At 38.4% G+C, this 57671-nt stretch carries 45 protein-coding genes and 2 pseudogenes (1 of these 47 running past the window's edge); 26 read left to right on the top strand and 21 right to left on the bottom strand.

The features are described from left to right. The 3 genes from ACFILD_RS08045 to ispG all read right to left on the bottom strand — a co-directional run. Positions 1-393, bottom strand: the 5' portion of a protein-coding gene (locus tag ACFILD_RS08045; RefSeq protein ID WP_375665015.1) for a hypothetical protein. 144 nt of this gene lie to the left of the window's left edge; only the first 393 of its 537 coding nucleotides appear in the window; its start codon is at positions 391-393; its stop codon lies off the left edge, out of view. Between the two features lie 875 nt (positions 394-1268). After that, positions 1269-2420, bottom strand: coding sequence for an MFS transporter (locus tag ACFILD_RS08040; RefSeq protein ID WP_375630914.1), 1152 nt, complete (start codon positions 2418-2420; stop codon positions 1269-1271). Between the two features lie 498 nt (positions 2421-2918). After that, positions 2919-4160 carry a flavodoxin-dependent (E)-4-hydroxy-3-methylbut-2-enyl-diphosphate synthase gene (ispG, locus tag ACFILD_RS08035; RefSeq protein WP_273790506.1) on the bottom strand — a complete coding sequence of 414 codons (1242 nt, stop codon included), beginning with the start codon at positions 4158-4160 and terminating at the stop codon, positions 2919-2921. Between the two features lie 849 nt (positions 4161-5009). Here ispG and ACFILD_RS08030 point away from each other — a divergent pair. Further along, positions 5010-5294 carry a hypothetical protein gene (locus ACFILD_RS08030; RefSeq protein ID WP_273790507.1) on the top strand — a complete coding sequence of 95 codons (285 nt, stop codon included), beginning with the start codon at positions 5010-5012 and terminating at the stop codon, positions 5292-5294. Between the two features lie 2029 nt (positions 5295-7323). Here ACFILD_RS08030 and ACFILD_RS08025 read toward each other — a convergent pair. The 7 genes from ACFILD_RS08025 to atpH form a co-directional block, all read right to left on the bottom strand. Then, complete coding sequence (locus ACFILD_RS08025; protein WP_273790508.1) at positions 7324-8331, bottom strand: HlyD family secretion protein; 1008 nt, start codon at positions 8329-8331, stop codon at positions 7324-7326. A 31-nt stretch (positions 8332-8362) separates the two neighbouring features. Continuing rightward, positions 8363-9991 (bottom strand): MFS transporter, encoded by a 1629-nt coding sequence (locus ACFILD_RS08020; protein ID WP_375630912.1) that lies wholly within the window; start codon positions 9989-9991, stop codon positions 8363-8365. Positions 9992-10014: 23 nt separating this feature from the next. Next, positions 10015-10431: an ATP synthase F1 subunit epsilon gene (gene atpC / locus ACFILD_RS08015; protein WP_375654377.1), complete on the bottom strand. Its 417-nt coding sequence runs from the start codon at positions 10429-10431 to the stop codon at positions 10015-10017. 108 nt (positions 10432-10539) lie between these two features. Beyond that, a complete protein-coding gene (gene atpD, locus ACFILD_RS08010) occupies positions 10540-12165 on the bottom strand; it encodes a F0F1 ATP synthase subunit beta (protein ID WP_375611724.1) in 1626 nt (541 codons plus the stop codon). Between the two features lie 19 nt (positions 12166-12184). Then, positions 12185-13096 (bottom strand): F0F1 ATP synthase subunit gamma, encoded by a 912-nt coding sequence (locus ACFILD_RS08005; RefSeq protein WP_273790512.1) that lies wholly within the window; start codon positions 13094-13096, stop codon positions 12185-12187. A gap of 20 nt (positions 13097-13116) precedes the next feature. Beyond that, on the bottom strand, positions 13117-14652 hold the full coding sequence (atpA, locus tag ACFILD_RS08000) for a F0F1 ATP synthase subunit alpha (protein ID WP_273790513.1): 1536 nt from the start codon (positions 14650-14652) through the stop codon (positions 13117-13119). Beyond that, positions 14652-15233, bottom strand: a complete 582-nt coding sequence (gene atpH / locus ACFILD_RS07995) for an ATP synthase F1 subunit delta (RefSeq protein ID WP_375665013.1) — start codon at positions 15231-15233, stop codon at positions 14652-14654. The genes atpA and atpH overlap by 1 nt, the downstream gene beginning before the upstream one ends. A 982-nt stretch (positions 15234-16215) precedes the next feature. On the opposite strand from atpH, the gene ACFILD_RS07990 reads away from it, so the two are divergent. After that, positions 16216-16356 carry a hypothetical protein gene (locus tag ACFILD_RS07990; protein WP_375637559.1) on the top strand — a complete coding sequence of 47 codons (141 nt, stop codon included), beginning with the start codon at positions 16216-16218 and terminating at the stop codon, positions 16354-16356. An 830-nt stretch (positions 16357-17186) separates the two neighbouring features. On the opposite strand, the gene ACFILD_RS07985 is transcribed toward ACFILD_RS07990, so the two are convergent. Further along, entirely contained in the window at positions 17187-19382 is a 2196-nt protein-coding gene (locus ACFILD_RS07985; protein ID WP_375665011.1) for a primosomal protein N', read from the bottom strand. A 1144-nt stretch (positions 19383-20526) separates the two neighbouring features. Here ACFILD_RS07985 and fsa point away from each other — a divergent pair. Then, positions 20527-21180 carry a fructose-6-phosphate aldolase gene (gene fsa, locus ACFILD_RS07980; RefSeq protein WP_273790517.1) on the top strand — a complete coding sequence of 218 codons (654 nt, stop codon included), beginning with the start codon at positions 20527-20529 and terminating at the stop codon, positions 21178-21180. Here fsa and lptE read toward each other — a convergent pair. Both lptE and leuS read right to left on the bottom strand, forming a co-directional pair. After that, positions 21177-21785, bottom strand: coding sequence for an LPS assembly lipoprotein LptE (gene lptE, locus ACFILD_RS07975; RefSeq protein ID WP_375637557.1), 609 nt, complete (start codon positions 21783-21785; stop codon positions 21177-21179). The genes fsa and lptE overlap by 4 nt on opposite strands. Then, a complete protein-coding gene (gene leuS / locus ACFILD_RS07970; protein WP_375665017.1) occupies positions 21772-24414 on the bottom strand; it encodes a leucine--tRNA ligase in 2643 nt (880 codons plus the stop codon). Before leuS ends, lptE begins: the two co-directional genes overlap by 14 nt. 165 nt (positions 24415-24579) lie before the next feature. On the opposite strand from leuS, the gene ACFILD_RS07965 reads away from it, so the two are divergent. From ACFILD_RS07965 to ACFILD_RS07940, 6 genes and pseudogenes are all read left to right on the top strand, one after another. Beyond that, the gene (locus tag ACFILD_RS07965; protein WP_375665009.1) at positions 24580-25269 is read left to right on the top strand and encodes a YggS family pyridoxal phosphate-dependent enzyme; all 690 of its coding nucleotides are present in this window, start codon (positions 24580-24582) and stop codon (positions 25267-25269) included. Positions 25270-27048: 1779 nt separating this feature from the next. After that, positions 27049-28992 carry an acetate--CoA ligase gene (gene acs, locus ACFILD_RS07960; protein ID WP_375665007.1) on the top strand — a complete coding sequence of 648 codons (1944 nt, stop codon included), beginning with the start codon at positions 27049-27051 and terminating at the stop codon, positions 28990-28992. 536 nt (positions 28993-29528) lie between these two features. Beyond that, positions 29529-30188, top strand: a complete 660-nt coding sequence (ftsE, locus tag ACFILD_RS07955; protein ID WP_273723097.1) for a cell division ATP-binding protein FtsE — start codon at positions 29529-29531, stop codon at positions 30186-30188. After that, entirely contained in the window at positions 30181-31134 is a 954-nt protein-coding gene (locus ACFILD_RS07950) for an ABC transporter permease (protein ID WP_273790524.1), read from the top strand. The genes ftsE and ACFILD_RS07950 overlap by 8 nt, the downstream gene beginning before the upstream one ends. A gap of 4 nt (positions 31135-31138) precedes the next feature. Further along, entirely contained in the window at positions 31139-31804 is a 666-nt protein-coding gene (locus ACFILD_RS07945) for a YdcF family protein (RefSeq protein ID WP_273790525.1), read from the top strand. A 1241-nt stretch (positions 31805-33045) separates the two neighbouring features. Beyond that, positions 33046-33268, top strand: a pseudogene (locus ACFILD_RS07940) (Arm DNA-binding domain-containing protein); the annotation flags it as partial. A gap of 1161 nt (positions 33269-34429) precedes the next feature. Here ACFILD_RS07940 and ACFILD_RS07935 read toward each other — a convergent pair. From ACFILD_RS07935 to ACFILD_RS07905, 7 genes and pseudogenes are all read right to left on the bottom strand, one after another. After that, positions 34430-36418: a MacB family efflux pump subunit gene (locus ACFILD_RS07935; RefSeq protein WP_273790526.1), complete on the bottom strand. Its 1989-nt coding sequence runs from the start codon at positions 36416-36418 to the stop codon at positions 34430-34432. Positions 36419-36421: 3 nt separating this feature from the next. Further along, positions 36422-37648 carry an efflux RND transporter periplasmic adaptor subunit gene (locus ACFILD_RS07930; RefSeq protein WP_273790527.1) on the bottom strand — a complete coding sequence of 409 codons (1227 nt, stop codon included), beginning with the start codon at positions 37646-37648 and terminating at the stop codon, positions 36422-36424. Next, on the bottom strand, positions 37645-39126 hold the full coding sequence (locus ACFILD_RS07925) for an efflux transporter outer membrane subunit (protein ID WP_375665005.1): 1482 nt from the start codon (positions 39124-39126) through the stop codon (positions 37645-37647). Before ACFILD_RS07925 ends, ACFILD_RS07930 begins: the two co-directional genes overlap by 4 nt. Before the next feature lie 61 nt (positions 39127-39187). After that, positions 39188-40003 (bottom strand): exodeoxyribonuclease III, encoded by an 816-nt coding sequence (locus tag ACFILD_RS07920; protein ID WP_273790529.1) that lies wholly within the window; start codon positions 40001-40003, stop codon positions 39188-39190. Positions 40004-40036: 33 nt separating this feature from the next. Continuing rightward, positions 40037-40645, bottom strand: coding sequence for an outer-membrane lipoprotein carrier protein LolA (locus ACFILD_RS07915; protein ID WP_273790530.1), 609 nt, complete (start codon positions 40643-40645; stop codon positions 40037-40039). A 121-nt stretch (positions 40646-40766) separates the two neighbouring features. Further along, positions 40767-41026 (bottom strand): annotated as a pseudogene (locus tag ACFILD_RS07910) (DNA translocase FtsK); the annotation flags it as partial. A gap of 724 nt (positions 41027-41750) precedes the next feature. Next, positions 41751-44192, bottom strand: coding sequence for a DNA translocase FtsK 4TM domain-containing protein (locus tag ACFILD_RS07905; RefSeq protein WP_375643239.1), 2442 nt, complete (start codon positions 44190-44192; stop codon positions 41751-41753). A 737-nt stretch (positions 44193-44929) separates the two neighbouring features. Between ACFILD_RS07905 and ACFILD_RS07900 the strand changes: the two genes are divergently transcribed. Beyond that, a complete protein-coding gene (locus ACFILD_RS07900) occupies positions 44930-46207 on the top strand; it encodes a ubiquinone biosynthesis hydroxylase (RefSeq protein ID WP_375630903.1) in 1278 nt (425 codons plus the stop codon). A 1570-nt stretch (positions 46208-47777) separates the two neighbouring features. Here the strand turns inward: ACFILD_RS07900 and ACFILD_RS07895 are convergent. Next, the gene (locus ACFILD_RS07895; protein ID WP_015857007.1) at positions 47778-48065 is read right to left on the bottom strand and encodes an H-NS family nucleoid-associated regulatory protein; all 288 of its coding nucleotides are present in this window, start codon (positions 48063-48065) and stop codon (positions 47778-47780) included. Positions 48066-48193: 128 nt separating this feature from the next. On the opposite strand from ACFILD_RS07895, the gene ACFILD_RS07890 reads away from it, so the two are divergent. From ACFILD_RS07890 to ACFILD_RS07815, 16 genes are all read left to right on the top strand, one after another. Then, the gene (locus ACFILD_RS07890) at positions 48194-48808 is read left to right on the top strand and encodes a hypothetical protein (RefSeq protein WP_375643237.1); all 615 of its coding nucleotides are present in this window, start codon (positions 48194-48196) and stop codon (positions 48806-48808) included. Further along, positions 48808-49440, top strand: a complete 633-nt coding sequence (locus tag ACFILD_RS07885; protein ID WP_375664257.1) for a TrwN protein — start codon at positions 48808-48810, stop codon at positions 49438-49440. The genes ACFILD_RS07890 and ACFILD_RS07885 overlap by 1 nt, the downstream gene beginning before the upstream one ends. Before the next feature lie 124 nt (positions 49441-49564). Further along, positions 49565-49864 carry a KorA family transcriptional regulator gene (gene korA, locus ACFILD_RS07880; protein WP_375630977.1) on the top strand — a complete coding sequence of 100 codons (300 nt, stop codon included), beginning with the start codon at positions 49565-49567 and terminating at the stop codon, positions 49862-49864. After that, on the top strand, positions 49827-50144 hold the full coding sequence (gene trwL / locus ACFILD_RS07875; RefSeq protein WP_273790537.1) for a VirB2 family type IV secretion system major pilin TrwL: 318 nt from the start codon (positions 49827-49829) through the stop codon (positions 50142-50144). Before korA ends, trwL (ACFILD_RS07875) begins: the two co-directional genes overlap by 38 nt. Before the next feature lie 135 nt (positions 50145-50279). Continuing rightward, positions 50280-50597 carry a VirB2 family type IV secretion system major pilin TrwL gene (gene trwL / locus ACFILD_RS07870; RefSeq protein WP_273790538.1) on the top strand — a complete coding sequence of 106 codons (318 nt, stop codon included), beginning with the start codon at positions 50280-50282 and terminating at the stop codon, positions 50595-50597. A 140-nt stretch (positions 50598-50737) separates the two neighbouring features. Continuing rightward, positions 50738-51049 (top strand): VirB2 family type IV secretion system major pilin TrwL, encoded by a 312-nt coding sequence (gene trwL / locus ACFILD_RS07865; protein WP_375654617.1) that lies wholly within the window; start codon positions 50738-50740, stop codon positions 51047-51049. A gap of 73 nt (positions 51050-51122) precedes the next feature. Further along, positions 51123-51440, top strand: coding sequence for a VirB2 family type IV secretion system major pilin TrwL (gene trwL / locus ACFILD_RS07860; RefSeq protein WP_375665003.1), 318 nt, complete (start codon positions 51123-51125; stop codon positions 51438-51440). Between the two features lie 73 nt (positions 51441-51513). Next, the gene (gene trwL, locus ACFILD_RS07855; RefSeq protein ID WP_375660678.1) at positions 51514-51831 is read left to right on the top strand and encodes a VirB2 family type IV secretion system major pilin TrwL; all 318 of its coding nucleotides are present in this window, start codon (positions 51514-51516) and stop codon (positions 51829-51831) included. 124 nt (positions 51832-51955) lie between these two features. After that, entirely contained in the window at positions 51956-52276 is a 321-nt protein-coding gene (gene trwL / locus ACFILD_RS07850; RefSeq protein ID WP_375660679.1) for a VirB2 family type IV secretion system major pilin TrwL, read from the top strand. Positions 52277-52332: 56 nt separating this feature from the next. After that, positions 52333-52647 carry a VirB2 family type IV secretion system major pilin TrwL gene (trwL, locus tag ACFILD_RS07845; protein WP_375657495.1) on the top strand — a complete coding sequence of 105 codons (315 nt, stop codon included), beginning with the start codon at positions 52333-52335 and terminating at the stop codon, positions 52645-52647. Positions 52648-52769: 122 nt separating this feature from the next. Beyond that, a complete protein-coding gene (gene trwL, locus ACFILD_RS07840; protein ID WP_375657494.1) occupies positions 52770-53081 on the top strand; it encodes a VirB2 family type IV secretion system major pilin TrwL in 312 nt (103 codons plus the stop codon). Positions 53082-53139: 58 nt separating this feature from the next. Continuing rightward, the gene (trwL, locus tag ACFILD_RS07835; protein ID WP_375657493.1) at positions 53140-53454 is read left to right on the top strand and encodes a VirB2 family type IV secretion system major pilin TrwL; all 315 of its coding nucleotides are present in this window, start codon (positions 53140-53142) and stop codon (positions 53452-53454) included. 125 nt (positions 53455-53579) lie between these two features. Then, the gene (locus ACFILD_RS07830; RefSeq protein WP_375657492.1) at positions 53580-53888 is read left to right on the top strand and encodes a conjugal transfer protein; all 309 of its coding nucleotides are present in this window, start codon (positions 53580-53582) and stop codon (positions 53886-53888) included. A gap of 12 nt (positions 53889-53900) precedes the next feature. Then, positions 53901-54206 carry a type IV secretion system protein VirB3 gene (locus ACFILD_RS07825; RefSeq protein ID WP_273790547.1) on the top strand — a complete coding sequence of 102 codons (306 nt, stop codon included), beginning with the start codon at positions 53901-53903 and terminating at the stop codon, positions 54204-54206. Between the two features lie 2 nt (positions 54207-54208). Further along, positions 54209-56680 (top strand): VirB4 family type IV secretion/conjugal transfer ATPase, encoded by a 2472-nt coding sequence (locus ACFILD_RS07820; RefSeq protein ID WP_375664300.1) that lies wholly within the window; start codon positions 54209-54211, stop codon positions 56678-56680. Then, the gene (locus tag ACFILD_RS07815) at positions 56677-57435 is read left to right on the top strand and encodes a type IV secretion system protein (protein WP_375664299.1); all 759 of its coding nucleotides are present in this window, start codon (positions 56677-56679) and stop codon (positions 57433-57435) included. The genes ACFILD_RS07820 and ACFILD_RS07815 overlap by 4 nt, the downstream gene beginning before the upstream one ends. Positions 57436-57671: the final 236 nt, after the last annotated feature.

Genomic DNA, 57671 nt, shown 5'->3' with positions numbered 1-57671 from the left:
ATTTCCACTTGAAGAATTAAGAAATTTTTTCGCATAATCAATCATGGGGTCGGTAGAATTCATAGACATATTATAAGCCCAAATAAAATCGCTTTCTCTCCAATTATAGTCATTCCGCAAACTGCTTATGACATTGGGTAGCATTGCCCATGACATCTCCTCATTATAATCACCGCGCAATAAATTAACAAAACGTCCACATAAAACAATCAGTATGTGACGATGCCATATAATATCAAATTTGGGCGCTATATTCTGATAGCCACGGCTATAGACGAAATTTCTTGCTTGTTCCTGCTTTTGAAAATGTTCAAAAGCCTCGTATTTTTCACTTATATATTCTTCGTAAAGGTTATTGTACTGCTCTAGACTATCTACGCGCGTACATCCCAACAACACGGATATAAAAAAAAAGAGTTATAAATGTTACAATATGCGTTATGGATAACGATTTCACCGCTTTATCTTTTAATAACTACAATTTGTACAGCCTAACAGATTCCTATCAAATATATCAATATGTGCTGGTTTCTTGTGGCTTATTTATAGCAAATTGTACTCAACAATATTTCTGTACTTGATTTTATTCCCTCTCAAAGAGGGGGCTGTCATTCAAAGTTTCCATAGATAAGTTTATTATCTGGATTAAGAGTATTTTCTAACATCAGAAAATACAAAGCTAACGCCACAACCAAAGAGAAAATACTAAAAAATGAGCTATAATGAGAATGAAAGATGTAAGAAAATATCTCAACAAGATGATTGATATTTTAAAGGAGGCAATGGTAAAATCCGCTAAATATACCAACAATAAAATAGATCATCAAAATATCAAAATCGATCATAAGGGAATTCTTATGAGGACAGGCTATAAATTGTCCAACTGTTTAAATTAGCTCTAATGAGATAAAGTGTTACCAGCAAGGAACCAATGAAAATGGGGAAAACTGCTCCATCACCATTCCTTAATAAGCATATAATCCAGCACAATCATTTTCTTTATCAGCGTCCAATCTTATCAGCAACTCTTGGCGCAATATTCATGAGCAGCATTTTTATTTCCTTTTTAACGATTATTATGCCACGCCTACTTATAAGGACAAGCGGATGACTTTGATTGCTTCAACATACATAGATTTTAAATAAGAGTAACTGACACTATTCAGCTTTCTCATTCAACATGCAAAAACAACGATGTGCCTTAATAAATAAAAGCCTTGCCCCACTATGAAACCCTATAAAACACGTATCGTAATAAGTTAATATTTTCACTGAACTTTTTTGAGAGTTCCTTCTAAAAAAAATACCGCCAACAAGTAAATCAATAAATAAATAGCAAAAATATAAACGAGTGAGAAAAAGCCAAATATATTGACCATATACGCACTCATGTAAAAAAATACCAATAAGCTAAATCTCCCAACGGTTGACAAGAAAGATTCATATGTAGCCCTGAAATGATCACTAATACTATCATGCAAAACAACTTCTACACGAAGATATGTATACTTAATGAGATAAAAAATCATACAGACTAAAATGACAGCAATTTCTTTTCTTGGTTCAAAGAAAGCAATGGTAAAAATCAGTGAAGCCGAAAGAAACAACAGTAAAATAAAATTCACTCTTTCACTTAGTTTTGTAAAGAGAAAACTAGCCAAGAGCTGAGAGAGCAATATCAATGAAAATGTCACACCAAGATCAAAATAAGTGACATTAATATCATAATCTTTAAATATCCACTGCCAATACTGCGAGAATATATTGAAAAAAATCAATGAAAAATAAAAGCATAAAGAGATATAAGGAACTTTAATAAAAATAGATAACATCTCCTTAGCTTCACAAATGAGAGAATTCGCTTTATTTGGTTTTTTCTCCCCCTTCAAGTCATCAAGAAAAAACAAACCAAATAGTGTTGTCATCAACATTAAAAACGCCGCGATATACCATATATATTGGCTAGAATAATCAGCAAAATATGCCCCGATTAAACTGAATATAAACATGCCGATGTAATTATATTGAGAGCTGGAACCAAGCACTTTTTTAGTGGATGTCACTTTTGCTTTTGCATATTGAACAAGTAAAGCATTATAAGCCCCAGCAATTAATGTTAGCGATAAGGCATTAAAAGTTTCTGCCAAAAGAAAACCATAAAAGCTTGTAGAAAATCCCATGAGAAAGAGCCATGTAGCAGCAAAAGCAGCTGCCAAAACGATCGATATTTTATAACTTTTTCGATCAGCAAAATATCCCAGAGGAATATCGGTAACCATCATAATAAAAGCCTGAAACGACTTAATGACACCTATATCAATAAGCGTTAAGCCTTTTTCAAGCATATAAAAGACAATAAAGGCGCCAGTTAAAATCCTTATACCATTAAATAAAAAGCCAAACGCTAATATACTTGTCATGCATTCCCCCAATAACGCCCAAAAAGGCACCCGTATACATCATTTATGTCAATATAAAAGCTTATATTTTACGACAAATAGGACTATAATCGCTATAAGGATTTCCAATCCTATCAATTTGATACCCCAAAAAATGCTGGGAAAATGCCTGAAAAATCAATAAACAATGTTCTTTCTATAATTTGATATTTGAAGAATCCGTTAAATATTTTACTGTCTCAAGAGCAGCCAAAAAACCAGCAACAACATTTACGGATCTATTAAAGTATTCATATCGTTTTGCTTAATAGTCTTAACACACTTAAACTCATTAATATCCTTCATAAGCTTCTGATTCTAAAACAGGTATATCATCTGGTTTTACCTAAAATAATAAGCAACCAACAACAGTATTGACCATAGCTAAAGCAGCATACAACAGCACCCTCTTCACATTGAAGACAGCTTGTTTTAAAAAACGACACACCATTTTTACTTCAGCCTTATGCGATTTTTACCTCAACCTTGCCCAAAGCGTGTATGAATATAATCACTCAAAAGTGCTTCAAATTCTTCAGCAATGTGATCACCCCGCAAAGTTTTTACCTTTTGTCCCTCAATGAAAACAGGTGCCGCAGGACTTTCCCCCACTCCAGGCAAAGAGATTCCAATATCCGCATGCTTTGACTCCCCCGGTCCATTGACGATACATCCCATCACAGCAACCTTCAAGCTTTCAACGCCAGGGTATTTTTCACGCCAAATAGGCATATTTTTGTATAAATCTGCTTCAATTTTTTGCGCCAATTGTTGAAAGACCGTTGAGGTTGTGCGCCCACAACCAGGACAAGCCGCAACAACAGGCAAAAATTGCCGAAAACCCATCACTTGCAAAAGTTCTTGCCCCACCTTTACTTCTCGTGTCCGATCACCACCAGGTTTTGGCGTTAAGGAAATTCGTATCGTATCGCCAATCCCTTGCTGTAATAAAATGCCCAAAGCCACCGAAGAAGCAACAACGCCCTTTGTTCCCATCCCAGCTTCCGTTAATCCCAAATGAAGAGCATAATCACAACGCGCCGCTAAGGTGGTATAAACAGCAATAAGATCTTGGACGTCACTCACTTTAGCAGAAAGAATAATTTTATCACGTCCCAACCCCATCTCTTCAGCGCAAAGAGCCGATTGCAGAGCAGACTGCACAACAGTTTCCCGCATCACTTCAGCAACCGATAAAGGATTTTCTTGCTGTGCATTTTCATCCATAAGCCGTGTTAACAATGCATTATCAAGAGAGCCCCAATTCACGCCAATGCGAATAGGTTTATGATACCGACAAGCAATCTCAATAATTTCTGCAAATTGACGATCTTTTTTTGCGCCAAAACCAACATTTCCAGGATTGATGCGATATTTTGCAAGCGCCTCAGCACACGCAGGATGCTCAGATAAAAGCTTATGACCAATATAATGAAAATCCCCAACCAATGGTACAAAAAATCCTAACCTCTCCAATCGCTCCCGTATTTTTGGTACAGCAGCCGCCGCTTCATCGCGATCAACAGTAATTCGAACCAATTGTGAACCAGCTTGCCAAAGAGCAGCCACTTGAGCAACAGTTGCATCAACATCAGCGGTATCTGTATTGGTCATTGACTGTACAACTATCGGGCTCTGCCCCCCAATGATCACATCACCAACAGCAACACCAACAGATCGACGACGCTCAAGTGGTTTAGATAAAAAATAGGTCGTATTCATCAAGTCCTCAAATTTTTAAAACCTGCGCTATCAATCATTACTTACATTGACTTCCTCCGCGCTTCAAAGGACGAAAATTACACCGCCCACCAATCTTAACAGATTGCTCTCAAAAGGTTCTACCTACTAACACTGATGCAATTCAACTCATAGGTGGATTCATTCTATAGACGCACCGGATAAGTTCTACTACTTCTGTTCAAGTTTATACTTCTACACTTGGTTGATTCAAAAAGAAACTGAAACCAAACAGAGACAATACTGTATTTTTAAGTTGCATGCCGATACCTTACATCAACGTCATCACAAAACAGTGTTTTACAACACAACAGATAACGCCTAACAAAACACCATTTTTAAAATGCATGAAAGACATCGCCAAATTAATCCAACATATTGATTTATAATAATCTATTTTTTACAAATTTGAATGCTAAACCCAAATATCGTAAGATTTCCTCATTTTAAATCTTCTTAATTGAATCAATCAATACCACTCCCTACAGCCACAAGAGAATATGTAGATAAAAACTCCTTATAAACTATTTCAAGTGCCAAAAGATATCCCAACACTTTAAACAAACAAAAAAATGAAGACATCGCCCACCATCTTTATGATGAATCTTACACCATCTTGTAAAAATTTTTACCTTACATCCTTAACAAAAACCATCATGAAAAGAACTCGGACACATTAAAAAATGCCTCATTAAACTCAAACTCTTAATTTTCATCTCACCCACGCGCGGCATTATCAATGCAACTTTTCAATTTTCAAGCCGTTATAGCAAAACCCCAAACACAATTCCAACTGTCACGCAACAATTTAACACATGAAGGAGTCAATAAATGTGTCTATTTTCACCCCATAGAAAAAATGCTAAAATTAAAAAACGTATAGCACAATTAAAAAGAGAGCTGGTCCCCGTAAATCATTGGAGTTTTCAAAATGATAGCTTTGAAAACATTTCTGAGCTGTTTAACACATGGAAACAAAAAGGCCGTCACGCACTTTATCACCTCAACGAACATGCTACAGAATTAAAGAAAAAAGCGAAAGAAAATCCTAAAAAAACCCTCGCATTAGCAGCAGGAATTGTTTTAGTAAGCTTCTTGCTGATCCGTAAACATTAATAACACAATCAATAACCTTCCCTTTTAATGCCCGATTCAAAGCGGGCATTTTTATGGTTTACAAAATATAAACTTTACGTCTTTCTCCTAACTTTACGCCCTCTCCCAAAAGGATAAGTTTTCCAGCCATCCAGCCAGTCTATAATCCAGCTTTTGTCTATCGGAAACCTATCAACGCATGCGATTCACATCACCACCCCTCAAAGGAAAACATTTCTAAAGGCAACAAACAAGCCCTACAACGAATGTGCTCCCCACACAAACACTTAACGCATCAAAAAGATGCCTGATACCACACCTAAAATGAGGATATTCACGGGACAATAAGATAACAACTCAAATATTCAATCCAAAACTTCCCCCAATTTCCCAGCCTTCCCAAAACTTCATTGTGTATATAGACTAAAAATAAAGAATTAATACTGGAAAAGCTTACACTTTTACTCTATACGCCCCCGATTGTCATTTTAATTGGGGAAAGGGGAGGATATTTTGATATTGAAAACCCACACTCCTCTCACTACCAGGTATTTTTTATAAAAAATACCTTAGACAAAAGAAATGTTTCTCAACAACAATCATTGCATTTTCCTTTGAATTTCACACGAGCGTATTTGCAATAATTCTTCTATTTTTTTCCAACTCATTTTGCCAAAATATAGAACAGATTAAACAAGAAAAACAACAGCTTGCACATTTTAAAAATCCACTCGATGAAATAAAAAAACGACATGGTTTCTTAAATAAAACATCCGCAGCTCTTCAAAGAACATTCAAAAAGCAAAAGAGTCATGGCCTCCATCGCTCTAATTTTAGTCACTTTCAAAAATTGACAGGTATCAGCAGCAGCAAAAATACTGAAAAGAGGAAAGAAAAATTCTTATACTAAAGAGCCATTAAAAAACGCAAAATCAAAAGCCGCAGTTGATATTTTTGATGAACAAAAAGCCAAAACACAACATAGAACAAGCTATTTACGAAAAAGCGCGTGAAAAACAAAAAAAACCATAAAACAGCTTATTGATCAACTTAAAAGTCCTAAAGATACTGATCAAATTCAGCCCATTCAAACACTCTACGCAGCCCTACAGATTCACGAATACGAGTTCTACAAATGAAAGCCTCGGCAATAACCCAACAAAGAAAATTAGAAAACGACACAAAGATTATACCCAACCACTCTATAGTCATTAAACTAAAAAAAATTGTGAAAACGTACGAGTAGCTGATCATGAACTTGCCATAGAACGTCAGAAAAAAGCTGAAGAGGAAGCTAAACGAAAAGCCGAATATGAAAATGGGAAGCTGAAGCTGAAAAACGGAGAGCTGAAAGTGAAGTTAGAGGACGAGCTAAACTTTAAGAATTACAGTGAACATAACAAGAGAATATTCGTAAAATGTTTGGAACTGAAAAACAAAAAGAAAACGAAGGCATATTGACCTAGATAGATAACGATTTAGTCCCTTACAAAGACAAATAGACAACACCATTACACATCTTTCATCGGCTATATCTGCTCCGGTAACTACATTTTATACGCTCTATAGTGTGTCCCCATAAAGTACAATATTATGTATAAGCGTTTTTTAGCTAGATTATTGCGACAGTTTTCAAACTTAGCATCATTGTTATACACACAATACAGATTGATAATAACAACACATCTATCAGAGATAGATTTTTCAATGATCTGCCTCACATCATTGCAAATATCACATAAAGAGTACACTCAGATAAAAAGAAGAGCCTCCTTTCCACACCTCAAAAGATGATGTTGCTAGAAACGACAGGCAAAGCTTCCAATACTCCATCCCCCCCTACTGAGTTATTTCAAAAGAAATGGAAGTGAGTAAAGATGCATGCGCTTTAATATTCTAAGGCACATTATTTTACATCATGAAATAGAATAATAAGAAGCTTAAGAGCTTTAAAAGATGTAGTATAGCAAACCAAACGAAATCTTCTAACGTGAATATCCATTTGCTATAAGTAAATGACGCAAAAATTAAACTGAAAAAACCCAAAATTTTATCCTCCAGAATCGACTCGCTGCGAAGTATCTACATAGGTAACCACGGACATGCCAGGAATGAGCTTTTCAATCCCTTCCTGCCCAGGATCTAAAGCAATCCGTACTGAAATACGTTGCGCAATTTTGATAAAATTACCAATTGTCGTATCCGTTTTTAACAATGAAAACTCTGAGCCTGTAGCAGGTGCAAAACGAACCACACGCCCTGTTAACTTTTTGTTGTTCAATGCATCAACAGAAAAAACAACCGGTTGTCCCACACGCATCTGAGAAAGTTGCGTTTCCTTATAATTAGCAATAATCCAAATATCATCAGAAATAACAGAGACCAATTGTGTCCCCGGCATAACATATTGCCCTACCCGCGCTCCAACTAATCCAATATAGCCTGTTCGAGGAGATAAAATCTTTGTATGATCGAGATTAAGTTTTGCCAACTCAACACTCACCTTCGCTCCAGAAATTTCTGACTGTAAACTTTGCCGTTCAAGATCCAATTGTTTTTGCAATTGGCGTTTTGTTTCGAGAGCTGTCAAGAGTTGTGAAAGAGGACGAGAAACAGAACTTGCCGCATCACCAAAACCTAACTTTTTACTATCTGGAACAACATTGGAAAATGCTCGTGAACGCGCCAACTCCACCTCTGCTGTATTAATCTCGCCCTGCAAAAGCTGTGCTTGTAATTCAATACTTGCCAGTTTTGCATTTTTTGAATCGAGAACAGCCTGTGCCCGTGCAAGCTGCTGGCGAAAAAGAGAATCATCGAGCTCAAAGAGCAGCATTCCCTTTTCAACGCGTTGATAATCTTGCACATAAATCCGTGCAATCACCCCAGAGATCTGTGAACTAACCAGAGTAACATTGCCCTTAATGGAAGCATTATCGGTTATTTGAATGTTACTCACAAAAGGAGGAAGTCTCCAAGCCCACAAAATCAGCAAAACACCCGTAATACCCGATAGGAATGCAACAATCGTAGCTTTTGACCGTAATGTTTTTATCATTTTTTTGCACCCCTCTTTCTATGACATTACTCTACTTTTCTAATGCGCGCAAAGAGCATGACTTAACAATCATTGTGACAAGAAAAATAACGAATACAACCATTGAAATATAAAAATAAAGCCGAAAAACGTCATCATAAGCAAAAATATTTGCTGTTAACTTAAATTTCTCTATCAACATAGAAGTACCTTGCTCACTTCTCAAGCCATTGGGAACAGAAACACCATAAGAAGGCGAAAATAAAGTATTCATCTCACCAGAAATAAGCGGATCAGTAATAATAATATTTTGTGTTAAGGACTCAAAGTTTTTATGGGCAAAATAAAACTGTAGGCTGCCAAAAAAAGCCGACCCCATCAATCCCCCTGTCACTTGCGTTAACAAAAAAACAGCAATAAAACTTAAAACATAACGCGGTCCTCGCTCACCAGCGATCACAAACCCTTTGAAAAGAGCAGGAGGCAAAAAAAGTGCATAACTAAAACTCACCAACCCTTGGCTCAACATCATATCTTTCGGACGCGTTAAATAGTTTACATGACTGTCTAAATAAGCTCCCAACGCCAAACAACCTAAAGATAACAAATAAAAATAATCCTCACGCCCCGCCCGTAAAAAAAAGACACAAACAGCCCCCCCTAACAGAATCCCTAATGTCACCGCAAGATACATGGGCGCCATCTCACGATTGAGCAAACCAAAAAGATTAAAAAACCCTACGGGCAAATTTGACCGCTCCAATAAAAAAACATGAAAGATCAATAAAATAAAAACAGATTGGATCATTTCTTTACTGAAAATCCAACGTAAATCAATCAACGGTTTTTCTCTATTAAGCTCAATAATAATAGCAATAGCCAACGAGAAAATAGCAAGTGCGAGCCCCCAACCAATCCATGGTGCTTCATACCACCAATACAATATGCCAACAGACATGATCACAGCATTTAATCCAAGACCAAGAGCAATCAAACCATAGCTTATCCAATCTAATTTTTGAATAACCTTACTACGCACAACAGGAGTAAGAGGCAAAGTATAGATACAGACCAAGCTGATAAGAACCAACCCCATTTCCAGAGCGGAAAGACTGGAAAAACCACCATTTTCCAGCAAATCAGGAGAAATCAAACGTGATAAAGGTGCCGCTAAAGCCGCATTCATATAATTCAAACTAAGACCAATAGTAAACTTCTTTGCTGGAGCAAAAGCCTCCATCATATAAAGCAGCGCAAGCGAAGCCAAAGGAGCAGCAGCAATCCCAGCAAAAAAGCGAATAATCAATGCAGAACGCAAATCCGTAACAAAGAGCTGCAACACGCAAACCAAAACAAAGCCAAGAATTGATAATTCAGCAAAAGCGCGTAGCCCAAATTGATAGCGGATTTTGATCAACATAATCGCTACACTCACATTTGGCGCCATATAGGCCGCTACCAGCCATGTCGTCTCGGCCAAAGTTGCATGAAAATCACCCGTAAGATGGACAATATTAGACTGAACAATATTAGCCCCTAAACCATAAGCCCATTGCAAAATAAGAGAAGCCAAAATATAAACAAAGCACTTTGGCAAAGGTCCCGCAAAGACACGACCAGGACGAGGAAAGGGCTTTGCGCTCCTTTTAGCAGACACAACCGTACTCTTTTTTCCGCTCATGTCACCTTTTCCTGTATACTCTGCTACGCTTCTATCAATACAGCACCATCAGCTGACAACTGCTGGAAAAAAGACTCTATTTTATGATTGTCCTCATCACTTATCCCTCCTTCTAACGTCGCTTGAATCTGCAAAATCTGCTGTTCTAATGCATCAAAAGAAAGATTCTCTACAGCCACAACGTGCTCTACCAATAAAGAGCAGCCCGAAAAGGTAATATTTGCAACGCCCCCGCATACAGCAAATAATTTTTCACCCAAAGAGGTGCGAACACGAACACTACCCAACACAATACTTGCCACCAATGGCGCATGATGCGCCATAACTGTCAAATAACCTGAGGCTGAAGGAAGAACAACAGACACTACCTGCTCTGAAAACACAATTTTTTCAGGCGATACAAGCTCAAATAAAAAATGCTCTTCTCTATTGTTTTCCACAAAAATCTCCACAATACCCGATATAAGGACTCTCTGTTTTCTTCAACGACTTGTCCTTTTTAACGAAAAATACCCATGACAGTTTTTTCTTGAATAAGAAGCTTCTTATTAAGAAGCCTCTGCCATGAGACGCTTTCCTTTTTCAAGTGCTTCATCAATCGAACCAACCATATAAAAAGCAGCTTCTGGCAAATCATCATAATCACCAGCACAAAGACCTTTAAAGCCTTTGATTGTCTCTTCTAAAGGAACGAGTTTCCCCGGCGAACCAGTAAAGGCTTCCGCAACATGGAAAGGTTGTGAAAGGAAACGTTCAATTTTACGCGCCCGCCCCACCAGCAACTTGTCATCTTCAGAAAGTTCATCCATTCCAAGAATAGCAATAATATCCTGAAGCGCTCTATAACGTTGTAAAATGGTTTGTACTTGACAAGCAACTGTGTAATGCTCTTCCCCCACAATCAATGGATCCAACATACGTGAAAAAGAGTCAAGCGGATCAACCGCCGGATAAATTCCCTTTTCCGCAATAGAGCGCGAAAGCACAGTTGTTGCATCCAAATGAGCAAAAGACGCTGCAGGCGCCGGATCCGTCAAGTCATCTGCCGGAACATAAATTGCCTGAACGGAAGTAATAGAGCCTGTTTTTGTACTGGTAATACGTTCTTGCAACGCCCCCATATCCGTTGCCAAGGTAGGCTGATACCCAACAGCAGAAGGAATACGCCCTAAAAGAGCAGATACCTCAGCTCCTGCTTGCGTGAAACGGAAAATATTATCCACAAAGAAGAGAACATCTTGTCCTTCATCACGGAAACTTTCTGCAATTGTCAATCCTGAAAGAGCCACACGCGCACGTGCTCCTGGTGGTTCATTCATTTGCCCGTAAACAAGGGCACACTTTGACCCTTCCGTTGAACCATTATTCTCTTTTGGATTCACATTCACGCGGCTTTCGATCATTTCATAATAAAGATCATTTCCTTCACGTGTACGTTCTCCCACACCAGCAAATACAGAATAGCCACCATGTGCCTTTGCAATATTGTTTATAAGCTCCATAATGAGAACGGTTTTTCCAACACCAGCACCACCAAACAAGCCAATTTTACCCCCTTTAGAATAAGGGGCTAACAAATCCACGACTTTAATACCGGTGACGAGAATTTCCGAAACAGTCGATTGCTCAACATATTCAGGTGCCTCTTGGTGAATAGAACGTGTTTTGGTTGAAGCGATTGGTCCCACATTATCCACCGGTTCCCCAATCACATTCATAATACGTCCCAACGTTGCTTCTCCTACAGGAACGCTAATTTGTGTGCCTGTATCCACAACCTTTTGGCCCCGCATCAAACCATCAGTCGTATCCATAGCAATCGTACGCACGGTATTTTCACCCAAATGCTGCGCAACTTCTAATACCAAGCGATTACCTAAATTCTCTGTTTCCAAAGCGTTGAGAATATTTGGCAATTCACCTTCAAATTGCACATCAACGACAGCACCAATAATCTGCTTGATTTCACCAACAGCGCCTTTTGCACGCTCTTCTTTTTTTGCGGATGTATCTTTTTTTACAGGTGTATCTTTAGCTGCATCACGCGCAGGTACAGAGGAAGCCTTTACATCCACTTGAGATTTCGAAGCGGCTTTTTTCACGCTGGAACGAGCAGCTGGTTTCTTTTTTTCACCTTTTTCTGTTCCTTTGCTTGAGGTTACTGCTTTTACCATCAATCCTTACCTTCTCCATTTAAAGCGCTTCAGCGCCCGCAATAATTTCGATCAATTCTGTCGTAATCTGTGCTTGACGTTGACGATTATAAGCCACCGTCAATTTACTAATCATTTCACCCGCATTGCGCGATGCATTATCCATAGCTGTCATCTTGGCGCCCATCTCACCAGCAACATTTTCCAGCAAAGCCCGAAAGATTTGCACCGAAAGATTACGTGGTACAAGGGCCTCTAAAAGAGACGCAGCATCAGGTTCATATTCATAAACAATCGATTGTGAACCTGTGTTATGATCGGTTTGCTCCACAACATCTATTGCCCCAACAGCTGCTTTTGGAGCAACCATTGGAATCAAATCCAAAGCTGTTGGACGCTGATTAATTACGGAAACAAATTCAGAATAAAACAGCGTACAGACATCGAAAGCGCCTTCATTGAATAAATCAACAATCCGTTGACTAATCATCACTGCCTCTGCAAAACCAATTCGCTTTACAGCATGCAAATCGATATGGTCAATTATCAAGCCTTTGTAATCACGCGATAAAATATCCGCGCCCTTTTTACCCACAGTGATAATTTTTACTATTTTATCAGCCGCCAACAATGCCTTAATCTGTTCACGTGCACGACGAGCAATTTGCACATTAAAAGCACCACACAAACCGCGCTCAGCAGTACACACCACCAAAAGATGCACATCATCGCGCCCCGTACCACGCATAAGAGCAGGCGCATCAACACCATCTACATCAGCAGCAACACTGGTCAAAATATCAGCCATTTTCTTCGCATAAGGGCGTGCAGACTGCGCTGCCTCTTGAGCACGATGCAACCTTGCCGCTGCAACCATTTGCATAGCTTTGGTAATCTTTTGTGTTGCTTTAACCGAAGCGATACGGTCTCTAAGATCTTTTAGTGAAGCCATTCAAGCATTCCATCAATTCATCACGAGAAATTTTTCGCATAAGTATCAAGAACAGTTATCAACTTATCTTTCAGCTCATCTGTTATTTGCTTTTGCTCAGCAATTGCCTTTAAGAGATCTTGATAATCACTACGCAAAAGCACCAAAAGTCCCTGCTCAAACCGCGCAACATCAGAAACTGCCAAAGCATCAAGATAGCCATTCACACCCGCGAAAATAACCACCACCTGTTCTTCTGTTTTGAGTGGAGAAAATTGCGGCTGCTTCAACAGCTCTGTCAAGCGCGCACCCCGATTTAACAAACGCTGGGTTGACGCATCCAAATCAGAGCCAAACTGCGCAAAAGCTGCCATTTCACGATATTGCGCCAATTCACCTTTAATCGAGCCAGCAACTTGCTTCATCGCCTTAATTTGTGCAGCAGAACCAACACGCGATACAGAAAGACCAACATTTACAGCAGGACGAATTCCTTGATAAAACAAATTAGTCTCTAGAAAAATTTGTCCATCAGTAATCGAAATCACATTTGTAGGAATATAGGCAGAAACATCATTTGCTTGCGTTTCAATAACTGGCAAAGCTGTCAACGACCCAGATCCATTTTCCGCATTCAACTTTGCAGCCCGCTCTAAAAGACGCGAATGCAGATAGAAAACATCTCCCGGATAAGCTTCACGACCTGGAGGACGACGCAATAAAAGAGACATTTGACGATACGCTACCGCCTGTTTTGACAAGTCATCATAACCGATCAAAGCATGTTGCCCATTATCACGGAAATACTCACCCATAGCACATCCAGCAAGAGGTGCAATAAATTGCAATGGTGCTGGATCAGAAGCGGTCGCTGCAACAATAATAGAATATTCCAGCGCTCCACGTTCTTCTAAAACTTTAACGAATTGTGCCACAGTCGAACGTTTTTGACCGATAGCCACATAAATACAATAAACTTTATCTTGCTCTCGTCCAGCCCCTTTTTCATGAAAAGGTTTTTGGTTTAAAAATGTATCGAGCAAAATTGCTGTTTTTCCTGTTTGGCGATCACCAATCACCAATTCACGCTGCCCCCGTCCAATAGGGATGAGTGCGTCAATCGCTTTCAATCCGGTCGACATCGGTTCATGGACAGACTGACGCGGAATAATTCCAGGAGCCTTAACATCGACACGACGACGCTCTGTTGCTTTAATGGGCCCCTTACCATCTATAGGGTTTCCCAACGCATCAACCACACGCCCAAGCAAAGCGGGGCCCACAGGAACATCGACGATAGCGCCTAACCGCTTTACACAATCACCTTCACGAATATCACGATCTGAGCCAAAAATGACCACACCAACATTATCAACTTCCAAATTGAGTGCCATACCGCGCACACCGTTTGGAAAGGCGACCATTTCCCCTGCTTGGACATTATCCAAACCATAAACGCGAGCAATACCATCTCCCACAGAGAGAACCCAACCAATTTCTGAAACCTCAGCCTTTTGGTCAAAGTTTTTGATTTGCTCTTTTAGAATTTTTGAAATTTCAGATGGTCTAATATCCATCAGCTGACCTCTTTTTTCAATGCAAGCTTAAGCGAAGACAATTTTGTGAGAAGAGACGTATCAATTTGAGACGACCCCACACGAACGATTAATCCACCAAGAATTGTTGGATCCACAATGATGTGCAGCAAGACTTTTCCTCCAACAACACCTTCCAAAGCCTCACACAACTCTTGTCTTTGTTGAGAACTTAAGGAGCGCGCAGAAACAATTTGCGCAGTAACCTGCCTACGAGCGCGTGCAACACAACGCTGGAAAGCATGTAAAATACCAAATACGGCACTAAGCCTACGGTTTATTACAATAACGCGTAAAAAATTACCAATGACCTGCCCTGCGTTTTTATCAGCAAATTTGATGTTTGCACAAACAGATTGCATCACCTTAATTTGCTCTTTAACTGAAAAGAATGGACTGAGCACAAAGAATTTTAAATCCTTATTCTCCAAAACAAGCAAAAGATCCTCTACTGCCTTTTCAACCTTTTCGACATTTCCGGCTTCTTGAACGCAATCAAAAAGCGCTTGCGCATAGCGTTGATCTACCAACGGCAGCGGTATGAGAGAAAATGAATCCGACACGAAATACCGCCTCTTTCCCTTGAGCGACTCTCTGATAGTTATCAGATGAAATGAAACAGACATTCTCAATCTTAAGAATCTTCTTCTTAAAACCTAGAACAAAAATCACTTGGTTTCTAGCATAGACATAGCCGACTCGCAACACCACAAATCGCTGCTTTTCAAAAATTTTAATAAAATATTCAAAATATTTTTGAAAAGCATTTTTTTAGATATACAGGATGGCATCACAGTTTTTTTATGCCTCTTTTTGACATTCTCTGAGCGATTTTTTCACTCTCATTGATTTTTCTTCAAACGCTCTTGTCACCATAACAAAACATTCCCTTTATCACCACAAAACCTTTAACGAAAGACGACGGCGACTGAAAAAGTCTATTATTTCAAACTGATAAGAAAGAAAAAACAATGAATATCCTCCTAAAAATTAAAGAAAACATTGATCTTTTTTCTTCAAACACCCACTCCTTTTAAAAAATTTTACCAAGTAATATTTTCTTGTAAGCACACTCTTTTAATATACAAAACATTGATTTATAATGATAATATATCATTTTTCATACCGGATGAGCTTCAAATATCGAAAGATTCTCTCTTTTCAAATTTTTTTATCAAAATCACTCCCTTGCTTCATCACAAACAAAAAAGGAAATGATCAAAGAAAACAACACCTCTTATAAACGCTCTCAAGTACCAAGAGTTTTCGTAATACTCAAAGCTAAATAATAAATGGCGCCATTTTATACCTTTATGAAATAAAGATGGGGAGCCTTAACTTGGTTTTTTCATTCATGAAAGCTTTGATATTCTACACTCGAAAAACATCGTAAAATGAATTCGAGTATGCTGAGAAACATTTGCTTAAACAAGCATATGAATGTAGTAATACAATAGATGTTCTGTAATATTCCGCTTTGGGCGTTCTGCTTTACATGAAAAATGTGCCCCCATTAGAGAACGAAAGTAATAAAAGCATGAAACAATGGATAATCTCCATTTCACGACAGCGCCTATGAATGCTATAATGGTAACCCCATTGAGCAGCCCCATCTTTACACTTATGAAAGAACAAGCCGGCACCATCACACACTTTGCCATCTCCCAATTTTACGACAGCCCTTAATTCTTGAGATGATTAGGTATTTTGGTCCTCTCTTGTATAGTTTTACGCGACACAGGCTCCCCCATCTGTAACATGCAAACGAATGGTTTTGATTGATCAATATAAATAGATTTTAAATAAGAGAATCCTACGATAGTTGAGGCTATAATATGAATAACGGCATATTATCACTATAAATCAATATTTATTATTTATAAAAATTATTATTATGGATGCTTTTGAAAATTCTAGAGCCGAATGAATAAGGATGACAACGATGAATGCTCATTTTGACCTTCACGCTCCAAAATGAGTCCGTGTTCTCGTCAAAGATAAATAAAATAGATATATGCAATATTCTCGCCCTAATCTAGCATATAAACGCAGGTACGACTCGTACAGCGCTGATACATCTTATGAACGCTGCTTCATAAGGCTTTAAGGTCAAATAATATCAAAAACACGTCCCTCATTAAGCCCACATAGCGTCACTTTATATGGCACTATATTGCACTGATTTAGAAAAAGCATAGATCAATATCAATTTGAACGCGAATAGAATTGGGTATTTTGGGTGTACAGCTAAGCATTTTCAGCCCTTATAAAAAGAATCCGCCTATCAAAAGAATACTGTCCCTCATACAAAAAAGGAGTAAAAGCCGAAATGATAGTGCCCTCGAAGAAGAGAGGCGCTTCTGCTGGTTTTATAACAAAGATATTTTTTCCCGTAGCTCTACTTAATGCAATGTACATGTATCATATTTTGCTGCCTGAATGCTTATTCAGAATAATATAAGAGTTCAAGTAAAGCATCTTAAGCAAAGAGACCTTCACTTTATGCGATACTGGTTTTAGAAAAAACTTTGCGGATCAATATCAATTTGAACCCGAACGGAACTGGGCATTTTGGGTGTACCGCTAAGCATTGCACGTATAAACCCTTGTATATCAAAAGAACGCTGTCCTTGCAGCAAAAGCCGAAAACGATAACGCCCCCGAACCAAAGCCAAAGGCGCTTCTGCTGGTCCCATAACCGAGATATTTTTTTCCCGTGGCGCTGCTTGACGCAATGCGCGCGCATAATGTTCTGCTGCTTGGCGCTGTTGTGCAGACACGATCAAAGAGGCAAGCCGCCCATAGGGAGGCAAATGATAATGCTGACGCGCTGCAATCTCACGTGTGTAAAAATCTTCTGGCTGGCATGCAAGTAAGGCTTTGATAACCGGATGATCTGGTTGATAAGTTTGCAATAATCCTAAACTTTTCAATCCCACACGCCCTGCTCTTCCGGTAACTTGAGAAAGCAGCTGATAGGTACGTTCACTTGCGCGTAAATCGCCATTGGCAAGACCAAGATCAGCATCAATAACGCCAACCAGAGAGAGCTTGGGAAAATGATGTCCTTTAGCGACTAACTGTGTTCCAATAATAATGTCCACATCGCCATTTGCAATGGCTTGTAATTCGCTTCGCAACTTCCCAATCCCTCCTTTGAGATCTGTTGAAAGGATCAATGATCGCGCTTGAGGAAAAAGCATTTGTGTTTCTTCGGCAATTCTTTCCACACCCGGTCCACAAGCCACGAGATGATCTAATGTCCCACATTCAGGACAGGCTTGAGGAAGTGGTTCATGATATCCACAATGATGACATTTCAGTTGCCCGTGCGCACGATGTTCGACCAACCAACTTGAACAATCGGTACAATGAAAACGATGTCCGCAAATTCGGCATAAAGTTAAAGGTGCATAACCACGACGATTAAGAAAAAGAAGAGCTTGTTCGCCCTTATCAAGCGTTTGTTTTAAAGCCCTTTCAAGAGCAAAGGAAATAAAGCGCCCCTTTTGCACCCCTCCTTGGCGCATATCAACCACCCGCAACTGTGGAAGTGCAGCTTCTTTAAAACGGGAAGGTAAATGCACCTTTTGATAACGCCCTTTTAAAACATTGGCTTGGCTTTCAATCGACGGTGTGGCTGAAGATAAAATAACAGGAAAATGCTCAAAAGAGCCCCGTGCAACAGCCATATCACGCGCATGATAAAAAATGCGCTCTTCTTGTTTATAAGCGCTATCGTGCTCTTCATCGACAACAATCAAGCCAAGCTCATGAAAGGGAAGAAAAAGCGCCGAACGAGCCCCCGCAACGACACGCACCCGCCCTTCTGCAACTTGTCGCCAGACGCGTTCTCTACGACGTGGCGTCAAATCAGAATGCCATTCTGCTGCCGCAGCACCAAAACGTGCATAAAAACGATCTAAAAACTGCTGTGTTAAAGCAATTTCCGGCAATAAAATTAAAACCTGCTTGCCCTCTTTAAAGGCTTGAGAAACCGCTTCAAAATAAACCTCTGTCTTTCCTGAACCCGTAACACCATCAAGCAAAAAAACTTGAAACTGAGAAGATAAAACACCTTCCCGCAATAATGTTGCTGCTTCACTTTGCGCTCCCTGCAACTGAGGGAGACAAAAATCAGGATCAGGCATTGCCACAAGATCAGGAGCAGGAACCTTAACATCTTCAAAAATTCCTAGCGCTTTTAAACCTTCAACAACAGAAACCGAAGTTCCAGCCGCATGTGCCAGACCAGAACGTGTCCATATCTTCTCATTACGCACCAATTCCAAAACCCGTGACCGCGCTGGTGTGAGACGTTCTACATTTCCACCACAATATCGCAAACCCAGCATCTGCGCTTCCGGCTCTAAAGCAGCCGGTACCGACAAAACCAATCGTGCGACAAGACCAAAAGGTGCCATTGTATAGCGACTAACAAAACGCAAAAATGTGATCATTTCTGCTTTTAATGGGGGGCAATCAAAAACATGAAGCAGAGAGCGTAATTTTTCACGCGCCACCGAAGCAGACTTGTGCCCATCGGCTGTCTGCTCTCCAACATCTACAACAAAACCGCAAAGCTCACGCCCCATCAACGGAACCCGAACAAAGGAACCAACGTTCACCTCCATAGAAGATGGAACTTTATAACTATAAGCGTGAGCAACAGGAAGAGGAACCAATACGGATACAATCTTTTCCTCTATCATGCTTGAATTCATCTTGTAAACCAATCTACGACCTATTGAGCATCAACAAGTCTACACCTTATCTTTAAACACTCTTATAAAATTCATTGCAGGATTCAATCCCCCCGATCACAACACTTTTCTAACAAAAATTCTTTTTAACACGCATTCCCTCACCAAAGTGCCAATATAAAGAACCAATCTCATCGTCTATAACAAAAAACTCTATAGCAAAAAAATAGCACTATTCTTCTGTATAAATAAAACGCATCACTATTAAGCATTCAACATGCTATCGGTTAAGTGCATCCTTCAACAAAGCGATCCCATAGTATGACCTCTACGCACACTTTTATTTTTTTACCGCCTCATATCTCAATTTATCTTCAACAAACTGATTTATAAAGATATAATCATCATTTTACCTATTGTAATAAAAACCCTCCATACGATTATTTTTTTCATTTCAGACCCATCGAGGAACATTTGTAAATCCTTATTGATGAAAAAGTATCCCATGATTTTAATTATAAGGAGAATAATATTGCAAATGGAGCCGTTACAATATTCACCTTGGCTTTGTGCCAAAAAGTGAAAACACGTGTATACATCTTTCAGCTTGATTGAAAATCAAGCAACAATACAAGCAGCACAAAAGCGTATTTTTGAAGAATGGGGAAAACAGAATAAATCAATGTAATTGACCATAAAAAAACCCTTCATGCGTAAAATTTTACAGGCGTTCTTCAACAGTGTTTTACGACAAAATAAATCCATCCGCTTTCATCAAAAACAAAGTTAAACATACCCCCTAAAAAAGGAAGGTATCTTATGATGCACTCTCAAATATCAAGAGCAATCGCAAATAGGAAATGAGCAAAGTGTTTGATAATGCTAGCTTATTTCCATAAATATAAAAACACCGCTACGCAAAGATGCCAATACGCAAAAATGTTGGTACGCAATGAATTCTATGCCTTATCACGAGCAACACTATGAAATGGGTGTGGAAACGATAAATCATATTTCTTTACCGAAAACGGATACATGATTAACACCATAGCATTCTTGTTCTTTACACAGATATTAATTCTTTCTCTTGCTTTTGCAGTCAACAATAGCGCATAACAAAAAATAGGATAAAGCTAAAAAAAAGAGGTTAGAGATGAAATTTTTTGTGGATAGCGCCAATATTGAAGAAATTCAAGAGTTACAGAATTTAAGCCTTGTTGATGGTGTTACCACCAATCCCTCTCTTATCCTAAAATCAGGACGCAATATTCTTGATGTTACAAAAGAAATTTGTGCTCTCGTTAGCGGACCTGTTTCTGCTGAAGTTGCAGCAACGGAATTTGAAAGCATCATGAAAGAAGCAGCTGTTTTAGCAAAGGTTGCCGACAATATTTGTATCAAGCTTCCTTTAACACTCGATGGATTAAAAGCCTGTAAAGCCCTCACAGCAGCAGGACTAAAAACAAATCTCACACTTTGTTTTTCTGCCAATCAAGCCTTATTAGCCGCCAAAGCAGGCGCAACATTCGTTTCACCTTTTATTGGTAGACTTGATGATTGTGGAAATGATGGAAGTGAACTGCTTCATGAAATTCGCACAATTTATGATAACTATAACTTTGAAACACAAATCTTGGCCGCTTCAATCCGCACCGTTAATCATGTCAAAGAAGCAGCACTAAGCGGTGCTGACGTTGCAACAGTTCCACCAGCAATCTTAAAAGCACTAGTCAAACATCCTCTCACCGACAAAGGGTTGCAAATATTCCTCGACGACTGGAAAAAAACAGGACAAAATATTGCTTAATGTCTAGAAATTTTATTGGAAAGATCTTTTGAAAGTAACAAAAAGATCTGTTCAGCCAACTCTTCCGCAACACGTTTTTTTGCATCTTCTTCTGCTTGCAGCGTTGCATATTCTTGACGAAGTTGCTCAAAAGATGCATTCATCATTGCTGTTCCTTTTGCAACAAGAGTATTTTTCATATCCTGCAAAGTATAAGAAGCTCTGCTCATAACAGTTCCAACAGAAGGTCGTCCCTTTCTCTTTTTCTCGAAATCAACCTCTATCTGCATAGATTCTCTTGTAAAGACGGATATCTGCAATGCTAATTTATAAGTAGGTAGAGAAGGTTTAGCACCATTTCCATACAAAAGAAAAAGCAGATGATTGCGCACCATTTGACCAAAACGATCCGAAGGTTCTTCCACAACAATAGAAGCAAGCTTTTGCGCTAACCCCAAAGAAGCTTGTCCAGAAGGGTATCCAGAAGCAGGATTCCCATAAGAAGCAGAATCCATTGTCATTGCACTCTGCAACTCTTGACGGTAAAGCGGTTCAACTTTGCATCCACACAACAGTGTGAATACACCAGCTAAAATGACAAGAATAGAACTTCTAAAAAACGACATTCACAATCCTTTGTGGAACAACAATGATTTTTTTCACAGGCTTTTCAACCAGTTGCGCCTTTACAAAATCTAACGCCAAAACCGCTTCTTTAATCATCACCTCATCAGCAGTTGCTGCAACGCTCACCTCACCGCGTTTTTTACCATTAATTTGTACTGGCAAAGTATAGCATTCCGCAACGGTTAACGCACGATCATAAACAGGCCAAGCAAGCGCAGACATTAAAGTTTTTCCTCCTAAAGCAGCATGACATTCTTCTGCTAAATGGGGCATCATGGGTGCAATCATGGCAAGAAAAAAATCCATAGCTTGACGTAAAGAAGCTTTCATTTCATCGTCAACACTTTCTATCCTATTTAACAACGGTGCCATAATATTCAAGAATTCATAAAGGCGTGCAATAGCCCGATTAAAAGCGAATTTTTCCAAATCATCTTCTACAGCGCAAAGCGTGCGATGTGCGACCTTTGAGAGTTCCAAAGCCGCCCCCTGATGCCCTGCACAAGGCGCCACATCCTTTAAAATAGAAGCACTCACAGCCACATGGCGCCAAACACGCTGTACAAAGCGATGTGCACCTTCAACACCAGATTCTGTCCAAATGACATCCCGCTCGGGAGGAGAATCTGACAACACAAACCAACGCACAGTATCAGCGCCATAAGATGCAATAATATCATCAGGATCAACGACATTCTTTTTTGATTTTGACATTTTCTCAATCAAACCAATCGTCACTTTACTTTGATCGGTTAATTTATAAGCACACCGCTTTCCATCTTTTTCAACAATCGAAATTTCTGCTGGAGAAACCCACCCTTGATCATCCCGATAGGTTTCATGCACCACCATCCCTTGGGTAAAAAGCCCCTTAAAAGGCTCATCTACCGTCACATGACCGACCAATTTCATAGCACGCATAAAAAAGCGCGCATAAAGAAGATGCAAAATGGCATGCTCAATTCCACCAATATATTGTTGCACAGGCAACCATTCAGCTGTTGCTTGTTTGTCAACAGGTCCCTGCGCAAAAGGAGCCGTAAAGCGTGCATAATACCAAGAAGAGTCAACAAATGTGTCCATGGTATCGGTTTCGCGTTTGGCAGGTTGACCACAGGAAGGACAAGTAACATTCTGCCACCTTTCATGTCGTGCAAGAGGATTTCCTGGTTGATCAAAAGTAACATCATCAGGCAACACAACCGGTAAATTGGCACGTGGAACAGGAACAACCCCACAAGTTGTACAATGGATCATCGGAATGGGGCACCCCCAATAACGTTGACGTGAAATCCCCCAATCACGCAAACGAAATTGCACTGTTTTCTTCCCTTGCGGTTGCCCATTGAGCATTTGTTTTTCAAGCTTTTTAGCAGCTTCTTCAAAAGCTTGTTGGGGTGTTAAACCATCCAAAAAACTGGAATTGATCATCACCCCATCACCCGTATAAGCTGTTTCAGTAATAACAAAATCTTCTGCTTGCTCTCCTTTTGGTAAAACCACCGGTTTTATTGGAAGATCATATTTACGCGCAAAATCGAAATCTCTCTGATCATGAGCCGGACAACCAAAAACAACCCCTGTTCCATAGTCCATAAGCACAAAATTCGCGATATAAACGGGAATATGTACTGTTGAATCGAAAGGATGAACAGCCAAAAGGGGCGTGAGAAACCCTTGTTTTTCAGCTGTTTCAAGTGCTGCTGTTGTCGTTCCACCACACCGACAATTTTCAATAAAAGCACTCAACGCTTTGTCTTTTTTTGCCAAAGCTTGTGCAATAGGATGATCAACAGACAGAGCCAAAAAGGAAGCGCCAAACAGTGTATCAGGACGTGTTGAATAACAAACAACCTCATCAAATTTATCACAAACATCATCAGCATCACCCGCCGACTTTAAAGCCCAACGAATCAACAAACCTTGTGATTTTCCAATCCAGTTTTTTTGCATGGTGCGAACTTTTTCCGGCCATTGGTTCAGCTCTTCAAGCCCTGCCAAGAGATCTTCACTAAAGTCGCTAATTTTGAAAAACCACTGCGTCAACTCACGTTGTTCCACCAACGCACCAGAACGCCATCCCCGCCCATCAACAACCTGTTCATTGGCCAAAACAGTATGATCAACAGGGTCCCAATTCACCTTAGCCACTTTACGTGCTACCAACCCCTTTTGATAGAAATCAAGGAACAACATTTGTTGGCGGTGGTAATATTCCACATCACAAGTTGCAAATTCACGCGCCCAATCGAGTGAGAGTCCTAATTGTTTTAATTGCCCGCGCATGACCGCAATATTTTGATAGGTCCAAGTTTTAGGATGCACTTTACTTTGCAGAGCAGCATTTTCAGCTGGCATACCAAAAGCATCCCACCCCATGGGATGAAGCACATTAAAACCCTTTGCCCTTTTATAGCGTGCCACCACATCCCCCATGGCATAATTGCGCACATGCCCCATGTGAATACGGCCAGAAGGATAAGGAAACATTTCTAAAACATAATATTTTTCACGAGCATCTTCTTGAAGAGTCTGAAAAATTTTCTTTTCATCCCAAATTTCTTGCCATTTTTTTTCTCTCGCACGTGGATTATAGCGTTCGCCTATATTATAATGTCCAATTGTCATTCCCATTATACTCTTTTAATAAAACAGAACCAAAAACTTGTTTTATTATGCTTGACCATGGATTAACCTCATCGTCAACATTTTCGTGAAATATTTCCCTAAGTATTTTATAAAACTTTAAAAAAAACGACCAACTCTTGAACAAAAAAGGTAAAGCACAAAAATATGAATACACAAACGCCCCTCGATGCCCCTTCCGTTGAAGCATGGCAAAACCTTCAAAAAGACATTGCAGCAATATGCCAAGAGCTACAACGCCCTGTAGAAGAAATTGAACTTATCGCTGTTTCAAAAACTGTTTCTGCTATTGATATACGACCCCTTTTGCAAGCAGGCCAATCTTTGTTTGCAGAAAACCGCGTACAAGAAGCAGCACAAAAATGGCCTGCTTTACGTCAACAATTTGAAAATATTAAACTTCATCTCATCGGTCCCCTACAATCAAATAAAACAGCAGAGGCGATCAAACTTTTTGATGTTATTCAAACGGTTGACCGTGAAAAAATAGCCAAAAGCTTAGCTGAAGAAATGGAAAAACAAAAAAGGCATCTTCCTTGCTATGTTCAGGTTAACATTGGCTTAGAACCGCAAAAAAGTGGTATCGCACCACAAGAAGCTACATCTTTTGTCAACCAATGCAAAAACAAGTATGGACTCGATATCATCGGACTTATGGGCATCCCCCCTGTCGACGAAAACCCCGGCCCCTATTTCGCGCTCTTAGCAAAATTAGCAAAACAAGCAGGTCTTCCAAAGCTTTCCATGGGCATGTCCAGTGACTTCAAAACCGCTCTACAGTTTGGCTCTAATGTCCTTCGCATTGGCTCTGCTTTATTTGGAAAACGCCCTGTGTAAAGCAATTCCCCCTTCATATAAATTCCCATTGAAAATTCTACGAACAAACCAAAAACAGCAGAAATGAGAAAAAATATTTCCTTCAATATCAATAAAAGAGCAATTCTAGCAAAAAAGATTCCAGTCCCTCTTTCATCCTGTTAGCAGGATAAGCAAAAAAGCTGGTTTCTCAAATTTCTCACCGGCACATCCACAACACGTACAATAGCTTCAAGATAGCATTGCAATTTGACTCTCATATTCTCGCACATTGGCTCTACTTTACTCCCCTCTGACCGCCTCTCCAGCAAAAGCAATATAAAAAATAAATCCTTATATAAAGGCAAAATGATAAGAGGGGCGTTGCGCATGAATGAAAAAACTGTCGCGAAATAAATAATTGCAAAAGAATATTGAATAAGATCATCGCAATGATTTCCATTGAAAATCATGAATTCTCTTAACTTCTCCAACACGCGTAAACAATTTCCCCACATGCCAATGGCATAAAGCAGACAAAAAGAGGCTTATGGTTACATAATACAGTAACAAAACTCTTTCATGTAAGTCACTTGAGCAAAATAAACATCTCAAATGCTCAATAGAGCACCAAGAACCGCGCTAAACAACATGATAGCAATCTATAAGGTCAACGATAGCATAGAGGCTTTCCATGCTCTACAAAGCATAACATACGGTCAATATTCGCCTGAAAAATAAAAGAACGAATCCCGTGCATATGCGCATAATACATGCACGCAAAACAATGGAAATGAGAACGATTTCAATAACGATATTCCTTTATCATTATTCCTTTGTCGATCTCGTAAACAAAGAGAAAAACTTCAACTTTTCATATGCCTAATTTTTCTAATTTTAAACTTTAATTAAGGAAAAACAGGGGATATTTCTTATATTTTAAAATATTGCAAATAATATTATTATCTTCTTAAGAAGAAGATTTCATGTATACATAGTATAGATATTATTTATACAGTATTTTTATTGTTATTTTTAAAATTTATCTTTGACATTTTTCTAAAAATACATGATAGCCATTTGAAATGTATCATTATGATACTACTTTTAATGTAGATAATTAAGGAGAATTAATATTTTTGGTTCATGCAGCACATTCGGTCATATAGCGACAAAGATATCTCTCTGAAGTTAAATAATTTTGTAAGTATATTTGTAAGAATATACCAAATTAAATATCTACATCTGTGGATAAAATAATTTTCAGAGATATCTATTGTGGATCACATCTTATAATCAGAATTTTTTTATAATGAATATTTGTTATGAAATCGTAAGAATGTTTTGTATTCTCATTGTCTTTATCCCTATATATGCTATTGGTTTTTAAAAATGGTAGTTACATTTGGAAAGTAACTATAAAATAAACTTTATATACAGTAATTCTTTTCATTATTTTTGATATTTTGGTTTAATTAATTATTAATGAACTTATTCTTATTTGAATAAGGGAATACAAAATAAAAAACATTTAAAGCGATAATCAATAAAGCACCTTCATCTCCCTTTTTATATGATATTTTTTAATGCCTTTGTGCGTTTATAAAAGGCTCTATACCGCAATAGACTTTGCCACATTTAAATATCCTAAAAGCATAAAATACCTTTTTAAGAAAAACGTATCAGATTTAAAAATTGACTATTCTAATCTTTGTCATTTAGTCTAACCTCACAATGAAAAGCTTTTGGGAAAACTCTGCCACAAATATAACCATACAAAAATACAGAGGCAGATTTTCAAAACAATAAAAAGAGGGAAACATGACTGAAAAAATCTATCCAGTATCAGAAGAGATCAAAAAAAATACTTTACTCGATGAGGAAACTTATCAACAGTGGTATCGAGAAAGCATCGATGATCCAGAAAGCTTCTGGGCAAAACATGGTCAACGCATTGAATGGTTTAAACCTTTTACAAAAGTAAAAAACACTTCTTTTAACGGAGATGTCTCCATTCAATGGTACGAAGATGGGATAACAAATGTTACCTATAATTGCATTGATCGCCACCTGAAAATCCATGGAGACAAAATCGCACTCATTTGGGAAGGAGATAATCCTTACCATGATAAAAAAATAACCTATAACGAGCTTTATGAACATGTTTGTCGTTTTGCTAATCTTTTGAAAAGTCGTGGCATTAAGAAAGGCGATAAAGTAACCATTTATCTTCCTATGATTCCCGAAGCAGCCTATGCCATGCTTGCTTGTGCTCGCATTGGAGCTATTCATTCGGTTATTTTTGCTGGCTTTTCTGCTGAGGCAATAGCAGGACGCCTTGTCGATTGTGAATCAACCTTCATTATTACCGCTGATCAAGGCTTGCGTGGCAGCAAACGGATCAACTTAAAAGACAATGTTGATCATGCTATTGAGATAGCCGCGCGCCAAAACGTGCAGGTGGACCAAGTCATGGTTATACGGCGAACTTGTGGACCCATTCAATGGGTAGAGGGGCGTGATTTTTGGTACCACGAAGAGATAGCTCATGCCAAAACAGCTTGTCCACCAGAACCAATGAATGCTGAAGATCCACTTTTTATTCTTTATACTTCAGGCTCCACCGGCAAACCTAAAGGTGTTTTGCATACCACAGCGGGCTATCTTATTTTTGCCTCGATGACTCACCAATATGTTTTTGATTACCACCCCAATGAAGTTTACTGGTGCACGGCTGACATTGGTTGGATAACCGGTCATTCTTACTTGGTTTATGGACCTTTATGCAATGGTGCGACCACTTTAATGTTTGAAGGCACACCAACCTTTCCTGACAAAGGCAGATTCTGGGAAATTGTCGACAAACACCAAGTCAATACGCTCTATACAGCACCAACAGCTATCCGCGCCTTAATGGGAGCAGGAAATTCGTTTGTTGAACACTCAAACAGAACATCGTTGCGTCTCTTAGGCACGGTAGGAGAACCGATTAATCCAGAAGCATGGGAATGGTTTTATCATACAGTTGGAAATGACCGTTGTCCGATTCTCGATACATGGTGGCAAACGGAAACAGGAGGGCATATGATCACGCCCTTGCCCGGTGCAACACCCCTCAAAGCAGGATCGGCCACACGTCCTTTTTTTGGTGTTCAACCCCAAATTGTTGATGCCCAAGGCAATGTTTTAGAAGGTGAAGCAGAAGGCAATCTTTGTATCAGTGATTCATGGCCCGGACAAATGCGCACACTTTATAAGGATCATGAACGCTTTATTCAAACTTATTTTTCCTCCTATAAAGGAAAATATTTTTCAGGCGATAGCTGTAGGCGCGATAGCGACGGTTATTATTGGATCACAGGACGAGTTGATGACATTCTCAATGTCTCGGGGCACAGGTTAGGAACTGCTGAAATTGAATCAGCTCTTGTTTCTCATCCCGCTGTATCAGAAGCAGCTATTGTGGGTTACCCGCATCCCATTAAAGGACAAGGAATTTATAGTTTTGTGACTCTCATGGAAGGAACAGAGTCAAGTGAAGAATTGCAAAAAGACCTTATCAAGCATGTGAGACAAGAAATAGGCTCTATTGCCATATTGGATAAAATTCAGTTTGCTCCGCAGCTTCCCAAAACACGATCAGGGAAAATTATGAGACGTATTTTACGAAAAATCGCTGAAAACGATTTTGATACTCTCGGAGATATTTCAACCCTTGCCGAACCACAAGTTGTTGAAGATCTGATTGCCAACCGACAAAACTAAAAAACACGACGCAATACAACATACGGTGGTTTTTGTTTTTTTTGCTAAAATTATCTCAGCATTATTACGAAAACCACCAAGGAGAATAAAAAACAAAACAATGCATGAGAAGCTCAATCATTCTAACAACAAACGCTTTTTTTCATAACAGGTAAGAAATAATTTAAGCAAAAACCTCAAGATTGGGATGCGAACAAGAACTAAGAAAGTAAGATAAAAAGAGCAACATAGCTTTTTAAAATCACCCAATGTCCACTCAATGCAAAAAAAGCCTCTGAGTAAGAAGGAAAAATAGTTCTGATGTTTATGCTAGAATCCCTTTGAAATTCCTGCTAAAATCATAAATAAAGCTAAAAAAAGAAAGTATAAGTGATAATATTCTTGAGCAAAAATATTTATCTATAACGAGGGTGTATAAAAAATATTGAAAACCATGAAATCTAAAATAAACAAGCTTACAACAAAAATCTAAAGCAATGAAAGTAAAAGTTCTTAGAATAAATGATGCAATATAAAATCAGGAGTAATAATAAAAAGTGATTCATTTTGAAAATGTCGGCCTACGCTATGGAATGGGCCCTGAGGTCCTTCGTGATATTAGCTTTCATATTCCTCCTGGATCATTTCAATTTCTCACAGGTGCCTCTGGAGCAGGGAAAACGTCGCTGATGCGTCTTATGTTTTTGGCACTCAAACCCACCCGCGGTCATATTGATCTCTTTGGAACAGACACAGCATTACTCAAACGACAAGAGCTCCCTGCGCTGCGACAACGTATCGGTGTGGTTTTTCAAGATTTTCGTTTACTCGACCACATGACCACTTATGAAAATGTCTCCTTACCTTTACGCATTAAAGGACAAGAAGAAGCAACCTATCGCAGTGAAGTGGAAGATCTTCTCTGTTGGGTAGGTCTTGGAGATCATATTCATGTTTTACCACCGGTTCTTTCCGGTGGGGAAAAACAAAGGGTAGCCATTGCACGCGCACTCATTGATCAACCTGAAATTCTACTTGCCGATGAACCCACTGGAAATGTCGATCCGCCCTTGGCAAAACGCCTCCTCCGTTTGTTTATTGAATTAAACCGTTTTGGAACGGCTGTTATCATTGCCACCCATGATATTGCCTTAATGGAACAAGTTGCAGCACGGCGTATGCTTCTCCATAACGGACGGATGACGATTCATGAATAAGTCTTTCCCCATTTTTACAAGCAATAAAAAAAATACAACAGCGATTATTCCCAGTGGTAATATTTCTGGAAAAGCATTGGTTGCCGTAATTGCTATTATGACATTTCTTTCAAGCCTCACCTTAATCGGTGTTGATTTAGTCCAACATGCCGCCCAAAATTGGAGTAATCAGATTAGCTATGAAGCAACAATACAAATACGCCCCATTGACAATGTTGATATCAACAAAGCACTCCGTGATGCCGTACAATTGGTTAAAACATTTTCTGGTGTACAAGATGCAAAAATTGTTGACCAAAAAGCTACAGAAAAGTTACTGGAGCCATGGCTTGGAACAGGCTTCAATGTCAATGAACTACCCCTTCCCCGCCTCATCATTGTGACCCTGAATGGGGATGAAAAAATCAATTTTGCAGCCATTAATCACGCCATTAAAACCCAAATTCCAGGAGGTCAATTTGATGATCACCGTGTTTGGGTTCATCGTTTTGCGACCATGGCACACACCACTGTTTTCATTGGTTTTTCAATTTTAGCATTGGTTCTAGGTTCTCTTATCCTCACCATCATTTTTGCCACCCGCAATGCATTGGCAGAAAATACACATATTATCAATGTCTTATATTTCCTTGGTACTGAAACTCTTTTCATTGCTCGCCAATTTGACTGGCATTTTTTTAAAACCGCGCTGCGTGGTTCTTTATATGGTGGTCTTACAAGCATATTTCTGTTTTCAGCCTTTTGTCTCTGGACGAATTATAACTTGGGAAGAGTAGAAGCTAGCCAAATAACAGCTTTGTTTGGACATCTTTCCATAAGTTCCATTCCTTACGGAAAAATCATTTTTCTTATTATTTTCGTTTCTTTTCTTACCACCCTTACAAACCGCATGACTATTTTAACACAACTGAAAAAAATCGATCAATGTGAAAACGGTTTATTTTAATTTTATGACTCACAACACTTACAACTCATTGACGCAAAACAATTTAGAACGTCCTCTTCCAAAACGGCTCCACTATAGTTGGTCTCCCCGCTTTTTATTTCGCTATTTTCCACCGACAACCCTTACTCTTTCAATCATTGTTTTCATTTTCTGGAGCGGTTTTATCATTTTTTCTGAAAAAACTGAACGACTTTCTCCCCCACAGCCTCTCCCCAAAGCTGATGCCATCATTGTGCTGACAGGCGGAGAAAACCGAATAGAGACAGGACTTAATCTCTTACAAAGGGGGCTTGGTTCACGTCTCCTCATCAGTGGTGTAAATACCACAACCAACCTGAAAAGTCTCATGCATAACATGCATATTACCCGACGGCTTATCTCCTGTTGTATTGACATCGGGCATCAAGCGATTAACACCAGAGGAAATGCTAAAGAAAGCGCCGATTGGATCAAAAAACACCACTATAAAACCCTTTATATCGTCACCCATGATTACCATGTGTGGCGCTCGATGCGAGAACTTAAATATTTAATGCCTGATATCCATTTCATTGCCTATCCTGTTAAAAAGAACAATGCTGAAAGCGCAATACAACAGATCAATCAAATCCGCATTCTCATATTCCAATATATTAAAACGCTCCAAGTCTATATCAGAACCGCATTCTAATCTTTATCCTTCTGACTTTTTAAAAACCTTGCCATCTTCTGACCTCTTCATACCTTTCTCTCATACTCTTCCACAAGAGGTTGCTTCTATAAAAGCTCGACAGAGCTACCTTCATACAACACAGAACACCCCACAATACATGTATCACTGTATTGCACATTCACCCAAAACATCTCTTACATCCCAAACATATCTCACAGCACGGGATCTGTACATACCATCTCAATATATAAGCTCTTGTAAATAGAGCCCCCAGACAACTATAAGATCTTCAGACTTGTTATAGAGATCTATTTATACCACCGTCTTTACGCTTCATAAAAATGCAAACCGCCCCACCCTATATTTTGCCGCCCCCAAGTATTACGATAGCTCAAGCCTCTTGGGATGATTGGTAAGAGGCATGCATTACGCCTTTCTTAAACACAAACATACCAACCTCGTATGACATGCAAAAAAATACTTTTAATAGATTTAAAATGAGAAAATTTATGATAGTTAGATTTCTCATTCAACAGAGAGAATGTTAAACTATCATTATAAGTCAATATATTAGTAACAATCTCTTATTCTAAAAAGCATCTTCTTAAGAGCATTTTAGATCACAGATAGGAATAAGCTCAAAACGCACACCGCTACAAATACCCCACGTTTTTTATCGCAATCTTTTTTGAAATCATTTCGCTCTCTAAGATCACTTTTTATCTGGTTTCCTCCCAGAAAAAGAACGAAAATTTTTAAACTCTATTGATCTGTAAACAATAATAACTCAGCTTCTTGTCTAACGCATTCCACCTGCTCACTTCAATATCAGAACACCTCAAAAGACAGATTTCATAAGAATTGTGATTTCCTCTCAACATCTCAAAGGACGATGATTCCTATCAGCAACGATTTGTAAACAGTTCACTTTCTCTGGACAGGTTCCTCTCAGCTTCCCCATTTATATGGTTTACTCACATAAAGCTCGACAAGAAAACCCCTGCCTGAGAATATTCATCACTGCCGCTAAAGCTCATGCGTCATAATTTTAGTGACCTCACTGCCTAAGGTGCTTTATTACATACAACATATTGATTTATAATGAAATTTTATTACGCTACAACTTGAATGAGAGCTCTCAATATCATCAGATTCTCTCATTTCAAATCTGTTCTCTATTGAATCAATCAAAACCACCCGCTTGCACATCACAAGCGGGATGAGTGTGTGGATAAAAACTGTACAAGAAATGACTAAAAATGGCTCTTATGAACCGTCTTAATGCAAGGTCTATCGCAACACCCACGAGCTGGCAAATATAATGATGGTGCCGGCTTGTTACTTCATAAGCGTAAAGATGGAGGTGCTCAATGGATTTACCGTTGTACCATTCACGAGCGCCGTCGTGAAATGGGATTGGGTGCCTTAAGAGATGTCTCTTTAAAACAAGCCCGTGAATGTGCAAACCAATGGCGCTCTGTATCGGACTTGTAGCAGGAGGAAGAATAACCACCATACCAACTAGACATACCATTGCTCATCACTAGCGCCATTATGTTCTTTAGCAGCATAACTGCAGCTTGGTATTACGATGTTCTCTTACTTCATCTCACACCTGCTGAATATGAGCTTATTCTTTTTCAATAAATGAAAGCCCTTTTCATTCATACATCATTCAAAATAAGAAGCTATCCGCCTCTCAAACTTTTTGTCTTCCTCACCAAAACCATTAAATCAAACCCGCGTTTCACGGTATTAGTTCTTAAGATCACGCCCCCCTACCGAGTATCTGACGGCATCCTTACCCTAGAAACTCAAATGGCTTGTTTATCCTTCAGCTCCAAAATCATGAGATAAGGCAGAAAAAAGCGGTGCCTTAAACAAAATATTCTAAAGAAAGCTAAGTTACTCGCATAAAGGAACAGAAAACGGCTGTATCTTAGGTCACATTTTAAAACCTGAGCATGATCATTATTTATTTGCATAAACCTAAACACCTATAATTTGCACCACCCTCTGCAAAACTAAAAGTGAGAAATCCTCATAACCTCTTTTCCAAAAATCTTAAAAAGACTAAACGAAACCTCTTAAACTGCTCAGCTATCTCGATACCAGTTCATTTTTGTTTGGAAGAATGGAGGTTTAAGCTGTTTTTGGCATCAACCTTCTTTTTTGTTCTTTTGTTTGTTAGCAGATATACTATTCACTTCCCCCGCCTCTTTTTAGGTTAAATCTTAAGAATCGTCGCGCAGTATATTTCATTTGTCCTCCTCTTCACATCTCAGAAGGCGAAGATTTTTAACAAAATTCAGTCTGCAAGCAATCTCACTCTAACGGGTTCCATTTAACTTCTCCTTAACAGGATTTACTTCCATAAGACTCGACAAGAAAGATTTAAAAATATTCATCATGCATTCTCAAAACATTTAATGCCTCAAGAAGGCTTATATGCCTATCATATCTCACATGATGTAGTCTGCTATAAGAAACGTTCACCTCTAGGGTACGCTCCACTTAATAAACAAAGCGTTTTCTAAAATAGAGCAGCAAATAATGCCAAACTTTTCCCATTCATGTTTCGCTTCATAAAAGCTTCATCCAAGTGGAAAGCATCACGAACAAACATGACCCAATTGATAAAGCTTAATCGCGTGAAAGAGCGACAACAGGGTCAAGCCGTGAAGCTTGCCGCGCTGGAGAAAAGCCAAAACATATTCCAATGAGTGTTGAAAAAGTAAGAGACATAATGATCGATTCAATAGTATAAACCAAATGGATAGGCGCCTTAAACAGAAGAAATAAGCCACCGATAGAAAGCCCAAGCAAGATCCCCAAACCACCACCAATCACACAAACCAAAATCGCTTCAATGAGAAATTGCTGTAAAATATCACTTTGCCGTGCACCAACTGCCATACGCACGCCGATTTCATTGATCCGCTCAGAAACAGTGACCAACATAATATTCATCACCCCAATACCCCCCACAATCAGGGAAATAGCTGCAATTGAAGAAATTAAAAGTGTTAAAATATTTGTACTCTCCATAACACGTTCACGGAAGAATTCAGAATTTCTAATGAAAAAGTCCTCCCCGCCATGCCGCATAATGAGAAAACGTTTTATCATGGTCTCCGCTAAATGTGAATCAATATCATCAGCAATTCTAACAGTAATTGCACGAACTTCTGTTGTGCCAAGAAAACGTGTCTGCACTGTTGTATAGGGCAAATAAAGCTGTAACGTATTTGATGTATCTCCACTTGCATTATTTTGCGAATCAACAACACCAATAATACGCGCTGGAACATTCCCCACATGCACCACCTTTCCAAGGGGGCTTTCATAGCTATGGGGGAAAAGAACAGACAATGCTTCTTTCTCGATCACGAGATCAACCGCCCGATCATGGACACTTTTTTGATCAAAAAACTGTCCTTTGAAAACTTTGAGCCCCTGTGTCTGAAAAAATTGTTCTCCCACCCCCGCAATGACGGCATTAACTTCAACTGCACCAAAACGCACTTTCGAGCTTGCTGAAATCTGTGGTGTTACACCAGAAACATAAGGTAATCCAGACAAGGCTTCTGCATCAGCTTCAACCAAACTGGTTATTTTTTCTGCTTGTGGATCAGAAAAACTTTTACCAGGAAAAATGGTTAATGTATTAGTACCCAAACTTTTAAAATTTTCCAGAATTTTCTCTCGTGTACCATTCCCTAAAGCCACCATAGCAATAATCGCCCCAATACCGATAATCACCCCAAGCATTGTTAGAAAAGTCCGCATACGATGTGCATTCATTGCCAACAGAGCCATCACAAACGCCTCACGGAATCGCTCAAAAAAAGAACGAAAAAAGCCCAGTTTTTGTTGGCCTTTTAGATTTTGTTGTTCCTGAAGAGATTTTCTACCAACTTTTGTTTTTGCAACCCTTGACCGCTTATCAGCAATAATTTCCCCATCACTGATTTCGATAATACGCTCTGCTCTTTCAGCCACCTGCATATCATGGGTTACAATGATAATAGTACGCCCTTCTTGATGAAGTTCATCCAAAATATGCAATACTTCTTGCCCACTCTTTTTGTCCAATGCACCAGTTGGTTCATCTGCAAGAATGACCTCCGCATTATTCATGAGCGCCCGAGCAATAGAAACACGTTGTTGCTGACCACCGGAAAGCTGATTTGGACGATGATTTATCCGATCACCCATGCCCAAACGCGTTAAAAGATCCTGTGCACGCTTTTTTCTTGCTTCCACGGCACATCCCGCATAAATAGCCGGAATTTCAACATTACCAAGAGCTGTCAATTCATTCAACAAATGGTAGCGCTGAAAAATAAAACCAAAATGATTACGTCGTAAAGCCGACAATTCATCCGCAGAAAGAGAAGCTGTTTCTTTACCAGAGATCCAATAACGGCCAGAAGTTGGACGATCAAGACAGCCTAAAATATTCATCAAGGTAGATTTACCTGAACCGGAAGCACCTACAATTGCCACCATTTCACCACGTTTAATGGTAAGATTGATGTTTTTCAAAACGGTAACAAACGTTTCGCCCGCAGGAAATTTGCGCACAATATTTTCCAAGACGAAGACAGCATCTGCTTGATTTGTGCTCATGCTTTAACTCTCGTCTTCGCTATGCATGTTAGAAGACTCTGGCATCACTCCATCAGACGAACTGGTGATGACGACATCACCCTCGTTAAGTCCTGAAATAATCTCCGCCATAACCTTATTATTCAACCCAACACTCACCTGTTTAGTAACCACCTTATTTTCCCCCACCAAAACAGAAACCCATGCTTTACGCTCTCTTGTCTCATCGCGTAAAGCATCACTTGGAACCAACAAGACATTCTGCGCGCGCCCTAAGATAATATGAACTTGAGCAGTCATATAGGTTCGCAAAAAATTGTCCGCATTATCAACATGTAGAATTCCATTGTAATAGATAGCCGATGATATTAAAGCACTAGAACCACTCACCATACCAGGATTAATACTCACATCAGCACGAATTGCTTCAGGAGCCGGCTCTACTTTTTCTAAAACGCCTTCATAACGACGCTGTGAATTACCTAAAACTGTAAAATAAAGTGGTTGTCCAGCTCGGACTTTAAGAATATCTGCTTCTGAGATTTGCGCCTTGATCGTCATCTTTGATAAATCACCCAAAATAACAATTGTTGGCGCCGACTGAACCGCATTCACATTCTGCCCTTCTTCCACAACTGTTGCCAAAACCGTTCCCGCTGAAGGGGCAGTGATGCGTGTATAACCTAAATTAACCTCTGCACTCTCCACATCAATTTGTGCTTGCACAATCTGCTGACGAAGTTGTTCAATTTGCGCCTCGCGTATTTTCACCTGTGTCGCAGCCTCATCGAGGTTCGCCCGTGAAATCGCACGTGTTTCGATCATTTTTTTCTGACGCTCTAAATTTTTCTGTGCAAGAGAAAGATAGGCTTCTTGTTCTACCAAATTCGCATAATAATGCGATAATGCCGCTTTTTTTCTTTTTAAATCATTTTCCTGATCTGTAGGATCAATTTCTGCCAAGAGATCGCCTTCTTTCACAACACTCCCAGGGGAAACACGCATTGACACCACACGCCCTGTTGCACGCGCACCAACAGCCACCAACCGGTAAGGACGTACAAGACCAGAAGCTAAAACACTTTCCTCAATATCCCCACGCTTCACCACCGCTGTTATATAAGTTGGAGTAGATGTTCCAAAAAAAACAGAACGTAACCATAACAACAAGAGAATGAGAAATATAGCAGTTAAAAAGAAGGAAAGTTTTTTATGTTTTGTAATGAAATTTTTGAGTAAGTTTTTTTTCATTTCCCTACCTTTGCACGCGAACGAGGTGCATTATCAACGACTTCTGGACGCGATACATCAACAACGCCATCCCAGCCTCCCCCCAATGCTTTCATCAACGTGATATATTGCGTAACCAAAGAAACACGGCTATCTTTAAGCGCCATTTGTGCAGAATAATAAGAGCGATCAGCATTTAACAATTCAAGAAAACTAGTATTTCCATTCTCAAAAAGGCTCCGTGAAAGTTTTAAGGAATGAAGAGAAGCTTTATTCGCAACGATTAGCTTTTCTAAGCGTTGATGTTCCTTCGTTAATCTTACAAGCGCATTTTCTACATCTTCTAAAGCTTCCAACACAGCAGCTCGATAAGTAATAAAAGCTTGATCACGCTGCGCGCGCGCTATCGCAATAGAAGCCTCGACCTGACCTCCATTAAAAAGAGGAAAACGAAGACCAGGTCCAAAAGACCAGCCAATCGTTGAATTTTTCCATAATTGATCAATTGCCGTTGCTGCTGTTGAAATATTACCTGTTAAAGTAAGTGATGGATAACGATCTGCTTCACGTTGACCAATCCGTGCTGTCGCTTGCGCATATTGACGCTCTGCCCGTCGTAAATCCGGACGTGTTAACAAAATATCAGCTGGAATTCCTGCTGGTATCGGCCAGCGTGGTTGTGGAATCTTTGCATGCTTAGCATTTTTTTGTAAAAGATCCTTCAATGCCGTAGGCACACGACCAGTTAAGACAGAGAGGCGATGAACGCTCATTGCTACATTCGCTTCCATCTGTGATATATCTGCCTCTGTATTTGCCATTTGCGCTTGCGCATTTGAAACATCAAGCTCAGAGACATCACCAGCTGTTAATCTAGCGCGCATCAGTTCATAAGTTTTACGTTGTGAGACAGCAATTTGCCGCACAATAAACAACTTTTGTTGCCAACCACGCATTTGCACATAATTTGTTGCCACATCTCCTAGTAATGTCACCATGGTAGCACGCATATCTTCCACAGCCGCATCAAGGCCATAACGCGCTGCTTCAACCGCACGTTTATGCCCACCAAAAAAATCCAGCTCCCAGCTTGCATCAAAACCACTACTATACTGGTTTAACAATGCATCAGACTGTCCAGAACGACTACGGGTTCCTGAAATTGAATTGGACACATTTGGCAAAAGAGTTCCCACAACCTGCCCTAAACCTGCACGCGCCTCACGTACCCGAGCTTTGGCAACAGCAACATTATTATTTCCAGAAATAGCATAATCCATTAACGCATCTAGAACAGGGTCATTCAAATGCCGCCACCATCCGGCAAGCGCAACGGACTGCCCTGCAGTCTGTGCAGATTTTTCTCCCCAAACTGCTGGAACACGAAAAGATGTTTTCTGGTAATTAGGACCAACCATACATCCTGACAAAAGCAAACACAACAAGACACTAGAAAATAATCCACGAGAAGCGCCCCATTTGAGATTTCTGATATACATCCAGTCTCCCGCATTCTTTCAGAATCATTATTTAATATTAATACTTTATTTACCTCTTATTTCAAACTTGACGTGAAAAATCAAATACAGTTTGCACAGGAATATGATCTGAAGGACGTTCCCATCCGCGCGCATCACGAAAAATAGAAAGATCTACAACAAAAGGTGCTAAATCTTGAGAAGACCAAACATGATCAAGCCGCCGCCCATAATCGGTAAATGCCCAATCGCGAGCACGATAACTCCACCATGTATAAAGCTTGGTAGGAACAGGAATATGCAACCGCATCAGATCAACCCATCCACCTTGACAACACAAATCCTGTAAACGCTCGGTTTCAATAGGAGTATGGCTTACAACCTTCAACAATTGCTGATGAGACCAAACATCCTCTGCCAAAGGAGCAATATTTAAATCTCCCACCAAAAGAGAAGAAAGACCATCGCCGTGATCCGCACGAATGGAAGACATTTCTTCTAAAAAATCAAGCTTATGACGAAATTTTTCATTCACATCAGCATCAGGGATATCTCCCCCAGCAGGAACATAAAAATTATGAATCCGCAAGCTTCTCCCATGGGCTTCCACAATAACTGAGATATACCGGCAATCTTGGTTTTGACAAAAAAAACGTTTTTCTACCTTTTTAAAAGGCAAACGAGAAACAATAGCCACCCCGTTATAAGATTTTTGTCCACTCAATGCGATATGCTTATAACCCGCTGCTTCAAAAGCCTCCACTGGAAATAAAGCATCTGGACATTTTGTTTCCTGTAGACACAAAACATCTGCGGAAAAGAGTTCCAAATACTGAAAAACCTGTGCAAGACGCAAACGAATAGAATTAATATTCCAAGTCGCAATACGAAAGAACATTTGTTTTAATCCAAATAACGTAACACTCTTTCTTCATTTCTTCGAAGGAAGCGTGAACATCCCATTAGCGAACCGGACGTCTGTCCGCACATTCATAACCTGCACAGTAGTTTCCAAATTTTGTTGGTCAACAATTGTCCACTGCCGCAAAGCAGAGCCTTTAGAATCAAAAACCATCCTTATTTGCCCTGCCCCAATCGTTTTATCACGCAGAACAATCGTCACAGCCCCTGGATCTTCGCGAAATGCCAACAAGCGCCCAGAAGATACATCAATTTTATCATCCAACAAAAACTTCATTGGCGTTTGCGAAAGTTGTGAAAAGTTCCAAGTATTCAAAGCCCGATTGTTAATACCCACAAATTGGCCATCTGCAATAATTTGTAAAGGCATTTTTTTGTAAATGAAACGAATTTTCCCTGGACGCTCTAAATAAAATGTCCCCTGAGACATTTTTCCCTTTGGACTAAACTGAATAAAATCACCTGTCATTGTTTTGATTGCCGCAAAGTGATTCACAACATTTTGCGCCTTTATCACTTTATTAGATACTTGCGAAAAAACAGGAAAAGTTAAACACCAAAAGATAATAATTCCCACCAACCCAAAGATTCTTCTTTGCGGTAAAAAAGACGTTTTCATAAAAAATGCTCCCAAGCAATACTTAATTAACTTTATAATTCATAACTTAAGTGATCAACGACGAATAAATACCTATCTTTATAAGATAAAGATATTGTTTGAAAAAAATATCAAAAGATTTTCAAAAGTATTCTTCTTCGACAGTCTCCAAAACTTTTTGCTTACCCATATCATTTACTGGACTAATGATGCCTTCTTCTTCCATCCTTTCAATCAATGTTGTAGCACAGTTATAACCAATGCCTAAACGACATTGAATATAAGAAGTCGAAGCCTTACGATCACGAAGCACAATAGCAACAGCTTGACAATAGGAATCATCTGCTAAAGAAACATCCTTCCTTTATTTCTTGCGATCTCTTTCGGTATCGTTTCCAAATAACCAGTCTGCGTTTATGTTTCCGAAATCATCAAATTTTCCTGCTTTTCTGCTGATTTTCTAAACGCATAATATATTCTTTCCCACCCCTAATCTATGAAGCAACATAAATTATAGTCAATACATAATGGATTAAGGACTAAACATATTACTCGCGAACCTGAAAGCTCTTTTAAGTGTCAAAAATGCTTTTTTGACTTCCTTCCCACCCAAAAGAATAAAAATCTCCATCCGAACCACTCTGTAAACAGTTTGGAGTTTAGCAAATTTCACTTAGCTTCCCACCCCATATAATTCATTTATATTAAGACTCGACAGATCAGCCTTGCCCTAAATATTTAGAGCGCACTTAAAAAGACACTTAAATACCAAACCTTACATGCTTTTACCCCCCCTCTACACTCGCAATGACATTATTTTATACCAAGATATTGATTTATAATAATTTATCTTTTTAACTTAAATCATAACGCCAAATACAATAAGATTCTCTCATCACATACTCTCTCATATTGAATCAATTCAAATCATTTGCTTGCACGTTACAAGCAAGGTTGGTGTATGGATAAAAGTTATATAAGATAAAGAATCCCCTTATAAGGAGTCTCAAGTACCAAGGAGCTATCGCAAATTGAGAGCTGGTATATGAAAATGCAGACTTTCTACGATACAATAGGATAAACACTTGTTTTACAAGGTATTATAAAAAACAACTATAAATATTTTTCAAAAGCGTTCTTCTTCAGCCGGCACTAAAATTTCTCGTTTCCCTGCGTGATTTGCTGGACTAATAATACCTTCTTCTTCCATCCTCTCAATCAATGTCGCAGCGCGGTTATAACCAATGCCTAAACGGCGTTGAATATAAGAGGTTGAAGCCTTACGATCACGAAGCACAATAGCAACAGCTTGACTATAGGGATCATCTTCTGAAGGAGAAGACAAAGAAACATCAGCACCATCCTCTTCAACTTCTTGCGTAATTGTTTCTAAATAATCAGGTCGTGCTTGCTCTTTGAGATGCGCAACAACCTGCTCCACTTCATCATCCGCAACAAAAGGCCCATGCACACGCTGAATACGTCCTCCTCCCATCATAAAGAGCATATCTCCTTGTCCCAATAATTGCTCGGCCCCCTGTTCGCCTAAAATTGTTCGGCTATCAATTTTGGAACTCACAGAAAAAGAAATGCGTGTAGGAAAATTGGCTTTGATCGTCCCGGTAATAACATCGACGGAAGGACGCTGTGTCGCCATAATTACATGGATACCGGCAGCACGTGCCATTTGTGCTAAACGTTGAACCGCTCCTTCAATATCTTTCCCAGCAACCATCATCAAATCAGCCATTTCATCAATAATGACAACAATATAGGGCATAGGACTAAAATCAAGTGTTTCCGTTTCATAAAGAGGCTCACCGGTCTCGCGATCAAATCCAACTTGAATTGTCCGCACCATTGTCTCTCCCTGACTTGCAGCTTCCCTAAGACGTGCATTAAACCCATCAATATTACGAACGCCTAGTTTTGACATTTTACTATAGCGCTCTTCCATTTCACGAACAGCCCACTTTAAAGCAATCACGGCTTTTTTAGGATCTGTCACCACGGGTGTTAATAAATGGGGAATGCCATCATAAACCGAAAGCTCAAGCATTTTCGGGTCCACCATAATGAGACGACATTGTTCAGGTGTCATACGATAAAGCAATGATAAAATCATTGTATTGATAGCAACAGACTTTCCTGATCCTGTTGTACCAGCAACCAAAAGATGGGGCATTTTTGCTAAATCTGCAACAACAGCTTCTCCTCCGATTGTCTTACCCAAAGCAAGTCCTAGCTTTGCTTTGCTGTCAATAAATTCTTGCGCCTGCAACATTTCTCGTAAATAAACCATCTCACGCTTTGCATTAGGCAATTCTATTCCAATAACATTACGTCCTGGAACCACCGCAACACGCGCCGAAATCGCACGCATCGAGCGTGCAATATCATCTGCCAAACCAATGATACGGGAAGACTTAATACCTGCAGCCGGTTCAAATTCATACAAAGTTACTACCGGTCCAGGACAAGCATCTATAATTTTTCCTTTGACCCCAAAATCTAACAAAACCCCTTCAAGTTCCTGAGAATTTGCTCTTAAAACAGCAGGAGAAAGTTTTGCATCCCTAACAGACGGTGGTGGAACCGAAAGATAATCTACAAGAGGAAGAACAAAACCACCATTTGAAGAAGCTGTTAAAGACTTTCGATTTTTAACAGGAGAAACATAGGCTTTATTTTGATTTTTCTCACACTTTACTTTTTCACCCAAAAAAGTTGGCTCAATCCGATCAAATGGCTTTCCTTGCCCTTTACTCTGAAAACGCCTTTTGAAACAGAATAAACGAAAAAAACGCGCTTGTAAAAAATAAAAAAGATGCAAAAGAGCGCCACAAGTTGTCGCAAAAAAACCATGATTTTCACGATCCTCCTCTGCGGCATATTCCGTATCTTCTTCCAACTCAAAGACTGGATTAACGATTTCGTCTTTTGGAATGCTTTTTTCTTTTCTTTTCTTTGTTCGACGCCGCCATATCACATTACCAGCAAAAGCAGCGGTGAAAAAACCTAAAAGAATAAAAACAACACTGAAAAACACCGTGTAAGGAGGAGAAAGAAAAAGAGGAAAGACTGAAGAAGCAACACTTAAAACTTTATCTCCTAAAACCCCTCCCAATCCCATTGGCAATGGCCAATAAGTAAAAGAAGCAACAGGTGACATAAGGGCAAAAGCAATTAAAAAACAAATCGTTGATAGCACCCATAAAAAAAAGCGCAAAGTCAAATTGTAGATATTCTTTTGCGCCAACAAGAGAAAAGACCAAAATAACGGTGGCAACAAAACAGAAAGACTTGCCAAGCCAAAAAACTGCATAATAAAATCTGAAAAAATTGCCCCCATCCACCCCATAAGGTTTGTAACCTCATTTGTACTTGCATGGGTTAAAGATGGATCCGCAACATTCCACGTCGCCAAAGCAAACACACAAAAAATAATAAAGCCCAAAAGCCCAAGCCCAATAAATACCCCTATCTGACGTAAAAACATCTCAATAAGACGCGAACCTTGAGAATTTCGCACTTCTAATGAATCATAAGGAGAAGAACTTCGGTGCATCTATCAATTCCAAATACAAAAATTTCATATTTTAAAGAGTTATAACTCCCTCTCTCTCTTAAAAAAGCATGAAGCTTAAACTCTGTGCCGATTTGTAAACAAATAGCCTGTAAACAATCCGACTTCTTATCTAGCGCGTTCTACCTTCTAACCACTTCATATCATTCATATACCACCACCCTAAGAGACAATCCTTCATAAGGCGCACAAAAAGCTCTCCCTGAATATTTATCAAACGATCAACCAAAAAACACCTCATGTGTAAAGTGTTACATGGGTGCTATAGGCACCTTCCTAAACAGATGATGTTTTTTACGCTACATCATGATAACGGCAAAATATGAATACTGTTTTAACCATCACGAATGACCACAATTTTTTATCTACCATACTAACGAAATGTCCCCCTTCAGGACAGGTATACTGAAGTAACTCACACAACTTAAAAAATACACGACATCTTTGTTTATTTTTAGTTTTCTTTTTTATCAACCAAGTGTAAAAAGAATTGAAGATGATATTCAAAAAAAAGCTTATCCGATAAATCTGTAAAATGAATCACATAAATGATTAAGCAGAAAAACTCTGAAAAATTAATCTACCATAAGATTGGCACTAAAAAGGAACCTCATTTTTATAAAAAGAGAGAGAGAAAAGTAAAAGTTAAGTTATTTTAGGCAATGTAAAAAGATATTCTTTTTAAAAGAAAGCAAACTGTAAACAATGGAAGAAGTATTGTGTGTTCTAATCGCAATAAAGACGTACAACCCAATAAAAAAATTAAATCTCATAAAACTAAACAATGTGATCTGCTCATTGCCGGAGGGGCAGCTGTCGGTTTAACCTTAGCGATAGCACTCAAGCAAACAGCCCCTAATCTGAAAATAAAAATCGTTGATGCTGCTCCACAAGGAGATCCCCCTGCTTCTAACATACGAACCATTGCCCTTGCTGCTGCTTCTATTCGTATGTTAAAACAATTACAATGTTGGGAACCTATAAAACCCTATGCGCAACCCATTCATTCAATGATCATCACAGATGCAAGCACTAGTGATCCTGTCAAACCCACCCTTTTAACCTTTGAAGGCGACATTACCCCCGGTGAGCCCTTTGCTGCTATGGTAGAGCATAGAGAACTCATCAACACTTTAAAAAAACGTGTCAAAGATCTCAATATCCCTGTTATTACAAACACGCGTGTCATTGATTTTCATCAAGAACACCAACATACAACCGTCACTTTAAATAATGAAGAGGTTTGGCAAACAAAATTGCTTATTGCAGCTGACGGAGCCCATTCGAAATTACGCCAAAAAGCTGGTCTGAAAAATTTTTCTCATCCCTATAAACAAACAGCAATCATCTGCACAGTTGAACATGAAAAACCCCATAATGGTCAAGCAATTCAACATTTTTTACCTGCCGGTCCTTTTGCTCTTCTCCCTCTCAAAGGCAACCGATCCGCCATTGTGTGGAATGAAGATCATAAAACTGCGCAATATTATCTCAAAGCTGATGCACTTATTTTTGAAACAGAACTCGAAAGACGCATTGGCCATCGGTTAGGCAAACTCTCTTGGGATGGCGAACGTCAAGCTTTTCCTTTGAGTCTTTCTTTAACACGTCAATGCGTTAAACCACGTTTTGCTCTCGTTGGCGATGCCGCCCATACCATCCACCCCATTGCAGGACAAGGACTCAATTTAGGATTACGCGATAGCGCTGCCCTCGCTGAAGTGATTATTGAAACAGCACGACTAGGTCTTGACATTGGCTCCCTCACGGCTTTAGAGCGCTATCAAAGCTGGAGACGTTTTGAAATTGTCCGTATGGCTTTAAGCAATGATTGGCTTAATAAACTCTTTTCTAATGATAGCCTTCTTTTACGGATGCTCCGCGATACCGGCCTTGGAATCATTAATCAAGCGCCAAAAATAAAAAAATACTTCATTCAAGAAGCTGCCGGACTCACTCCAAATGCCCCACGTCTTCTACACGGCTTCCCACTTTAAGAAAAAATTCATACTATTTTACAACCTTTGCCTTCCTCCTTCAAAGAACAAAAAATTCCTATCTCATCCAATCTGTTTACAAACCGGATTCCTGTCGAGTAATTTTTTCTTGACTTCCTCCTCCCATATTTCACTCAACATAAGACTCGACAAGCAAGCTACATTATGAGAATATTCACTACGCACTGAAAAAAACGTTTAATGTCTCAAAGAGGTTGTTGCTTTATATCACCACACTTTAAAAGAAGCCATTTCACGGCATAATAAAATAAACAAGACTTTTTAGCACACAACACTTTTATTTATAATAATAAGTTCATTGTTCTCATATTGAGTGAGAAATCTAAAGATCATAAAATACCCTTATTTCAAATCTCTCTACATGTTGAAGCAATCAAAATCATTCGCTTGCACATCACAAGCGAAAGTGTCGTATAAATAAAAACAATTAAACAAAGCGACAAAAGCCTCCCTCTCTCAAGAACTAAGGACTTTAGCAATATTGGAGGCGAGTAAAGTGTATAAGGACGCCGGCTTATACTTTTTATTGAAGTAAAAATGGTGGTGTACAATGAATTTTATATGATCATAAGGGCTTTTACGTTATACTATTCACGAGAAGCGCCATAAAATAAGCTTAGTTGTATTGAAAAATTTTTCTTTTAAAAAAGCGCGTAAATTGGAAACACAAATGCATTCCGTTTGGGGCATTCTGTTTCTCAGACAAACCCTTTAACTTATTGTGGAATACCACACAATTTTAGAAAAAATATTCCGACATATAACAAAGTATTCCGCACTCTATACCATCACACACAATTGTAAACCTGCATACCCCCCCTATTTCACACCATAAAAGAAGATAAACCGCAATAGAAATGATCCAATCCTTTTATTTTCAAATACACTCTTTATTCATTATTCATAAACGCTCAGAAATGAATTTTAATCACAAACGCTCAGAAATATGTCATAAATTCTATAAAACCCATAACAGCCATAGAAATTTTCCATTTTCTACACACTCACTCATCTCAACTAACGATAAATAAAGTAAATGCCTCATATATAATCTTACAGAAAAAAGCCCAAACAAAATCTATAACATCAGGCTTGTTCTACAGAACAGTATTTCAAAAATATAAGTATACTAATTTATTAACATATTAATTGATAAAATTATCATTTTACATATTGAGTTAAAATCCCTATGCAATAAATTATTCTCATTTCGACCATTTTTGTAAATAATCAATAAAACTCTTTATTTACATAGACTAAAAAGAGCAACGTTAATGAAACGATAAAAAGAAGTAAAATACCCCCCTCTCTCAAATGCCAAAAGCAATTACAATATTTCAACCTGGCATCATCATTATGCTTGCCAGATTATGACAACAAGACCTTTTGCATTTAAATAAATTGTTCACGCTCCCTATTGTTGTATTTGGTAACTCAATACTTTAATATATTTGTTCAGTATGTTTATACAATCAAATTACCCAAAAGAGCATACTTCTTGCATTTACATTCCTTAGTATTCCCTTATCTTGTAAATATCGCACACGTGTTACGTTACTTCGAGTTCATCAAGTGTATACCCATTCTCCAACCACTCTTTAATCCACTTAGGTCTACGTCCACGCCCATTCCATAATTCCCATTGGTTATTGGGATTTCTATAATGGCGCTCTTTGCTCACAAGATCAGCGATATCAATTCCATGGGCATTAGCAATTTCAAGAATTTTTCGTCGCGCATTTTGCTTTTCCTTTGCTTGCCGTTTTTTTAATTCCACATCGATTTGTGTACGCATCTCTTGTAGCTCATCAAAATTCATATTCTTGAGATCATTCACCTTAATTACTCCCCTTGCAAAAAAGAATTTCTTTTTGCCATATTTTAAACACAATTATAGACAATTTCTGTCCATTTATTATCGAAATTAAAATTACGATACATATATCACTTTGACGGAGATGTGCTTTGAGCCACAAAGAACTGTTTATTGGTATATCAACTACCACCACTGCATCTTTTTTCAGTTCAATTACTGGAACTACTAAATGCAGTGCTCAAACACCATCACACCTCTCTGACTCTCATGAATCAGTAGTCAAAAGTAAATATAAATCGTCACTCTATAAATTATGGCAATACGCAACAAAGAACAAGCCCTCTCTGTATAATGATAGTGTAGTTCATTATAACAGTAAAACCTCCCCTTACACACAACGGCTTTTTACTTCGTATAAATTTTTTTTGAAAAAATTTTTGCAACTAGAGAATTATATAAAACAAGCAGCTTCAATACAGTATCAAAGATTATTATTTTTTAAAAGCAGCGCCTTTTTTCGTGATTCCAATAATATTGGTTGGCGTAATGTGCTCTATTTTATTCAACACTTTTATCTTGTTGGTTGGATATTCGCATATATTAGAAATCTTCTTAGAAGAGAACAAAGCAATAATCACAAGGAATATTCTAAGCTAAACAATCTCATTCTGCAAATTTATAAAATCAAAAGACAACGAGAAAAAGCACCACAAAGAATTAGCATTTGTATTAATAAAATTCTTCGTAATAAGGTGTATTGCTAATGATTGTTCCAGATTTCACATTTTTTGCTGCTGCATACATATCCAATACGCCCCCCATAGCATTTTCAGTTATCGCCAAACAAGAAGCGCGGGACAATGTCTATGTAACAGATGATAAAGATAACTTGTTCTATCAATCATCTCAGCTTAAGGAAACAATCGCAACAGCTGAACAGTTTAAACAGAATAAACATAATTTTAACATAATTTTAGGGCAAATTGATGTTGGAAATGTGAAATTGTTTTCTCTTTTTGATGCATTTGATTTTTGCAGAAATCTTACAGCTGCACAAAGTGCTTTAACTTACTGCTATGAACAAACAACATCAAAGTGCATCTTTGAAAAAGCGACTTTGCAGTCTGTGCTGAATTTTTACAATACAGAAAACTCAAACCACACCCGCATGCAAAAAGTTACTTCATATATTGGAGTAAAAACTGCTGTACGAGGAAATGAAGACTTGCAGGAGCCTGTAAAACTTAAAAAAGAAGAACCAGAACAGACAACTAAAGTAGATTCTCTTTCTCTCTCTTCAAAAGGAGAAGAAGATGCATTTACACATAAAGAAAGTAGCGCCCGCGATGCTTTTTCAGCTGAAGATTTTTCTTCATCGAGAAGATTGCTAGAGTGAGGACTGATATTTTCACGAAACTCCAGAAATTTGATAGGATATTATAATGAAAGGTAGATAAGAAAATGTTAAAGCTCTAATTAGTAAGATTGAACAAAATCTCTTCTAGTTGAGGGCAAAGATAATGAAAATGATAGAACAAAACAGCGTTGATATAGCATTTAGTCAAAAAGCAGCACGTGAGATTACAGTCGTGATGCTTTCAGAAAGAGAATGGTATTTCACGTTTATTTCCGACGATCCAATCACCGGAAAGCCAAATAAATATACGTTACTTACACAAAGAGGAAAACTAAGAACTTGGGCTGATCCAAAATATCTTTTTAAGTTTCTTCATGAACGAGGGGTCATTTGTGGGAGTTTTAATCTTAATCAGGATAAAGGACATGAAACAATTAAATATTCTTCACACAACAGCTCGTAATAAAATTGCTGCATTTTCTGCAGCTTTAACTGTGTTTTTTATGACAAATCCTACATGTGTCCAAGCAGCAGGTTTAAGTACTGCAAAAAAAGCTTTAGAGGAACTCCAAAAAGATTTAAAAGCGATTATCCCTCTTGCTGCTGCCGTAATACTTTTGTGCTTAGCAATTGCTTATGCAGGGCGCTATATCGGAAAAGATACATTCGTACGATGGGCAATCGGGGTCGTTATCGCTGGTTCAGCAGCTGAACTTGCCAATTTATTATTTAAACCAAACTGATAAATATTTTAGACATAAAATATTTCTTTTAGGAAATAAGAAGATTAGATTTCTGTGTTTTTATTTAGCACAATAAAAACTATATCGAAAAAAGAAATTATTTATCTAACTGTAATCTAAATTGAGATAAACAATATGAAACAATCAAATACCCTTCAAACAATAATTAGAAATAAAACTACTAAAGTCTCTGCAGCTTTAACTGTATTTTTTATGGCCAATCCTGTGTTAGCCCAAGCAGTAGTTTTAACTCCTGCAGACAACGCTTTAAAAGCGCTCCAAAAAGACTTGAAAGATATTATCCCCATTGCTGCTGCCGTTATACTTTTGTGCTTAGCAATTGGTTATGCAGGGCGCTACATCGGAAAAGACACATTTGTACGGTGGGCAATTGGTGTCGTTATCGCTGGTTCAGCAGCTGAACTTGCTGGTTTATTATTTAAACCGAACTGATAAATATATTAAATACGAAATGTTTATTCGTGAAAAAAGAATTTTAGACTTTAATACTTTTATTGCACATCAATAAAATTATTCCTTAATTTTATGGAAAAACTACTTACGCCTAATACAATGTGATAAGGTTGAACAATATGAAAAAATTAATCAATTTTCAATTGAACGATAATAATAAAATTACGGCAATCTCTGCAGCTTTAACTGTATTTTTTATGGCCAATCCTGTATATGCTCAACAATTAACAACTGCAAAAGGTGCTTTAGAAAAACTCCGAGATGACTTAAAGCTACTTATCCCTATTGCTGCTGCTGTGATACTTTTGTGCTTAGCAATTGGTTATGCAGGGCGCTACATCGGAAAAGATACATTTGTACGGTGGGCAATCGGGGTCGTTATCGCTGGTTCAGCAGCTGAACTTGCTAAAATGTTGTTCCAAAGCCCATGAAAATGACTATTAAAGTCATGCAGTATAAAATGTCTTTTTATTCTAAAGAGAAATCTAAATTGAGATAAACAGTATGAAACAATCAAAAATTCTTCAAGCAATAATTCGAAATAAAATTACTAAAACCTCTGCAGCTTTAACTGTATTTTTTATGGCCAATCCTGTGTTAGCCCAAGCAGTAGTTTTAGAGCCTGCCAACAAAGCTTTAACTAATCTCCAAACAGACTTGAAAACGATTATCCCTATCGCTGCTGCTGTTATACTTTTGTGCTTAGCAATTGGTTATGCAGGACGCTACATCGGAAAAGATACATTCGTACGGTGGGCAATTGGTGTCGTTATCGCTGGTTCAGCAGCTGAACTTGCTAAAATGTTGTTCCAAAGCCCATGAAAATGACTATTAAAGTCATGCAGTATAAAATGTCTTTTTATTCTAAAGAGAAATCTAAATTGAGATAAACAGTATGAAACAATCAAAAATTCTTCAAACAATAATTCGAAATAAAATTACTAAAACCTCTGCAGCCTTAACTGTATTTTTTATGTCCAATCCTGTGTTAGCCCAAGCAGTAGTTTTAACTCCTGCAAAAACTGCTTTAGAGGCACTCCAAACAGACTTGAAGGTGATTATCCCTATCGCTGCTGCTGTTATACTTTTATGCTTAGCAATTGGTTATGCAGGACGCTACATCGGAAAAGATACATTCGTACGGTGGGCAATCGGTGTTGTTATCGCAGGTTCAGCAGCTGAACTTGCCAATTTATTATTTAAACCTGTATAAATCTTTTGGAATATGAAATATTTTTTGTAAAAGAAACTTTGGATTTCAATGCCTTCATTACGCATCAATGAAATTGTTTCTTATTTCGTAGAAAAATATTTATGATAAATCAATGAAACTAAATATGAGAAAATTAACTAATTTCCAGAAAAATAATAATCAAATTATCACAATTTCTGCGGCTATAACTGCATTTTTTATTAGCAATCCTGTGTATGCTCAAGTAAAATTACAAAATGCAAAAACTGCTTTAGATGCTCTGCAGGATGATCTTGTTAAAAATATTATTCCTGTTGCTGCTGCTGTTATACTTTTGTGCTTAGCGATTGGTTACGCAGGACGCTACATCGGAAGAGATACATTTATACGGTGGGCAATTGGCGTTGTCATCGCTGGATCAGCAACCCAGCTTGCTAAGCTGTTATTCACAGGTGCAGTTAATTAAAATTAAAGATGACAACTATAATACAAAATGTTATTTATAATCTTAATGAGAGAAATATGCGAAAATTAATTAGCCTCAAATCAAATAGTCATAACAGAATTGTTGCAATTTCTGCAACTATAATTTCGTTTTTTATAACGCATCCTACATATGCAAAAATAGAGAATGCTAGTAAAGCTTTACAGGCTCTGCAAACAGACCTTACTACCAATATTATTCCTGTTGCTGCTGCTGTTATACTTTTGTGCTTAGCAATTGGTTATGCAGGACGCTACATTGAAAGGGATACATTTATACGATGGGCAGTCGGTGTTATCATTGCTGGCTCAGCAAGCCAACTTGCTACAATGCTATTTACAGGTAAACCATAAGTAATTATAATACAAAACGTTTTTAATGTAAAAACTCATCTAATAATTATTAACATAGCAAAATTCTATTCCGTCTATGATAGAAATACAAAGCATTCATAAAAATTTAATAAGAGTACAGTATGCAAAAACTAATTAATCTCCAATCAAAAAATAACAACAGAATCATTGCAATTTCTGCAACTATAACTGCGTTTTTTATAACGCATCCTGCATATGCAAAAATAGAGCATGCTGGAAAAGCTTTAGAGGCTCTGAAAAAAGACCTTATTGATATTATTCCTGTTGCTGCTGCTGTTATACTTTTGTGCTTAGCAATTGGTTATGCAGGGCGCTACATTGAAAGGGATACATTTATACGATGGGCAATCGGCGTTGTCATTGCTGGCTCAGCAAGCCAACTTGCTACAATGCTATTTACAGGTAATCCATAAGTAGTTATAATACAAAACGTTTTTAATGTAAAAACTCATCTAATAATAAGAGTAAAATATGCAAAAACTAATCAACCTTCAATCAAAAAATAACAACAGAATCATTACAATTTCTGCAACTATAACTGCGTTTTTTATAACGCATCCCGCATATGCAGAAATAAAGAATGCTAAAAACGCTTTAAATGCTCTGCAAAAAGATCTTATTGAGAATATTATTCCTGTTGCTGCTGCTGTTATACTTTTATGTTTAGCAATTGGTTACGCAGGACGCTACATTGAAAGGGATACATTTATACGATGGGCAATCGGTGTTGTCATCGCAGGTTCAGCAACCCAACTTGCTAAAATGCTATTTACAGGTCAACCATAAATTAGTATAATACGTAATGTTTTTAATATTCGTCGATTATAGATTTTTACCAGTAATAATGTCGCTCATACTACGAAAAAAGGAATATTATTTATAGCAACTTTAATTAAAAGGGGATAAAAGATATGAAGCAATTAAATACGCTCAAATCAAAAGTATGTAAGATTAGTGCTATTGTTATCACTTCAGTTATGTTATTAATAACTCAATCTGCATATGCTCAGACGGAAACAAAGAGTTTAGATGTTTTCATAGGGATGCAATATGGATTAAGTATAATTATTCCTGTCGTTGCTGCTATCATTCTTTTATTACTTTTGCTTATTTATATATTTCGCATCATCGCAAGAGCTACATTTATCCGATGGGCATTTAGTGTCATTATTGCTGGTGCAGCTTTCTATATTAGCCACATATTATTTCACCTCCAGTGACGAGAACATCCCATGAAATCGCAAGAAAAAAATTTTCCCTTATTCAAGGGAGCAACACGTGTTCCAACTATATGGGGTGTCCCCATGATGCCGTTTATTGTTATGCTTATGATGGTTGCTGTTATTGCTATGACAATAAATATCTTTTTGTGGATTATAGCGCCACCATTATGGTTTATTATGGCGCAAATTACCAAAAACGATGATAAAGCGTTTCGTATCTGGTGGTTATGGATTGATACCAAGTTTCGTAATCGCAATAAAGGTTTTTGGGGTGCATCAAGTTATAGTCCCTCTAATTATAATAAAAGGAGATAAGTATGACAGCTGTTGAAAGCAGCAAACGTCTTATATCAGAGACACCTGTAAGTCTGTTCCTTCCTTATTCACATCACATTACAGATACGATTATCTCTACTAAAAGTGCGGAATATTTATCGATTTGGAAGATTGACGGACGCTCGCATCAAAGTGCTTCAGAAGATGATATTTTTCAATGGATAAAAGAGCTTAACAATACTCTACGGGGTATTGCATCGGCTAATTTATCATTTTGGACGCATATTGTGCGCCGCCGTGTTTATGAATATCCTGATTCAACATTTGATCAAATGTTTTGCTATCAACTTGATGAAAAATATCGGCAAAGCTTTACTGGTTATAATTTGATGGTCAATGATTTATATCTGACTGTTATTTTTCAACCGATAGCGGATAAAATTATGTCGTTCTTTTCTAAACATGAACGTGAAACGCTTGATCAAAAAAAGATGCGACAAGACACATGTATCAAAGAACTCAATGACATCAACCGTACTTTAGGCCAATCTTTAAACCGTTACGGTGCAGAACTTCTTGGTGCTTATGAAAAAAATGGGCATGTTTATTCTTCTGCACTTGAGTTCCTGGGAATGCTTGTCAATGGCGAATATCGCCCTATGCCAATTTGCCATGACCGTTTTTCCGACTATATGTCTATCAATCGACCTTTTTTCTCAAAATGGGGTGCTCTTGGTGAACTGCGAACAACCAGTGGAATGCGTCGATTTGGAATGCTGGAAATTAAAGAATATGATGCAACAACCAAACCAGGACAATTAAATGTTTTGTTGGAAAGTGACTTCGAGTTCGTATTGACGCAGAGCTTTTCGGTGCTCTCCCGACATGCTGCTAAAGACTATTTACAACGGCATCAGCGTAATCTTATTGATGCACGAGATGTGGCAACGAGCCAAATTGAACAAATTGACGAAGCACTAAACCAGCTTATCAGTGGGCATTTTGTCATGGGAGAACATCACTGCACATTGACTATCTATGGTGATACAATTCAGCAAGTTCGCGACCATATGGCCAAAGCGAGTGCAGCATTACTAGACGTTGCGGTACTGCCCAAACCTGTAGACTTAGCGATAGAAGCTGGCTATTGGGCACAACTTCCTGGCAATTGGAAATGGAGACCACGTCCTGCTCCGATTACATCATTGAACTTTTTATCATTTTCATCTTTTCATAATTTTATGTCAGGAAAACCCACTGGCAACCCATGGGGACCAGCCGTCACAATTCTTAAAACAATCAGTAAAACACCGCTTTATTTCAATTTTCATGCCTCCAAACTTGAAGAGGACTCGACAGATAAACGTTTACTTGGTAATACCGCACTTATCGGACAATCTGGTTCCGGTAAAACCGTGTTACTCGGCTTTTTGTTAGCACAAGCACAAAAATTTAAGCCGACAACTGTTGTTTTTGATAAAGATCGTGGCATGGAAATTGCCATTCGGGCTATGGGTGGAAAATATTTAACATTCAAGCCAGGCAGGAGAAGTGGTTTCAATCCTTTCCAACTCCCACCCACACAAGAAAATCTTATTTTTCTGAAACAATTTGTTAAAAAATTGGCAGAAGCTGGTGGTGAGGTCACGCATCACGACGAGGAAGAAATTAACAAAGCGGTTATGTCTGTTATGAGCAGTAACATTGACCAATCACTCCGTCGTTTGTCCTTTCTGGTACAATTTTTACCAAATCCGCGTTTAAGTGATTATAATGCTCATCCTTCTGTTCATGCTCGCTTACTAAAATGGTGTGAAGGTGGTGATTATGGATGGTTATTTGATAATCCCCATGATGCTCTTGATCTCTCAACACATCAAATTTACGGCTTTGATATCACGGAATTTTTAGATAATTTTGAAACTCGCACTCCAGTGATGATGTATTTGCTTTACCGCACAGAAGGCATGATTAGCGGACAGCGATTTATGTATATCTTTGATGAGTTTTGGAAGCCTTTGCAAGATCCGTACTTTGAAGATTTAGCGAAAAATAAACAAAAGACTATCCGTAAACAAAATGGTATTTTTGTTTATGCAACACAAGAGCCTAGCGATGCCTTGGAAAGTAATATTGCTAAAACACTCATTCAACAGTGTGCAACTTACATTTTTCTAGCCAACCCCAAAGCAAACTATGAAGATTATACAAAAGGCTTTAAACTAACAGATACCGAATTTGAACTCGTTAAAGGACTTGGTGAGTTTAGTCGCCAATTCCTCATTAAGCAGGGCGATCAATCTGCACTTGCAGAACTGAATCTTGGTAAATTCCATCTGACACGCGATGGAAAAACCATCGAACACGACTTTAGTGACGAGCTCTTGGTATTATCAGGTACACCTGATAACGCAGAATTAGCCGAAAGCATTATCGCGGAAGTTGGTGATGATCCAGCAATATGGTTACCAATTTTCTTACAGCACGCAAAAAATGACAGGAGGGAAACATGAAAAAAAAGGTCATTTCAATAGTAGTTGTAATAACTTTAGGGATTCCAAACCCAGCAATGGCTTGGGTTTGGGGCGCTGGAGTAGCGGATTTGTCGGCATCAATTCCAACGACGTGGCCCAATTTTTTTGGGAGTTCAAAAACATCAAAGAAAACACCTCCACAACAAAAGAAAGCGCCACCTGATGCCCAACTTCTCGATATGCTAAAAAAACAACTTGAGGAAACAAAAAAGATACACGAATCTATAACGGGAAGCCAAAAATTCGACACTAAAAAACTTAAAAGTGCACAAACAGATCACAGCAGTTTTTTTCTCAAAAATCCAGAAACGCTCTACAATAGAAATGAATCTTCAGCGCTATCTACATCACTTAAAAAGATTTTAAAAGAAGAAGAAATTCCTATTTCTATCCATGAATCTAGCAGTTTTATCAACGATCGTATCCAATATGCAGCTATCACTGATAAAGCCGTAAGTTTAAAGACTTTTGAAGAAGCAAATAATCGTTTTCAGCAAATTGAAGAACTATTAAATGAAATCAAGACAACAACAGATCTAAAAAGTATTGCTGAGTTACAAGCATATATAATTGGAATGCTCGCTAAGCTACAAAATGAAACAGCAAAACTACAAATGGTCGCACATTTACGCAACGCTGAACATGCACTTATCAAACAGCAGAAGGACAAACATAACATAAAAATTTTAAATAGTAAAAACACGAAAATGCCTACCATAAGATTTATTAGGTAAAGCTTTTTGTAACAATATTTTGTATATTATTTTTCTTGTATGCTCGTAAAAAGCAAAAGTTAATGCATAATATTCAGTTATCTCTCATAAACTGAAAAGGTCTACGAAATTTAATTCCATCCTAAAAAAATCAACGAAAAGTGCTTAAAAATCATATAAAAAATTGAAAATTCGTTAAAGAGGAATTTCATGAAATTTACAGTTTTCGCGCAACTTTTCAATAAAGTTGATCAGAT

Origin of the sequence: Bartonella sp. CL162QHHD, from assembly GCF_042195435.1 — a bacterium.
Classification (GTDB): Bacteria; Pseudomonadota; Alphaproteobacteria; order Rhizobiales; family Rhizobiaceae; genus Bartonella.
Note: the sequence above shows the minus strand (reverse complement) of the source record. Positions and strands in the feature narration are given on the sequence as shown.

What these genes read in the sequence shown, in the direction of transcription:
- ACFILD_RS07885 (WP_375664257.1), top strand. Translation starts at nt 48,808, where the DNA reads ATGATTGTTCCAGATTTCACATTTTTTGCTGCTGCATACATATCCAAT.
- trwL (WP_375654617.1), top strand. Translation starts at nt 50,738, where the DNA reads ATGAAAAAATTAATCAATTTTCAATTGAACGATAATAATAAAATTACG.
- fsa (WP_273790517.1), top strand. Translation starts at nt 20,527, where the DNA reads ATGAAATTTTTTGTGGATAGCGCCAATATTGAAGAAATTCAAGAGTTA.
- ACFILD_RS07985 (WP_375665011.1), bottom strand. Translation starts at nt 19,382, where the DNA reads ATGATAGAGGAAAAGATTGTATCCGTATTGGTTCCTCTTCCTGTTGCT.
- ACFILD_RS08020 (WP_375630912.1), bottom strand. Translation starts at nt 9,991, where the DNA reads ATGAGCGGAAAAAAGAGTACGGTTGTGTCTGCTAAAAGGAGCGCAAAG.
- leuS (WP_375665017.1), bottom strand. Translation starts at nt 24,414, where the DNA reads ATGACAATTGGACATTATAATATAGGCGAACGCTATAATCCACGTGCG.
- ACFILD_RS08040 (WP_375630914.1), bottom strand. Translation starts at nt 2,420, where the DNA reads ATGACAAGTATATTAGCGTTTGGCTTTTTATTTAATGGTATAAGGATT.
- atpD (WP_375611724.1), bottom strand. Translation starts at nt 12,165, where the DNA reads ATGGTAAAAGCAGTAACCTCAAGCAAAGGAACAGAAAAAGGTGAAAAA.
- trwL (WP_375657495.1), top strand. Translation starts at nt 52,333, where the DNA reads ATGCGAAAATTAATTAGCCTCAAATCAAATAGTCATAACAGAATTGTT.
- ACFILD_RS07825 (WP_273790547.1), top strand. Translation starts at nt 53,901, where the DNA reads ATGAAATCGCAAGAAAAAAATTTTCCCTTATTCAAGGGAGCAACACGT.
- atpA (WP_273790513.1), bottom strand. Translation starts at nt 14,652, where the DNA reads ATGGATATTAGACCATCTGAAATTTCAAAAATTCTAAAAGAGCAAATC.
- acs (WP_375665007.1), top strand. Translation starts at nt 27,049, where the DNA reads ATGACTGAAAAAATCTATCCAGTATCAGAAGAGATCAAAAAAAATACT.
- ACFILD_RS07915 (WP_273790530.1), bottom strand. Translation starts at nt 40,645, where the DNA reads ATGAAAACGTCTTTTTTACCGCAAAGAAGAATCTTTGGGTTGGTGGGA.
- trwL (WP_375660679.1), top strand. Translation starts at nt 51,956, where the DNA reads ATGAGAAAATTAACTAATTTCCAGAAAAATAATAATCAAATTATCACA.
- trwL (WP_375665003.1), top strand. Translation starts at nt 51,123, where the DNA reads ATGAAACAATCAAAAATTCTTCAAGCAATAATTCGAAATAAAATTACT.
- ACFILD_RS07950 (WP_273790524.1), top strand. Translation starts at nt 30,181, where the DNA reads ATGAATAAGTCTTTCCCCATTTTTACAAGCAATAAAAAAAATACAACA.
- trwL (WP_273790538.1), top strand. Translation starts at nt 50,280, where the DNA reads ATGAAACAATCAAATACCCTTCAAACAATAATTAGAAATAAAACTACT.
- ACFILD_RS07925 (WP_375665005.1), bottom strand. Translation starts at nt 39,126, where the DNA reads ATGTATATCAGAAATCTCAAATGGGGCGCTTCTCGTGGATTATTTTCT.
- ACFILD_RS07990 (WP_375637559.1), top strand. Translation starts at nt 16,216, where the DNA reads ATGGATAATCTCCATTTCACGACAGCGCCTATGAATGCTATAATGGTA.
- trwL (WP_375657493.1), top strand. Translation starts at nt 53,140, where the DNA reads ATGCAAAAACTAATCAACCTTCAATCAAAAAATAACAACAGAATCATT.
- ACFILD_RS08005 (WP_273790512.1), bottom strand. Translation starts at nt 13,096, where the DNA reads ATGGCTTCACTAAAAGATCTTAGAGACCGTATCGCTTCGGTTAAAGCA.
- ACFILD_RS07920 (WP_273790529.1), bottom strand. Translation starts at nt 40,003, where the DNA reads ATGTTCTTTCGTATTGCGACTTGGAATATTAATTCTATTCGTTTGCGT.
- lptE (WP_375637557.1), bottom strand. Translation starts at nt 21,785, where the DNA reads ATGTCGTTTTTTAGAAGTTCTATTCTTGTCATTTTAGCTGGTGTATTC.
- ACFILD_RS07815 (WP_375664299.1), top strand. Translation starts at nt 56,677, where the DNA reads ATGAAAAAAAAGGTCATTTCAATAGTAGTTGTAATAACTTTAGGGATT.
- ACFILD_RS07965 (WP_375665009.1), top strand. Translation starts at nt 24,580, where the DNA reads ATGAATACACAAACGCCCCTCGATGCCCCTTCCGTTGAAGCATGGCAA.
- ACFILD_RS08025 (WP_273790508.1), bottom strand. Translation starts at nt 8,331, where the DNA reads ATGATAAAAACATTACGGTCAAAAGCTACGATTGTTGCATTCCTATCG.
- korA (WP_375630977.1), top strand. Translation starts at nt 49,565, where the DNA reads ATGAAAATGATAGAACAAAACAGCGTTGATATAGCATTTAGTCAAAAA.
- ACFILD_RS08030 (WP_273790507.1), top strand. Translation starts at nt 5,010, where the DNA reads ATGTGTCTATTTTCACCCCATAGAAAAAATGCTAAAATTAAAAAACGT.
- ACFILD_RS07945 (WP_273790525.1), top strand. Translation starts at nt 31,139, where the DNA reads ATGACTCACAACACTTACAACTCATTGACGCAAAACAATTTAGAACGT.
- ACFILD_RS07930 (WP_273790527.1), bottom strand. Translation starts at nt 37,648, where the DNA reads ATGAAAAAAAACTTACTCAAAAATTTCATTACAAAACATAAAAAACTT.
- trwL (WP_375660678.1), top strand. Translation starts at nt 51,514, where the DNA reads ATGAAACAATCAAAAATTCTTCAAACAATAATTCGAAATAAAATTACT.
- ACFILD_RS07830 (WP_375657492.1), top strand. Translation starts at nt 53,580, where the DNA reads ATGAAGCAATTAAATACGCTCAAATCAAAAGTATGTAAGATTAGTGCT.
- trwL (WP_273790537.1), top strand. Translation starts at nt 49,827, where the DNA reads ATGAAACAATTAAATATTCTTCACACAACAGCTCGTAATAAAATTGCT.
- ACFILD_RS07905 (WP_375643239.1), bottom strand. Translation starts at nt 44,192, where the DNA reads ATGCACCGAAGTTCTTCTCCTTATGATTCATTAGAAGTGCGAAATTCT.
- ispG (WP_273790506.1), bottom strand. Translation starts at nt 4,160, where the DNA reads ATGAATACGACCTATTTTTTATCTAAACCACTTGAGCGTCGTCGATCT.
- ACFILD_RS07820 (WP_375664300.1), top strand. Translation starts at nt 54,209, where the DNA reads ATGACAGCTGTTGAAAGCAGCAAACGTCTTATATCAGAGACACCTGTA.
- trwL (WP_375657494.1), top strand. Translation starts at nt 52,770, where the DNA reads ATGCAAAAACTAATTAATCTCCAATCAAAAAATAACAACAGAATCATT.
- ACFILD_RS07935 (WP_273790526.1), bottom strand. Translation starts at nt 36,418, where the DNA reads ATGAGCACAAATCAAGCAGATGCTGTCTTCGTCTTGGAAAATATTGTG.